Origin of the sequence: Lachnoclostridium sp. An169 (genome assembly GCF_002160525.1) — a bacterium.
In the GTDB taxonomy this organism is placed as follows: domain Bacteria; phylum Bacillota; class Clostridia; order Lachnospirales; family Lachnospiraceae; genus Mediterraneibacter; species Mediterraneibacter cottocaccae.
This window is the reverse complement of sequence record NZ_NFKT01000005.1, coordinates 1-57,671: the sequence shown is the minus strand read 5'-3', so window position 1 is coordinate 57,671 and position 57,671 is coordinate 1. Positions and strand designations below refer to the sequence as shown.

52 protein-coding genes, 1 other RNA gene and 2 pseudogenes (1 of these 55 running past the window's edge) are annotated in these 57,671 nt (G+C 51.2%); 44 read left to right on the top strand and 11 right to left on the bottom strand.

The features are described from left to right. The 16 genes from B5F07_RS05395 to B5F07_RS05315 form a co-directional block, all read left to right on the top strand. On the top strand, positions 1 to 31 hold the 3' portion of the coding sequence (locus B5F07_RS05395; protein WP_087160258.1) for a polysaccharide deacetylase family protein. It extends 851 nt beyond the left edge of the window; 31 of the gene's 882 nt are visible here — the last part of the coding sequence; its start codon lies off the left edge, out of view; its stop codon occupies positions 29 to 31. Positions 32 to 76: 45 nt separating this feature from the next. Then, complete coding sequence (locus tag B5F07_RS05390) at positions 77 to 712, top strand: YesL family protein (RefSeq protein ID WP_087160257.1); 636 nt, start codon at positions 77 to 79, stop codon at positions 710 to 712. Between the two features lie 15 nt (positions 713 to 727). After that, positions 728 to 1,561: an alpha/beta hydrolase gene (locus B5F07_RS05385; protein ID WP_087160256.1), complete on the top strand. Its 834-nt coding sequence runs from the start codon at positions 728 to 730 to the stop codon at positions 1,559 to 1,561. 90 nt (positions 1,562 to 1,651) lie between these two features. Further along, entirely contained in the window at positions 1,652 to 2,521 is an 870-nt protein-coding gene (locus B5F07_RS05380) for an alpha/beta hydrolase (RefSeq protein ID WP_087160255.1), read from the top strand. A gap of 217 nt (positions 2,522 to 2,738) precedes the next feature. Continuing rightward, positions 2,739 to 3,929, top strand: a complete 1,191-nt coding sequence (locus B5F07_RS05375; protein WP_087160254.1) for an AAA family ATPase — start codon at positions 2,739 to 2,741, stop codon at positions 3,927 to 3,929. A gap of 3 nt (positions 3,930 to 3,932) precedes the next feature. After that, entirely contained in the window at positions 3,933 to 4,289 is a 357-nt protein-coding gene (locus B5F07_RS05370; RefSeq protein ID WP_087160253.1) for a hypothetical protein, read from the top strand. 2 nt (positions 4,290 to 4,291) lie between these two features. Beyond that, positions 4,292 to 5,005 carry a sce7726 family protein gene (locus tag B5F07_RS05365; protein ID WP_087160357.1) on the top strand — a complete coding sequence of 238 codons (714 nt, stop codon included), beginning with the start codon at positions 4,292 to 4,294 and terminating at the stop codon, positions 5,003 to 5,005. A 136-nt stretch (positions 5,006 to 5,141) separates the two neighbouring features. Further along, entirely contained in the window at positions 5,142 to 6,812 is a 1,671-nt protein-coding gene (locus B5F07_RS05360) for a MutS-related protein (protein WP_087160252.1), read from the top strand. A 188-nt stretch (positions 6,813 to 7,000) separates the two neighbouring features. After that, complete coding sequence (locus B5F07_RS05355; RefSeq protein WP_087160356.1) at positions 7,001 to 9,490, top strand: glycoside hydrolase family 2 TIM barrel-domain containing protein; 2,490 nt, start codon at positions 7,001 to 7,003, stop codon at positions 9,488 to 9,490. Positions 9,491 to 9,891: 401 nt separating this feature from the next. Then, positions 9,892 to 12,456: a family 78 glycoside hydrolase catalytic domain gene (locus B5F07_RS05345; protein WP_087160250.1), complete on the top strand. Its 2,565-nt coding sequence runs from the start codon at positions 9,892 to 9,894 to the stop codon at positions 12,454 to 12,456. 85 nt (positions 12,457 to 12,541) lie between these two features. After that, the gene (locus tag B5F07_RS05340; protein WP_087160249.1) at positions 12,542 to 14,017 is read left to right on the top strand and encodes an MFS transporter; all 1,476 of its coding nucleotides are present in this window, start codon (positions 12,542 to 12,544) and stop codon (positions 14,015 to 14,017) included. A 66-nt stretch (positions 14,018 to 14,083) separates the two neighbouring features. Continuing rightward, complete coding sequence (locus tag B5F07_RS05335; protein WP_087160248.1) at positions 14,084 to 17,173, top strand: beta-glucosidase; 3,090 nt, start codon at positions 14,084 to 14,086, stop codon at positions 17,171 to 17,173. A 15-nt stretch (positions 17,174 to 17,188) separates the two neighbouring features. Continuing rightward, positions 17,189 to 17,611, top strand: a complete 423-nt coding sequence (locus tag B5F07_RS05330) for a hypothetical protein (RefSeq protein ID WP_087160247.1) — start codon at positions 17,189 to 17,191, stop codon at positions 17,609 to 17,611. Positions 17,612 to 17,836: 225 nt separating this feature from the next. Beyond that, positions 17,837 to 18,547, top strand: a complete 711-nt coding sequence (locus tag B5F07_RS05325; RefSeq protein ID WP_087160246.1) for a LytR/AlgR family response regulator transcription factor — start codon at positions 17,837 to 17,839, stop codon at positions 18,545 to 18,547. Next, positions 18,544 to 19,854: an ATP-binding protein gene (locus tag B5F07_RS05320; protein WP_087160245.1), complete on the top strand. Its 1,311-nt coding sequence runs from the start codon at positions 18,544 to 18,546 to the stop codon at positions 19,852 to 19,854. The genes B5F07_RS05325 and B5F07_RS05320 overlap by 4 nt, the downstream gene beginning before the upstream one ends. Positions 19,855 to 19,887: 33 nt before the next feature. Further along, the gene (locus B5F07_RS05315; RefSeq protein WP_087160244.1) at positions 19,888 to 20,421 is read left to right on the top strand and encodes a hypothetical protein; all 534 of its coding nucleotides are present in this window, start codon (positions 19,888 to 19,890) and stop codon (positions 20,419 to 20,421) included. A 7-nt stretch (positions 20,422 to 20,428) separates the two neighbouring features. On the opposite strand, the gene B5F07_RS05310 is transcribed toward B5F07_RS05315, so the two are convergent. Genes B5F07_RS05310 through B5F07_RS05285 form a run of 6 tightly spaced genes read right to left on the bottom strand, consistent with a single transcriptional unit; the run spans position 20,429 to position 25,937 of the window. Continuing rightward, positions 20,429 to 20,992 (bottom strand): cob(I)yrinic acid a,c-diamide adenosyltransferase, encoded by a 564-nt coding sequence (locus B5F07_RS05310; protein ID WP_087160243.1) that lies wholly within the window; start codon positions 20,990 to 20,992, stop codon positions 20,429 to 20,431. Continuing rightward, a complete protein-coding gene (locus B5F07_RS05305; RefSeq protein ID WP_087160242.1) occupies positions 20,989 to 21,333 on the bottom strand; it encodes a glycerol dehydratase reactivase beta/small subunit family protein in 345 nt (114 codons plus the stop codon). Before B5F07_RS05305 ends, B5F07_RS05310 begins: the two co-directional genes overlap by 4 nt. Continuing rightward, positions 21,330 to 23,147, bottom strand: a complete 1,818-nt coding sequence (locus tag B5F07_RS05300) for a diol dehydratase reactivase subunit alpha (RefSeq protein WP_087160241.1) — start codon at positions 23,145 to 23,147, stop codon at positions 21,330 to 21,332. Before B5F07_RS05300 ends, B5F07_RS05305 begins: the two co-directional genes overlap by 4 nt. Then, positions 23,144 to 23,536 carry a diol dehydratase small subunit gene (locus B5F07_RS05295; RefSeq protein ID WP_087160240.1) on the bottom strand — a complete coding sequence of 131 codons (393 nt, stop codon included), beginning with the start codon at positions 23,534 to 23,536 and terminating at the stop codon, positions 23,144 to 23,146. Before B5F07_RS05295 ends, B5F07_RS05300 begins: the two co-directional genes overlap by 4 nt. A 3-nt stretch (positions 23,537 to 23,539) precedes the next feature. Beyond that, complete coding sequence (locus B5F07_RS05290; RefSeq protein WP_087160239.1) at positions 23,540 to 24,256, bottom strand: propanediol/glycerol family dehydratase medium subunit; 717 nt, start codon at positions 24,254 to 24,256, stop codon at positions 23,540 to 23,542. Positions 24,257 to 24,272: 16 nt separating this feature from the next. Continuing rightward, entirely contained in the window at positions 24,273 to 25,937 is a 1,665-nt protein-coding gene (locus tag B5F07_RS05285) for a propanediol/glycerol family dehydratase large subunit (protein WP_087160238.1), read from the bottom strand. 311 nt (positions 25,938 to 26,248) lie between these two features. On the opposite strand from B5F07_RS05285, the gene B5F07_RS05280 reads away from it, so the two are divergent. From B5F07_RS05280 to B5F07_RS05265, 4 genes are all read left to right on the top strand, one after another. Further along, a complete protein-coding gene (locus B5F07_RS05280; protein WP_087160237.1) occupies positions 26,249 to 27,313 on the top strand; it encodes an AAA family ATPase in 1,065 nt (354 codons plus the stop codon). Further along, the gene (locus B5F07_RS05275; RefSeq protein WP_087160236.1) at positions 27,303 to 27,905 is read left to right on the top strand and encodes a DUF6661 family protein; all 603 of its coding nucleotides are present in this window, start codon (positions 27,303 to 27,305) and stop codon (positions 27,903 to 27,905) included. Before B5F07_RS05280 ends, B5F07_RS05275 begins: the two co-directional genes overlap by 11 nt. 78 nt (positions 27,906 to 27,983) lie before the next feature. Then, a complete protein-coding gene (locus B5F07_RS05270) occupies positions 27,984 to 29,267 on the top strand; it encodes an amidohydrolase (RefSeq protein ID WP_087160235.1) in 1,284 nt (427 codons plus the stop codon). A 105-nt stretch (positions 29,268 to 29,372) separates the two neighbouring features. After that, entirely contained in the window at positions 29,373 to 29,969 is a 597-nt protein-coding gene (locus B5F07_RS05265; protein ID WP_087160234.1) for a Maf family protein, read from the top strand. 35 nt (positions 29,970 to 30,004) lie between these two features. Here the strand turns inward: B5F07_RS05265 and B5F07_RS05260 are convergent, their stop codons facing one another. After that, positions 30,005 to 30,559 carry a M48 family metallopeptidase gene (locus tag B5F07_RS05260; RefSeq protein WP_087160233.1) on the bottom strand — a complete coding sequence of 185 codons (555 nt, stop codon included), beginning with the start codon at positions 30,557 to 30,559 and terminating at the stop codon, positions 30,005 to 30,007. A gap of 47 nt (positions 30,560 to 30,606) precedes the next feature. Between B5F07_RS05260 and B5F07_RS05255 the strand changes: the two genes are divergently transcribed. Further along, the gene (locus B5F07_RS05255; RefSeq protein ID WP_242972439.1) at positions 30,607 to 31,578 is read left to right on the top strand and encodes a hypothetical protein; all 972 of its coding nucleotides are present in this window, start codon (positions 30,607 to 30,609) and stop codon (positions 31,576 to 31,578) included. On the opposite strand, the pseudogene B5F07_RS23660 reads toward B5F07_RS05255, so the two are convergent. Further along, positions 31,546 to 32,262: pseudogene (locus tag B5F07_RS23660) on the bottom strand (TMEM164 family acyltransferase); the annotation flags it as partial. The gene B5F07_RS05255 and the pseudogene B5F07_RS23660 sit on opposite strands and share 33 nt — an antisense overlap. A gap of 524 nt (positions 32,263 to 32,786) precedes the next feature. Between B5F07_RS23660 and B5F07_RS05240 the strand changes: the two are divergent. From B5F07_RS05240 to B5F07_RS05180, 13 genes are all read left to right on the top strand, one after another. After that, entirely contained in the window at positions 32,787 to 33,446 is a 660-nt protein-coding gene (locus tag B5F07_RS05240) for a F0F1 ATP synthase subunit A (RefSeq protein ID WP_087160230.1), read from the top strand. Between the two features lie 43 nt (positions 33,447 to 33,489). Then, complete coding sequence (atpE, locus tag B5F07_RS05235) at positions 33,490 to 33,714, top strand: ATP synthase F0 subunit C (RefSeq protein WP_087160229.1); 225 nt, start codon at positions 33,490 to 33,492, stop codon at positions 33,712 to 33,714. Positions 33,715 to 33,756: 42 nt separating this feature from the next. Then, positions 33,757 to 34,248 carry a F0F1 ATP synthase subunit B gene (atpF, locus tag B5F07_RS05230; RefSeq protein WP_087160228.1) on the top strand — a complete coding sequence of 164 codons (492 nt, stop codon included), beginning with the start codon at positions 33,757 to 33,759 and terminating at the stop codon, positions 34,246 to 34,248. Further along, positions 34,229 to 34,765, top strand: a complete 537-nt coding sequence (gene atpH / locus B5F07_RS05225; RefSeq protein WP_087160227.1) for an ATP synthase F1 subunit delta — start codon at positions 34,229 to 34,231, stop codon at positions 34,763 to 34,765. Before atpF ends, atpH begins: the two co-directional genes overlap by 20 nt. Positions 34,766 to 34,770: 5 nt before the next feature. After that, entirely contained in the window at positions 34,771 to 36,276 is a 1,506-nt protein-coding gene (gene atpA, locus B5F07_RS05220; RefSeq protein WP_191403964.1) for a F0F1 ATP synthase subunit alpha, read from the top strand. 4 nt (positions 36,277 to 36,280) lie between these two features. Beyond that, positions 36,281 to 37,171 carry an ATP synthase F1 subunit gamma gene (atpG, locus tag B5F07_RS05215; protein WP_087160225.1) on the top strand — a complete coding sequence of 297 codons (891 nt, stop codon included), beginning with the start codon at positions 36,281 to 36,283 and terminating at the stop codon, positions 37,169 to 37,171. Between the two features lie 44 nt (positions 37,172 to 37,215). After that, a complete protein-coding gene (gene atpD / locus B5F07_RS05210; RefSeq protein ID WP_087160355.1) occupies positions 37,216 to 38,622 on the top strand; it encodes a F0F1 ATP synthase subunit beta in 1,407 nt (468 codons plus the stop codon). 15 nt (positions 38,623 to 38,637) lie between these two features. Next, positions 38,638 to 39,054 carry an ATP synthase F1 subunit epsilon gene (gene atpC / locus B5F07_RS05205; RefSeq protein ID WP_087160224.1) on the top strand — a complete coding sequence of 139 codons (417 nt, stop codon included), beginning with the start codon at positions 38,638 to 38,640 and terminating at the stop codon, positions 39,052 to 39,054. Positions 39,055 to 39,283: 229 nt separating this feature from the next. Then, on the top strand, positions 39,284 to 40,903 hold the full coding sequence (locus B5F07_RS05200) for a bifunctional diguanylate cyclase/phosphodiesterase (RefSeq protein WP_087160223.1): 1,620 nt from the start codon (positions 39,284 to 39,286) through the stop codon (positions 40,901 to 40,903). A gap of 4 nt (positions 40,904 to 40,907) precedes the next feature. After that, positions 40,908 to 41,540 (top strand): 4'-phosphopantetheinyl transferase family protein, encoded by a 633-nt coding sequence (locus B5F07_RS05195; protein WP_087160222.1) that lies wholly within the window; start codon positions 40,908 to 40,910, stop codon positions 41,538 to 41,540. Further along, positions 41,537 to 42,538 carry a M15 family metallopeptidase gene (locus B5F07_RS05190; RefSeq protein ID WP_242972438.1) on the top strand — a complete coding sequence of 334 codons (1,002 nt, stop codon included), beginning with the start codon at positions 41,537 to 41,539 and terminating at the stop codon, positions 42,536 to 42,538. Before B5F07_RS05195 ends, B5F07_RS05190 begins: the two co-directional genes overlap by 4 nt. 113 nt (positions 42,539 to 42,651) lie before the next feature. After that, positions 42,652 to 43,773 carry a hypothetical protein gene (locus tag B5F07_RS05185; RefSeq protein WP_087160221.1) on the top strand — a complete coding sequence of 374 codons (1,122 nt, stop codon included), beginning with the start codon at positions 42,652 to 42,654 and terminating at the stop codon, positions 43,771 to 43,773. Between the two features lie 59 nt (positions 43,774 to 43,832). Then, entirely contained in the window at positions 43,833 to 45,254 is a 1,422-nt protein-coding gene (locus B5F07_RS05180) for a deoxyguanosinetriphosphate triphosphohydrolase (RefSeq protein ID WP_087160220.1), read from the top strand. Positions 45,255 to 45,266: 12 nt separating this feature from the next. Here B5F07_RS05180 and B5F07_RS05175 read toward each other — a convergent pair whose 3' ends face one another. Next, positions 45,267 to 46,319, bottom strand: a complete 1,053-nt coding sequence (locus tag B5F07_RS05175; protein WP_087160219.1) for a DUF6128 domain-containing protein — start codon at positions 46,317 to 46,319, stop codon at positions 45,267 to 45,269. Between the two features lie 84 nt (positions 46,320 to 46,403). Between B5F07_RS05175 and tadA the strand changes: the two are divergent. Continuing rightward, positions 46,404 to 46,916: pseudogene (gene tadA / locus B5F07_RS05170) on the top strand (tRNA adenosine(34) deaminase TadA); the annotation flags it as partial. Here the strand turns inward: tadA and ffs are convergent. After that, an RNA gene (gene ffs / locus B5F07_RS05165) (signal recognition particle sRNA large type) lies at positions 46,917 to 47,178 on the bottom strand. A gap of 101 nt (positions 47,179 to 47,279) precedes the next feature. Between ffs and B5F07_RS05160 the strand changes: the two genes are divergently transcribed. The 9 genes from B5F07_RS05160 to B5F07_RS05120 all read left to right on the top strand — a co-directional run bounded on the left by B5F07_RS05160 (position 47,280) and on the right by B5F07_RS05120 (position 56,872). Beyond that, the gene (locus B5F07_RS05160) at positions 47,280 to 48,341 is read left to right on the top strand and encodes an aromatic acid exporter family protein (protein WP_242972437.1); all 1,062 of its coding nucleotides are present in this window, start codon (positions 47,280 to 47,282) and stop codon (positions 48,339 to 48,341) included. After that, on the top strand, positions 48,338 to 50,149 hold the full coding sequence (locus B5F07_RS05155) for a B12-binding domain-containing radical SAM protein (RefSeq protein WP_087160218.1): 1,812 nt from the start codon (positions 48,338 to 48,340) through the stop codon (positions 50,147 to 50,149). The genes B5F07_RS05160 and B5F07_RS05155 overlap by 4 nt, the downstream gene beginning before the upstream one ends. Further along, positions 50,146 to 50,589, top strand: coding sequence for a DUF2752 domain-containing protein (locus B5F07_RS05150; RefSeq protein ID WP_087160217.1), 444 nt, complete (start codon positions 50,146 to 50,148; stop codon positions 50,587 to 50,589). The genes B5F07_RS05155 and B5F07_RS05150 overlap by 4 nt, the downstream gene beginning before the upstream one ends. Further along, positions 50,586 to 51,806 (top strand): DUF4234 domain-containing protein, encoded by a 1,221-nt coding sequence (locus B5F07_RS05145; protein WP_087160216.1) that lies wholly within the window; start codon positions 50,586 to 50,588, stop codon positions 51,804 to 51,806. The genes B5F07_RS05150 and B5F07_RS05145 overlap by 4 nt, the downstream gene beginning before the upstream one ends. Before the next feature lie 128 nt (positions 51,807 to 51,934). Further along, positions 51,935 to 53,545: a VanW family protein gene (locus B5F07_RS05140; RefSeq protein ID WP_087160215.1), complete on the top strand. Its 1,611-nt coding sequence runs from the start codon at positions 51,935 to 51,937 to the stop codon at positions 53,543 to 53,545. A 16-nt stretch (positions 53,546 to 53,561) separates the two neighbouring features. Further along, positions 53,562 to 54,575 (top strand): AIR synthase-related protein, encoded by a 1,014-nt coding sequence (locus tag B5F07_RS05135; protein ID WP_087160214.1) that lies wholly within the window; start codon positions 53,562 to 53,564, stop codon positions 54,573 to 54,575. A gap of 89 nt (positions 54,576 to 54,664) precedes the next feature. Continuing rightward, complete coding sequence (locus tag B5F07_RS05130) at positions 54,665 to 55,168, top strand: Lrp/AsnC family transcriptional regulator (protein ID WP_087160213.1); 504 nt, start codon at positions 54,665 to 54,667, stop codon at positions 55,166 to 55,168. Next, positions 55,168 to 56,379 carry an aminotransferase class I/II-fold pyridoxal phosphate-dependent enzyme gene (locus B5F07_RS05125; RefSeq protein WP_087160212.1) on the top strand — a complete coding sequence of 404 codons (1,212 nt, stop codon included), beginning with the start codon at positions 55,168 to 55,170 and terminating at the stop codon, positions 56,377 to 56,379. The genes B5F07_RS05130 and B5F07_RS05125 overlap by 1 nt, the downstream gene beginning before the upstream one ends. Continuing rightward, positions 56,372 to 56,872 carry a tRNA (cytidine(34)-2'-O)-methyltransferase gene (locus tag B5F07_RS05120; protein WP_087160211.1) on the top strand — a complete coding sequence of 167 codons (501 nt, stop codon included), beginning with the start codon at positions 56,372 to 56,374 and terminating at the stop codon, positions 56,870 to 56,872. The genes B5F07_RS05125 and B5F07_RS05120 overlap by 8 nt, the downstream gene beginning before the upstream one ends. Positions 56,873 to 56,973: 101 nt before the next feature. Here the strand turns inward: B5F07_RS05120 and B5F07_RS22585 are convergent. After that, the coding region (locus tag B5F07_RS22585) for a hypothetical protein (RefSeq protein WP_087160210.1) at positions 56,974 to 57,671 on the bottom strand (698 nt) is incomplete at its 5' end.

The following is a 57,671-nucleotide window of genomic DNA, read 5'->3' as shown; positions in this document are numbered from 1 at the left end:
AGCAGAGCTGGTGCCGCCGATAGACATGTAAGAGAAGGCTGGCAGTAAAATAAAATTACAGTGAGGTGACAGAGGTATGAGTTTATTTAGCGCAGATAATAAAGTGATGCAGTTTCTGGATACATTTATTGATTATGTTCTGCTTCAGCTGGTGACGTTTGTGTTCTGCATTCCGATCGTGACTATCGGGGCGGCGATGACGGCAAAATATTATACGGCAATGAAACTGGCGAGAAAAGAATCGCCCAATATTCTGCAGTCTTTCCTGAAATCATTTAAGGAAAATTTTCGGCAGGGATTGCTGCTGGAACTGGTGGCAGGAGCAGCATTTGCAGTTCTTGCCGTGGACTGGTATCTGCTGTGCAGCACCAATTTTGGGCTGATCTCATATCTCCTGCTGTCAGTTATGATCGCAGTGACCATCGTGGTGGGGATGACAGCGGCATTTGCATTTCCGCTTCTCGCCAGATTTCACGCGGGAACGGGACAAATACTGAAAAGTGCCCTTGAGATCGGCACGGGAAAGTTCTGGGTGAGCCTGATTTTTGTTCTCTGCAATGTGGCGCTTGCGGTGGCGTGTATTATCTGGATTGTGTACGGTGTGTTTGTCTGGCTGATCGGAGGCGCGGTGCTGTGCTGGCTCAGAAGTATGCTGTTGGTCATGGTATTTAAAAATTTTGAAACAGAAGGGACAGAACAGATGAACTTATGAAAGGAAAGATGATTTATGGCGCTGATACAGGTGAACTTTTTATCGAAATCATTGAGGAGAACCGTCCCCATGTATGTGATTCTTCCGGCAGACAGGATGCTTCCTCCGGGGGCGGAAGAAAAGCCGGATACACCATATAAGACGCTGTATCTGCTTCACGGAGTGATCGGAAATTATACGGACTGGGTGACGGGCACGGCAGTTCAGAGATGGGCGGAGGAGAAAAATCTCGTTGTGGTGATGCCTTCCGGGGACAATTCCTTCTATCTTGATCAGGAGTCCGGACAGAACAGCTACGGTGAATTTGTGGGACAGGAAATAGTTGAGATTACGAGAAAGATGTTCCCGCTCTCAGGAAAGAGAGAGGACACCTATATAGCCGGGCTTTCCATGGGCGGATACGGAGCTCTGAGAAACGGACTGAAATACAGTGAAACATTTGGGCGGATCGGAGCGTTCTCAAGCGCATTGATCACGGAAGGCGTGAAAGAGCGGACGGATGATTCGCCCCGGTATATCGAGACGAGAAGCTATGCCCAGAGCATTCTCGGCGATCTGGAAAAAGTCGGAGAAAGTGACAGGGATCCCCGGTGGCTGGTGGAAAAACTGAAAAAGGAGGGGAAAAAGATTCCGGAGATCTTCATGACATGTGGAAAACAGGATTCCCTTCTGGGACAGAACCATGTATTCCGTGATTTCCTGATCGATGCGGGAGCAGACGTTACTTACGAGGAGTGGGATGGCGGACATGAGTGGGATTTCTGGAATAGTTCGCTGAAAAAGCTGTTGGAGTGGCTGCCTCTGGAAGAGAGAGAAGCCGGGATCAGCAGTGGAAATGTAGGACTTTAACCGGAAAATCAGCTGATAACTGCAGACAGAGAAAAGTGTCTGACAGAGCAGAACAGTGGGAAAACAGATAACAGGAGATGAGGAAAGACTATGAAAATCTATGAATATCACGATGTAAACCGCCGCGGAAGGATCGAGCGCGTGGATTACAGTACAACGGACGAAGCGGGAAAAATGGTCGCGAAGTATGCCAACGTATATCTGCCATATGGATATGACAAGGCTGATCTGGAGAGGAAATACAATATTCTTTATGTCATGCACGGAGGCGGGGGAAGCCCGGACGCATGGATGGACTGCTGTAAGATCAAAAATATGCTTGACTATACGATCGATACTGGTGAAATATCAGAGATGATCGTTGTATTTCCTTCCTACTATAAGGTGCCCAGAGAGGGCGCTCCGGTCATGGAAAAGGAAAGAAAAGAAGCACGGTTCTTCCAGAATGAGCTGATCGAGGATCTGCTTCCGGCGGTGGAGAGCGTATATAAGACTTGCGCGGACCACGCGACCGCAGAAGGATTCCGCCAGTCCCGGATGCACCGGGGATTCTGCGGCTTCTCCATGGGCGCGGCGAATACGTGGTATACGTTCCTGCACCGGTTGGATTCATTTGCCTGGTTTGTACCTCTCAGCGGAGACTGCTGGGAAGTAGAAGGCAGGGGCGGTGAGACGTGTCCTGAAGAGACGGCGAAGGTCCTCTATGAAAGTGCCGCGGCTTCCGGGTATTCGCCGGATGAGTACTTTATCTTTACTGCTACCGGGACGGAAGACAAGGCGGAGAGTGCACTGACCCCTCAGCTCGAAGCGATGAAGAAATATCCGGATACATTCGTCTATGATGAAGATTACGGAAAGGGCAATCTTCACTACCTGCTTTATGAGGGATGGGGGCATGAGTATGAAGCAGTATATCAGTATCTGTACAATTTCCTGCCCTATCTGTTCCGGGAGCGGTAGCAAAGGAAAAACGGAGTCCGGATAAGGGATGACTGCGAAAGCAGATGGGGACGGGAAGAGCGAGAATTTGAAAAAAGAAGGATAATACAGCTGCGCTGGCGGGAATAGTCAGTGTCAGCTGTATTTTTGTCTTCATTGAATAAAACTTTGTCATATGGTAAGATACTGAATTATAGAAAGAGTTGTTTACGGAAAAAGCAGGAGGTGACGATTACAGATGTACCTGGACAAGGTTTCACTGAAAAACTATAAAGCAGTCGAATCACTGGAAATTGATTTAAAGCCGGGCGTGAATATACTGATTGGAGACAATGGAGCCGGAAAAACATCGGTTTTGGAAGGAATTGCAGTCGTACTCAGCGGAATGTTTGCGAGTGTGCCAGGAGTCAGCACCAGGAATATTTTGCAGGATGATGTCCATGTGAAGGTGCAGCCTATGGGAGACTCTTCTTCTACAGTTCTGTACTGCGAACCGATTTCTGTAGGATGTCACATGACAGTCAGCGATGAGAAAGATTTTTCGTGGCGCAGAGTGAAAGAGGAACTTTCATCAACCCATACAAAAATAGATGATCGAAGTGTGTGTGCATGGATGAAGAAGCTGACAAACCAACCGGACGAGATTCTTCCGTTGATCAGTTACCAGAGCTCTGCACGGGTTTGGAAAGTGAAGCGCGGCGATTATGCAAAAGAGCTGAGAAAGAAACTGGACGACAGAAGATGCGGATATATTGGCTGCCTGGACTCTGCCATGGATGTAAAATCGATTCAGCAGTGGTGTATGAAACAGCAGGTTACTGCGGTAAATAAGGGAAAAACCATCCGGGAATATGAGGTTTTTAAAAGTATTATTTCTTCGTTTATGAAAGAAATTAATGAACTGGAAGAAGCTCCGAAATTATACTATTCTCCCCAATTTGGTGAGCTGGTGTATAAAGATCAGAACAATGAGATGGCGCTTTCCAAATTAAGTGCCGGGTACCAGTCGCTACTGTGGATGATTATGGATCTGGCATACAGAGTATGCCTGCTAAACCCGGAACTTCAGGATAAATTTGATATAAAGGGAATTGTCCTGATAGATGAGATAGACATGCACCTGCATCCGAAATGGCAGTGGAATATCATAAAAGCACTTAGAGCAACCTTTGCAAATGTACAGTTTATTATAGCGACACATTCTCCAATTGTGATTTCGTCATCTAAGGAGGCAAATCTTATTCTGCTCGATGAAAAACGGCAGGCAGTTTATCTCCCGGACTGCTACGGATATACCGTTGAGGATGTGCTTCGTTACAGACTGGAAAGTGCAGGCAGACCTAAGGACATAGATGCGTTGATAAATAAGACAGAGGAAGCTCTTGAAGAGGAAAAGTTTGAAGATGCAAAGGCAGTATGGGGGAATTAGCATATGCTGTATATAGAAATGGATAAAATAGCTTACAGAAGAGACGGCACGATCTACACAGAGCCAAGAGATGAGGCTATGGAGAAGGATATAAATGAAACACTCCTTTTAAATGGTATCAGAAAAGAGGATGGCACGGTTCGGGATACATCAACAGAGCTTTTAAAGGGAAGACGAGATGCCTATGACAGGGCAAGCCGGATGATGTCAGAGCTTAACAGACGCGGTAAATGCACGTCTGCTGCTGTGAAAAAAATAATGGATGATTTACTTAATAAAGAAGAGCGTGAGGAATATGCAGGAGTGAAACTGTATTATTTCAGGAAAAAATATGACTCCTTAAAGAAGCGGGGCTTATGATTATGCTGCACGACAGGGATATCCGAGAACCTCTGTTTGACTTCCTTGAGGAGTACTTCGGAAAGATACGGATCATAGAGGAAAAGACGACGGGCAGATCGCGGGCGGATATTGTCATGGTGACGCCGGATTCGTTATACGGGATAGAAATAAAGAGCGATGCCGATACATATGTGCGCCTCTCCCGGCAGATAAAGGATTACGATCGCTATTTTGATTACAATATCGTTGTGGCAGGTTCCAGCCATGGTCTGCACATTCGGGAGCATGTGCCGGATTACTGGGGGATTATCACGGTAGAACAGATGGAGAACGGACTGGACTTTTATATCCTTCGGGAGCCGCAGACCAATCCGAAGGCAGAGTGGAAGCATAAGCTCTCGATCCTGTGGCGCCCGGAACTGGCGCAGCTGCAAGAATGGAACGATATGCCAAAATATAAGGAAAAGAGCAAGGCGTTTGTCTGCGGTAAAATTGCGGAGAGAATACCAGAGCGGATTCCGGAAGAAAGGGTGCGGGAACAGGTCAGCGAGATCCTCTTTGAGCGGGACTACAATGAAGTGGATGCAATTCTGAGTGATTACCGCAGAGGAGAAATACAGAAAAAGCTGGATCAGGAAACGGATCCCCGGAAAAGAGCAGAGTTGATGATGGAGCAGGCAAAAAGCAGACTACAGCTGCGCCAGGCCGGGAGGAGGCGAAAGCGGTCCGGGTGAGACTTGACATTCTGAATAAAATGAATTATTGTATTAAGTAATTAATACAATATCGCCGTCGTGCTGATCACACAGATCTAACAGTTATAAGAATCTGCAGATCAGGCGGCGCTGAATTCGGAAAGAGGGTGTCACCATGCTCCAGTCAGTACTTACAGTTCTCGGGATCATGGCATTTTTCCTGATCGCCTCCATGATCGGTCGGGAAGACTGGAAGAAAAAGAGAAAGATCCGGCTTCGGGAGAAGTTCGGAGAGGTCCCCGGAGAGCGGGAACAAAATGAGAATACCGGCAATTATTATGAGAACTTCGGTGAGGAAGGCGTGGACGATGTGACCTGGAACGATCTGTCCATGGATACGGTTTTCGGCAGGTTAAATCAATGTGACAGTTCTGCAGGGGAGGAGATGCTCTATGCAGGGCTTCGGCGAAATGCCATGTCCGAAGAAGAACGGGAGCTTTTTGAAAAGCGCATGGAATTCTTTGCGCAGAACGAGGAGGAGCGCGTTGCTGCGGAGGAACAGCTTGCCGATGTGGGAAAACGTTCGGCTTCTTACCTGATTCCTTCCTATATAGACGGAATCGAAGAATATCAGATGAGCCATATGTGGGTGTTCCGCATCCTGCAGGCGGCGCTTGTGGCTGCGGCAGTGGTTCTGCTTGTATTCCGGACGGACGAGGCGGCTTTTCCTCTCCTTGCGGTATGTGCGGTGAATCTTGTCCTCTATGCGGTGGTTAAGATGAAGTGGGAGGCAGAGTTTCAGATGATGGCGACTGCGGTCCGGATTCTCGAATGTGCAAGGACATTGTCGAAGAGAAAGAAAACGGCGGAACTGTTCCCGAAGCTTGGAGAGCTTTCCGGGGAACTGAGCGGTGTGATCCGCAGAACGAAGATTCTGGAATCGCAGAAATCGGCGTCCTATACCGGAGATATCATGTGGCTGATTCTGGATTATGTCCTGGGAATTGCCCTGTGGCAGATTACAGCATACGGGACAATTGTGCGGAAGTTAAGCGAGAAGGCAGATGTGTATCTGGAAGTTTACCGGGAGGTAGGAATCCTGGATATGACGATCAGCACGGCGTCATTCCGGAAGAGCCTGCCCTGGTACTGCCTGCCGGAGTTTGCGGATGACAGCAGGATGCCGGTAAGACATGATCGGATTTACCAGCCCCGCATATATATGGAAGACATCTATCATCCGCTCATTGACAATCCGGTTCCCAATACACTGGAACTCACCAGAGGCTCCCTGATCACAGGTTCCAACGCCTCGGGAAAATCTACGTTTATCAAGGCGGTGGCTGTGAACGCCATCCTCGGACAGGTGCTGAACACCTGCGCGGCGCAGTGGTTCGAAATGCCCTGTGTACAGGTGATTACGTCCATGGCTGTAAAAGATGATCTGGTGGCAGGGGAGAGCTATTTTATCCGCGAAATCAAATATCTGAAACGGATTCTGGACAGTCTGACAGAGGAGAAGATTACGCTCTGCGCCATCGATGAGATCCTGCGGGGAACCAACACGGGAGAGCGTATTCGGGCGTCGCGGGCGATCCTGGATTATCTGGCGGATAAGAACTGCATCCCGCTTGTGGCAACTCACGACAAGGAGCTTACGGTGCTTTTGGCGGACGAATATGATAATTACCATTTCAGTGAAGAGATCGGTGAAAACGACATCTGCTTCAGTTATAAGATCATGGAGGGACCTGCAACCTCCCAGAATGCAGTGAAACTGCTCGAATTCGCGGGCTTCCCGGAGGAGATCATCCGGGAGGCGGGAAGTGCAGGGCAGGAAGTATGAACGGGATATGAACGGAATCCCCGGCGCAATGCCGGGGATTTTTGGCGCATTTGGGGAGAAATGAAGAAGTATCCGTACAGTTTGCGTCCGAAATGCTGCCGATTACGGTTTCTGCTGACCGGAATCGAAAAAAGATGTTAGAATACATCCATGAAAATCAGAAGGCTGAGGAAAAGGAGCAAGGAAAGATGAAAAAGCTTGATTTTAACCGTGGATGGACATGCCGGCATCTGGACGGGGAGGGGCCGGGGCGTCCGGTGACGATCCCGCATGATGCGATGATCTCGGAAAAGAGGACAGAGGACAGCGCCGGCGGGATCAACACGGGCTGGTTCGAGGGGGACGATTATCTCTATGAGAAGGAATTCGATGTCCCGGAAGAGTACCGGGAGATGGAAGTGACCCTGGAATTCGAAGGGGTTTACCACAATGCGGAAGTGTATCTGAACGGAGAGAAAGCGGCGTTCCGCCCTTACGGATATACCAATTTTTACGTGGATGCATCGGATTACCTGAAATACGGCGAAAAAAATGTGATCCGGGTGATCGCGCGCAATGCAGACCAGCCGAACAGCCGCTGGTACTCCGGTGCCGGAATTTACCGCCCGGTATGGCTGTATCTGGCTCCGAAAGCGCATATCGAGAGAAACGGAATCCGGGTGCGGACGCTCAGCACAGAGCCGGCGGTGATCGAAGCCACGGTAAAGACAAACGCACCGGGGAATCTGAAAATCGAAGTGTTCCCGGCGGAGGCTGAATCTGCGGATGGAAGAACTGCGGCAACGGAATCAACCCGAAGCGAACCCGGTCTTGCCCCTGTAGAGATGGAAGCGGAAACCCCGGGAGAAAAGAGCTTTCAGATTACGATACCGGACGCCCGGCTCTGGAGCGTGGACACGCCGGATTTGTACCGGATGAGAGTGACATTTTCCGGAGCGGACACGGAAGAAATCACGTTCGGCATCCGTACCATAGGCTGGGATACGGAAAAGGGATTTTCCATGAACGGAGAGCGGGTGATTATCCGGGGAGCCTGCATTCACCATGATAACGGCGTACTGGGGGCATGCTGCTATCCGGAGGCAGAGGAGAGGAAGATCCGGATTCTGAAAGAAAACGGCTACAATGCGGTCCGTTCCGCTCATAATCCCTGTTCCAAGGCGATGCTGGACGCCTGCGACAGGCTGGGGATGCTGGTGATGGACGAGTTTGTAGATGTGTGGTATATCCACAAGACCGAGTATGATTACGTCAATTGTTTTAACGACTGGTGGCAGCAGGATCTCAGGGACATGGTGGAGAAGGATTACAACCACCCGTCCGTGATCCTGTACTCCACAGGAAATGAAGTCTCTGAGACAGCACAGCCCCGGGGGATCCGGCTCACAAAGGAAATGACGGAATATCTGCACAGTCTGGATCAGACCCGCCCGGTGACATGCGGCATCAATATATTCTTCAACTTCCTGAGCTCCATCGGGTTCGGTGTGTACAGCGACAAGAAGGCAAAGAAGGAAGCAGAGAAGGCGGAACGCCTCAAGGCAGAAAAGGAAAGCGGCGGCGCGAAAAACGGAGGAAAAACGCCGAAGAAGAAAGCTGTGGGAAGCCAGTTCTTCAATGATCTTGCCGGGCTTATGGGAAGCGGTTTTATGAAGACCGGGGCCACGTTTTACGGATGCGATGTGAAGACAAGGGACGCCTTCGCGAACATGGACATCGCCGGGTATAATTACGGGATCAACCGCTACCGCCACGACCTGAAGAAATATCCCCGGAGGCTGATCCTGGGAAGCGAAACTTTCTGTTCGGACGCTTACGCATTCTGGGAGATGGCGAAGAAGTATCCGCGGATTGTGGGAGATTTTGTCTGGGCAGGAATGGATTATCTGGGTGAAGTGGGCGTCGGATCCTGGGAGTACAGCGATTATGCACCGGACTTCTCCCACGGACCCGGATGGATCACAGCCGGAAGCGGACGGATTGACCTGACCGGAAAGCCTCTCGCCGAAGCCGGATATACAAGAACGGCCTTTGAGATGGAGAAGAAGCCGGTGATTGCCGTCCGTCCGGTCAATCACACCGACGAGAGACATTCTCCGTCCGCATGGAAGATGACCAATGCCGTAGAGTCTTGGTCCTGGCATGGGTGCGAAGGGAAAAAGGCGTATGTGGAAGTTTATGTCCGGGCGGCAAAGGTGGATCTTTTCCTGAATGGAAGACTGGTGGGAAGCCGGGAACTGAAAAACCGCTGTGATACCATGTTTACAGTGACATATCAGCCGGGAATGCTGGAAGCGGTGGCGTTTGACGGGAACGGCAAAGAGATTTCCCGCAGCGCCCTGTACACGGCAGGAAAGGAGACGGTGCTGCAGGCGGTTCCGGAAGAAAAAGAGGTAAGGCGCGGCGGGCTGTCTTTCATCCGTCTCCGGTATACGGACGGGGCGGGGACAGTGAAGCCCCTTGAGCGGGGAATTATAAGCGTAAAGGTAACCAACGGGGAACTGGTCGGCATCGGAAACGGCTGTCCCTATAATGAGATCGGATACTGTACAGACCGGACGGACACATATTTCGGTGAGGCGCTGGCCGTGGTGCGGGCTGCTGAAAAGGGGCTTACAATGACGCTGGAAGTAAGCGACGGAGAGCATACAGGGCTTGCAGAACTTCCGATTGTATGATAGGACAGAATGACAGGCAAGAAGAATACTTGAAAGAAATGCATTACAGAGGCCGCGGGATTTTTTCCGGCGCCTCTGTAATTTTCCCTGGGGACTGCAGTATCTCCGGCGTCTATATAACTCTCTTTTCGCTCAAAGTAAAAATAGACAAATTCTGTTATCTGAAATTTTCAGTCAATACACACAAAATATCGCAAAAAGACAAAAAGAATCTCAAACCAACTCGGATGCAATTCAAATATAAAATCCATATAAACCGATCTCTGTATAAACTGCACAAAAACGAAAAATGACAAATTACGCTAAAAGAATGACCGTTCACGTTATTTCCGGTCCGTAAAATCCGCAAAGTGTTATGATGGGTTCATAGAAAAAGAAAGGGAAAAGGAGGAGAGGTTATTATGTTGGAAGTTTCCCGATTTGCGGTGGAAGATCTGACAGACGGGTGTGTCACAGACAAAAAGAATCCCTGCTTCAGCTACCGGCTGAATTCAGACCGGACGGATGTGACAGTTCGGGAAGCGGTTATTACGCTGAATGGTTGGAGCGCCCGGACGGCAGAGCAGACGGGGATTCGCTACGACGGTACGGATTTAAAACCGTTTACCCGTTACACAGCCGTTCTTGATGTCACGGATGACGCGGGAGAGACGGCGCATGCGGAAGTCTCTTTTGAGACCGGGCGTATGGGAGAGGCCTGGAAAGGCGTATGGATCAGCGATCCCGCCTATTCTTTTACAGAAAAAGGTGTGTCGCCGGTCCCCATGATGTTCCGCAGAAAGATCGGCACAAAGGGAAAGATCACATCGGCAAAACTGTACGCTACGGCTCTGGGAATCTATGAGCTGGAGATTGACGGAAAGAAGGTGGGGGACCGGTATTTTGCACCGGGATTTACCTCGTATAAACATGAGATGCAGTATCAGGTTTACGATGTCACAGAGCTGCTTGCGGAGGAAAAAGAAAGTACGCTCACGGCTGTCGTGGCAGGAGGATGGGCGGTGGGCGCGTTCGTGTTTACAAGAGTCAACCGTTTTGACGGAGACCGTCAGGCATTTCTGGCAGAGCTGCGCATTACATATGGGGACGGCACGGAGGAGATCGTCGGTACGGACGGTTCCTGGGAAGTGACCGAGGACGGGCCCTTCCGCATGGCGGACATCTATGACGGCGAGACTTACGACGCCACAGTAGATCCGGAAAGGATTACCTGGAGAAAGGCGGCGCCGGAACAGCTGAAATTCACGTCCAATCTGATGGCGGATTACGGAAGCCCGGTGAAAGCCCACGAGGAGATGCGCCCGGTTTCCTGCAAGAAACTTTCCGACGGCACGCTCGTCTACGATTTCGGTCAGAACTTCGCCGGCGTCGTAAAGCTGCGGCTGAACGGAAAAAAAGGGCAGACAGTGACGGTGAAACACGCGGAGATCCTGAACCGGGACGGTTCCCTGAATACAAAGTTCCTCCGCACGGCAAAGGCGACAGCCACTTATACATGCCGGGACGGGGCACAGGAATACAGCCCCCGGCTTACATACATGGGATTCCGCTATGTGGGAATCACCGGAATTGATGAGAAGGACGTAAATGTCTCCGCCCTTGCGCTCTATTCCGATATCGAGCGGATCGGAGAGTTTACCTGTTCCAACGAGATGATCAACCGCCTGCAGCAGAATATCATCTGGAGTAGCAAGTCAAACTTTGTGGACATCCCCACAGACTGTCCCCAGAGGGACGAGCGTATGGGATGGACCGGAGATATCGCGGTGTTCGCACCCACGGCATGTTTTAACTTCGATATCAGCCGTTTCCTGGAGAAATGGCTTCTGGATGTGAAGGCGGAGCAGCTGCCTTCCGGCGGTATCCCGAACACGGTTCCGGTGCAGGGATACGGCTTCCCCGCAACCATGCCTTCCATGGCAATCGACTGGTGGGGAGACGCCTGTGTGCTGGTGCCCTGGGCACAGTACATGGCAGGCGGTGATGTCCAGGTATTAAGAGATATGTACCCGGTTATGAAAAAATACGTGAAAGCATGCCGCTTCTGGGCGGGCTTCGGATTCGGGAAGCACAGATATATCTGGCATACCCCGTCCGTCCTTCATTTTGGCGACTGGGTGGCTCCGGATGTGCCGAAGATGTCCCAGTGGCAGGGCAGAAGCAAATGGACGGCAACGGCAAGCCTTTACAACACAAGCCGGCTCACCGGCGAGGTGGCGCGCATCCTGGGAGAAGAGGAGGATGCGAAGTATTATAAAGACCTCTCCGAAAAGGTGGCGGATGCTTATGTCTCCGTCTTTACCGACGGCAACGGAAAGCTGAAGGAGGAGTTCCAGACCGCCTACGTGCTGCCGCTCTGGTTTAAGATGTTCCCTGAGAACGTACAGGGGAAAGCGGCGGAGAATCTTGCGGCACTGGTGAAAGCCTCGGACTACTGCATCGGCACCGGATTTCCGGGTACGCCTTACATCCTCTTTGCCCTGGCGGACAACGGGCAGGCGGACACGGCGTTTCAGATGCTCACCAACACGAAATGCCCCTCCTGGCTTTATGAAGTCAAATCCGGCGCGACAACCATCTGGGAGCGCTGGGACGGACTGGACGAGAACGGCGAGTGTCCCATCGGAGATGACGGCACGGATATGATGATCTCTTACAACCATTATGCATCCGGTGCGGTGGGCGCGTTCCTGTACCAGAGAGTGGCAGGAATCCAGGCAGATGAGCCGGGATATAAGACATTTACAGTGAAGCCCCTGGTGGGCGGCGGAATCACATCCGCGAAGGCGGAAACCGTGACTCCGTACGGTAAGATCGTGTCAGACTGGAAGGTGGAAAAGGGCACGTTCCAGATCGACATAGAAGTTCCTGTGGGAACAAAGTGCACGGTTACGCTTCCTGACGGAAGCACGCAGCAGCACGGCAGCGGAAGATACCATTTGAGCTGCCCGTGGGAGAAACAGTAAGTGCGGGAAAGTGTGGCCGGCCTGCTCATCCGGTTGATCCGGGGAGAGCGGTACAGAAAAAAGTAAAAAGAAAGGGAGAGAAATTATGAGTCAGCCAAAACAGTCTAACTTCTGGAATACGCCGCTGACTTCTTCCCTCATCAAAGGGAAGGACGTGCGTGTTCCTGAGATGCTTCTGGGTTACTTCATCGGTCCGGTAGGCGGACTGCTGTCATCCGGAATCTTTACCAGTATTCTGAACACCTATTTTACGGATGTCCTGAAACTGAACCTGACGTTCCTGACAACGCTGCAGCTTTTTTCGACGATTCTGATCGTCATTGCAAACCTTGTTGTGGGACAGCTTATTGAGCGCACGAGAGTGCTCGCAGGAAAGGCGAGACCGTGGATCCTTCTGTCGGCCCTGACCCTGTCGGTGGCGTCGGTGCTGATGTTCATCGTCCCGTTTGAAGGCACGATGAAAATGGTATGGATCGCAATCGCGTACAATCTGTACTACTCCGTTGCGTATCCGATTTACAACACGGCAAACTCCACTCTGGTGGCAGTGTCCACGAGAAATTCCGACCAGAGAGGTCAGCTTGCATCCTTTACGAATATCGCCGGACTGGCCGCCATGGGCGCGGGCTCCATGGTGTTCCCGATCCTCGTATCCTTTGCCCTCAAAGAAAACCAGGCGCTCTGGTTTGTGGCAATGCTCGCAGTGGGAATCTTTACAGCCCTGGCAGTATTTCTTCAGTATAAGTTCAGTCGCGAGCGTGTGACCGAAGAACTGCTCTCCACCGGAGCAGCAGAGTCGGACAAACCGAAGGAAACGGTTTCCATGGGAACACAGATGAAGGCGGTTGTGTCGGAGAAATGGTGGTGGATCGTGATGATCTTCTATCTGCTCTTCCAGTTCTCCGGAGCGATCAAGAACGGTTCCATGTCCTACTTCTGCCGCTGGGTGCTCGACAACTCGGCAATGGGCGCAGACGGATGGGGCGCTTACCAGTCGATTCTGGCGATCATGGGAGCAATCCCGATGGCGGTTGCCATGCTCTTTGTAAACCCGCTGTGCCAGAAGTTCGGTAAGAGAACGACAGTCAGCGCATTCCTGGTACTGGGCGTGATCGGCGGTGTGATCGCAGGTCTTGGCGGAAACAATATCGTGCCGGTTGCAATCGGCGTTGCTCTCAAGTGTCTGGGCTCCTCGCCGGCATGCTACATGATTCTGGCAATGCTTGCAGACGTCATCGACCACATCGAGTGGAAGACGGGACTTCGTACCGACGGACTGACCATGTCCATCTACAGTTCCCTGATGGTGGCTGCATCACCGGTTATGAACGCCGTGTTCTCCGCAATCCTGAACATGGTCGGATATGACCAGAACATCGTGGTCGGAAGCGGCGTCCAGAGCGCGCTTGCGCAGATGGGAATCTCTGTGAGCTATATCTGGATCGAGACCGTTTCCTACGCAGTGTGCGCCGTGCTTCTGTTCCTCTTCTTCCGCGTGGAGGATAACCTGAAAGAAGAACAGGATGAGATCGAGAAGAGAAATAAAAAGACTGCAAAGTAAAAAAACAGGATCTTTCAGCGGAAGGCTGAAAATATAGATCAAAATAATTATCTGGAGGAGGATAATATGAAAGAGAAAAAGACAAAACGCCGTCTGTGGCGCGGACTTGCCACAACGACAACTTCAGTGCTGGCTCTTTCCCTGTCAGCATCCATGATCATCGATACGTTCCGTACCGATATTGACAAATTCCTTGGTACACAGAGTACCCAGATGGTGACGGAGAATCAGTCGGAGGATGACTACGCATTCCATTCCGACTACAGCAGCACGACAGAACTCCTTGACGCGATCGAGGATCTGGGTGAGCGGATGAACGAGGAGGGATCCGTTCTTCTGAAAAATGAAAACAACGCCCTTCCTCTTTCCGAGGAGGAGACACAGAAAGTTACGCTTCTGGGATTCAGCAGCTACTACCCGGTACAGGGCGGTGACTTCGGAAGTACCCTTTCTGTAAATACAGGAACCGATGCAGATACCGTTGATTTTGTACAGGCGCTGACCGCGAAAGGATATGCTCTGAATCCGACAGTTTCTGATCTCTACGACACTCTGAAAGATGAGTACCAGTCCGATCTGATCAGTATGTGGGGAACATCCGAGCCGGTAAACCGTATTACAGCTCCTTCCATTGACGGTACGTTCAAGAGTGCGGAGCTCTCTACGGATACGATGGATGCAACAGACTCCACATGGCGGGACAGCATGAACGACTACAATGTTATGATCGTTACACTGGCACGTGCGGCAGGAGAGAACAAGAACTACATGCCGGGCGAGGCGGGAGTTGATTCGGAGCAGAACCTGAACCAGGCTGACCCCCTCGGACTTTCCGATACAGAGCGTGCGATCATCAATGCGGCTGTTGAGGCAAAGGCATCCAACGGAGGCAAGGTTATCGTGATCCTCAACAATGCAAGTGCCATGGAGATCGAGGAAATCAAGGACAACACAGGTGTTGACGCGATCCTTCAGGTAGGTCTTCCGGGAGGATACGGATTCTACGGTGTTGCAGATGTGTTAAGCGGAGCGGCGAATCCGTCCGGACATCTGCCGGATACCTATGCGGTAGACAACTCTGCATCTCCGGCAGCCCAGAACTACGGAAACTTTGCATGGACAAATGCAGATTCCGCATACTCCATCAACTCTGAGCTGGTTGAGGCAGAGAGCATTTATACAGGATACAAATACTATGAGACAAGATATGCGGACGTTGTCATGGGACAGGGAAATGCTTCCGACAGCGTGGGAAGTTCCACAGGCGGTGCATGGAGCTATGATGATGAGGTTTCCTATCCGTTCGGATACGGGCTTTCCTACACAACATTTGAGCAGACTCTTGACAGCTTAAGCGTAAACCTGGCGGAGAGAACTGTTACGGCGGAAGTGACAGTTACCAACACAGGCGATGTGGCAGGAAAAGATGTGGTACAGCTCTATGTATCTGTTCCTTACACAGACTATGACAGAGAGAATCTTGTTGAGAAAGCAGGCATCCAGCTTCTTGACTATGAGAAGACAGACGAACTGCAGCCGGGAGAATCTGTGACCATCACCATTGAGGCAGATGCACAGGATATGACAAGCTGGGACAGCACAGCTTCCAATGAAGCCGGCACAACAGGAAATTACATCCTGGATGCAGGAAACTACTACTTTACAGTAGGAAACGGCTCCCATGAGGCGATGAACAATGTTCTTGCAGCTCAGGGCTACGCAGAAGCTGACGGCATGACAGACGCAGGAAATGCGGCAAACGTACAGACCTGGACACTGGATGCCATGGATACGACATCCTTCGCGTACACAGAGAACGGCACGGCAGTTGAGAACCAGCTCCAGGATATGGATCTGAACTACTATATGCCGGGAACTGTTACATACCTGACAAGAAATGACTGGAGCGGAACATGGCCGCAGACATACAGCGACCTGACGGCGACAGACGAGATGATCCAGATCATGCAGAACGATACCTATGAGATCACAGCCCAGGGCGATCCGGATTCCATCACATGGGGCGCAGACAACGGACTGACTCTGGCAGAGCTCAAAGGTGCTGATTTTGACGATGAGCAGTGGGATTCCCTGATGGATCAGATGAATCTTGAGGACGCCATGATCCGTACAGGATTCGGAGGAACAAGTACAAAGGCGATCGAGTCCATCTCCTCACCGGAAGTTATCCAGAACGACGGACCGAACGGAATCAACTCCTATACACTGGGACAGTATGCAAATACAGACGAGAATTCTGCGGATCCTTACAAGGTAAGCGCAGACGACCCGAACCTGAACTATAAGTTCGGTACAATGTGCAACGAGACAGTTATCGCTTCCACATTCAGCAAAGAGATGGCTGCCGAGTACGGCGCGGTGATCGGAAACTATTCGATCTGGTCCAACCTGACCATCTTCTGGGGAGCAGGAACCAACCTTCACCGTACACCTTACAATGCGCGTAACCATGAGTACTATTCAGAGGATGCAGTGCTGACCGCTTACCAGGCGGCAAGCTATATCGCGGCAGGCAAAGAATACGGCGTGATCATTGCACCGAAGCACTACGCATTTAATGACACCGAGATCAACCGTTCCGGTATCGCAACATTTATGACAGAGCAGAAAGCGCGTGAGAACGAGCTCCGCGGCGTGCAGGCTTCCATCGAGGATGCACAGGCACTGGGCGTAATGACAACCTTCAACCGGATCGGCTGCTATGCAGGAAACGCACATTACGGTCTGCTGATCAACATTCTCCGCAATGAGTGGGGATTCAAGGGCCTGATGAGCGAGGACTTCATCCAGGATGCAAACTACAGCGTGCTCAAGGAAGCAGTACACTGCGGTGTCACAATGACCTGTAACACGGGGGACAGCACCATGGAGGCGGTCAGCGCGAAGTGGCCTTACTGGACCGTTGACAGCGTAAGCCAGGATGCTACAATGATGCAGGATCTGAAGAACGTTATGAAGTGGCAGTACTATGCGATCGCAAACTCCAACGCGATGGACGGACTGAACGAGACATCCCGGATCGTGGAAGTACGCACATGGTATGACAACGCTCTGACAGGAGTACAGATCGTATTCGCGGTTCTGACAATCGCGGCGATTGCAATGTACATCAGAAGCCTGAAGAAAGAGAAATAGGAGGAGGTTAACGTTATGAAAAATAAGTCCCTTGGATTTTATATTACAATCATTACGGCCATCCTTGCAGTGGTGGGAGTAATCTTCTACCTGATCAACTGCAACACAGATTATTTTGGAAATCTGGGTGTAAACGCAGGAGTTGTGGCGTGCATGGTGATCGCCATCGTGCTGGAACTGGTTTACGGATTCGGCTATAAGGCATCCGCAAAAATATTTGATCTGATCCCGCTTGTATGCGGCGCACTTATGATGGTGGCTTTCGTCCTTTTCATCAGCGTCCGTGTAAACGGTATCGCATCCATCCTGACCTTCGAGAACAACGCGCAGACCATGGCTGACCTGACAAGCGCGGTTGTGGGAATGGTATTCTGCTTCCTGGCGGTGATCTTCAACATCATCGGCTCCTTCTTCAAAGTAGGAAAAGATGAGGCGTAAGAAGCCGGAAAAGCAGAGGGAAACAGGCTGAGACAAGGCGGAAAGATTTTCGGAAAATCAGAAAAATAAAGGGAAAAACAGAAAGAGACAGGACACTAATAGGAGATGTGTTCTGTCTCTTTTTGCATGCGCCCGGCGGGGCGCGTCTGGGCGAGAAAATTCATTTTCTAATTTTGAAAAACATGGTATACTAGTGCATATAGAGGATCGAGAGGAGGTACCGGCATGCTTCGGATTGCGGTAGTGGAGGATGACAAGACATATGCCGCGCAGTTAAAAGAATATCTTCATCAGTATGAAAATGAGAAAAAGCAGCGGATCGCCGTGACGATGTATTCGGACGGGGAGGATATTGTGACCGGTTACTCGGCAGATTTTGACATCATCCTTATGGATGTGGAGATGACGTTCATGGACGGAATGACGGCTGCGGAGAAGATCCGGGAGAAAGATTCGGAAGTGGTTATCATCTTTATTACCAATATGCCCCAGTATGCCATTCAGGGGTACAAAGTTGATGCCCTGGATTATGTCCTGAAGCCTCTGTCCTACTTCGCCTTTTCCCAGAGGATCGACAGAGCTCTTACGAGAATCCGAAGGAAAGAAACCCGTTATGTGACGATTCAGCTCAGGGGAGGAAGGCAGAAGATTGATATTTCCCGTCTCTGCTATGTGGAGGTGAGGGATCATGACCTGATTTACCATACAGCAGACGGGGAATATATCACAAAGGGAAGCATGAAAGACGCTGAGGATGTTCTGGATGGGGAAAAATTCTTCCGCTGTAACCGCTGCTATCTTGTGAACCTTAATTTTGTCGAGAGTTTCCAGGGCAGCGATGTGACTGTGAACGGGGATGTGATCCAGGTGAGCCGTTCCCGGAAAAAAGCGTTCCTGGACGCTCTGAACGACTATATGAATGAGGTGGGGAAATGAGCGAAGTGGTCAATACCCCCGGGTATTATTATGCGATCGCCTATATTCTGGCTGCATTTATTGTGACATGTACCAACCGGAAAAAGATTACAGGATGGCGGAGATATCTGGTGCACATTATTTTTTTCGCGGCACTGGCAGGCTTTATGGAACTGACAGACGGAATCAGGCAGGCGCTTTTCCTGCCGTCCATGGCGGTTTCCATTTCCATGATGCTGGTCTATATCTACACCTGCTGCGATTTTAAGCTTCCGGAGGCGGGATATTACTGTGCGCGGGCTTTTATAGGCGGAGAATTCGCCGCTTCCATGTGCTGGCTGCTCTATTATTACACAAGGAACCGCCTGAATCCGGAAAATGCCGAGTTCCTGCGATGGTCGGAATTTATCGGTATCTATGCTATTATTTTTACCGTGCTCTATCTGATTGAGCGCGGGCTTCAGCAGGGAGCGGAGAGCATCCGGATCAATGGAAGGGAACTGCTGACCGTAATTATTATCACGGTTGCGGTTTTTGCTGTCAGCAATGTGAGTTATCTGGATCAGTACGCTCTGTTCGGCAGCCCCTTTGCGGGGGAAATGTTTACCATCCGTACTCTGGTAGACTTAAGCGGCATAGCAGTCCTGTACGCCTATCATATCCAGATGCGGGAACTGCAGATGAAGTTCGAGGTGGATACCATGCAGAATATTCTGGAGATGCAGTACAAGAATTATCAGCTTTCCCAGGAAAGTATTGAGATTGTCAATCAGAAATACCACGATCTGAAACATCAGATTACTCTTCTGAAAGCAGAGGCGAACAGTAAAAAGTCAATCGAATATCTGGAGGAGATGGAGCGGGATATCCGCTCTTATGAGGCGCAGAACAAGACCGGAAACAAAGTCCTCGACGCGGTTCTGACAAGCAAGAGTCTCTACTGTCAGAACCACGACATCGGTCTGACCTGCGTGGCGGATGGCACACTTCTTGATTTTATGGCAGAGATGGATATCAGCGCTCTTTTTGGAAATGTCCTGGACAACGCCATCGAGAGCGTGGAAAAACTGGACGATAAGGAAAAACGCCTGATCCATCTCTCTGTGGCAAAACAGAAGAACTTCCTGAGGATCCGCAGTGAGAATTATACGGAAGAAAAGATTACCTTCAAAAACGGCATGCCTGTTACTACAAAGAAGGACAAGCGTTTTCACGGATTCGGGATGAAGAGTATCCAGAGCACCGTGAGAAAGTACGGCGGTTCCGTTACGGCGGGCGTGCGGGACAACTGGTTCGAACTGCGGATACTGATACCGCTGAAAGATTAGATATCGGATAAGGGGATAGAAGGGGGGATATGAATGTCTCGCAGAAAATTAAAATGGATGATCATCTTTATACTCTGTGCCGCTGTTTTGATAAGCGGATTTATTTATTACAGGTATATAACCAGACCGGGATCGATTGAAGAGCAGATCTGTGACGAACTTGATATCAAGGAGGAGGAAATCCAGGAAGAAATCCGGTTTTTTGATGCACAGGATTTCGGCGGGTACCGGATTGTTGGCTTTGAATACGGCGGGGATCAGTATGGCGTTGCAAAGATCAATATGTCGCAGTCCCCGGAAGTGGAGGAGGCAGTGACCACAGAAGAAATGCTGCCAAGAGCAGACTTTGCATGGAACTACCGGTTTGCTGCTGGTGGTACGCAGATCATTACATTTCTGTGTGTAAATGAAAAGATAAGTTCCATACTATGGAGCGATGATGAGGGGGAAGAAACCTTTGCGGTCGATCACCATCCGGCTGTTATCTGTGTCGCTTATGAGATTCAGGACGGTTCTTACTCGGCCGAGTATTTTCTGTTGGATGAAAATGGAGAGGAGCTGCGCTGACTTGCAGTCAGTGCAGCTCCTTCATAATATTTCTGACCACCTGGTCCTGTATCTTCTCGCTTTTTCCGTTCTCCACCCGGTAATCCGCATATCTTGCGCATACATACAGATAATCGGACAGGCGGTTGATATACTGCATTGCTTTTGCGTCTGCCCCGTAATTCTGCTCCACTTTGCGGAAACGGCGTTCAGCCCGGCGGGCGACTGCCCTTGCAACGTCGAGACGGGCGGATTTCTCACAGCCTCCGTAGAGAACAAAATCTTTCACGCGGGGGAAAGACTGCTCCACGCGGTCGATCTCCTCCTCCAGAGTTTCCGTTTCATCGGCAGAGAAGCGGTAGTCCAGATTCCGCGGATCAGCGACTCCTGCCATGATCTGCATGAGGTTCCGCTGAATGTGGGAGAGCTGCTCTTTCAGAGAAGGCTCTGCCAGGACTTTCGCCAGTCCGATCTGGCTGTTCAGCTCATCGATGGTGCCGAGGAGCTCAATGCGGTCGTCAGACTTGGATACGCTGATGCCGTTTGCCAGAGAAGTGGTTCCTCTGTCTCCGGTTTTTGTATAGATTTTCATGGTCTGTGTACCTCCTTAAACGGCAGTTTTTTGATGGCCCGGGCGCTGTTGGAGCCCACGTTGCGGCACTGTTCCTTTGTGGGGGCAAGGTAACTTTCGATATTGCGCCCCTTTTCCAGTCCACGCATCTTCAGGCAGAGTGCAGTGCCGTAGATTCCGATCCCGGAGCCGAGCATAGAATCCCGGGCTGCCTTAAAGGCAAGTTTCTCCATACACTCATCCGGAAATTCACTGACATCATAAAAAACGCCTTCTTCCTCGATTCCTGCGCAAACCTCCCGCAGTACATCCGGGTCGGCTTCATGCGTATAAACAAATATCGAAGGTCTCCTGACAATCATATTACCCGCTCCCCGATATAAGAAAGCACAAGCCCGGTCGCCACTGCGTTCCGCGGCCCTTCGCTTCCCCGTATATTTCCTCTCCCGCAGACGATGCGGTAATCAGCAAATTCTTCCATCAGCATCTCCGGGATCTCGAAATCTTCCGCCGATCCTCCCACGAGCACGACTGTGGAAATATTCCGCAGATTATGATCCGGCGCGACTTTTGTGAGAGCCCGGAAGGCGTTGGTGACGAACACTTTCCGCTTTGCCTCCCGGCGCACCTGCACGATCTTCTCCATGGGGATCTCCTGCTCGATGCGGATCAGTCCGTTTTCCGTGAGGAGAACGACCCTTCCGAAGAAACGGGGATCGATGGATTCGTCCACGAAGGTCATCTGTCCGTTCTCCATGCGCATGTGGAAGAGGCTCTCGACTTTTGCCAGGGGATAGCGTTTGATCTGCTCGGCGATATGGCGGTCGCCAAGGCCCAGTTCGGTCTCGATCAGCATGGAGACCAGTTCCCCGGCTCCGGCCTGATGGGTCAGAGTGACGCGCCCCTCTTCGGAAATGACGGCTGCGTCAGTAGAGCCTCCGCCCATGTCAAGGATGGCCAGGGGCAGCTTGGTGCCGGGGGTTGTGAGCGCCCCCAGACTCGCCATGACAGCCTCCACTCCGGCCACTTTCACTTCCGTCTCCAGATCCTGATGGAGACGGGCTGCGATCTCCTGCATGGGGAGCTTCTGAGTGCGAACCATGGCCGCGATGCCTACAGCTTTTTCCAGACAGGTCTCCCCTGCAAGTGCTCCGGAAATCAGAACCGGGGCAAGAGTATCCACAGCCAGAATATCAGTAATGCGCACATCTGCCTGTTCGCTTCTGTCAAGTTCGCTCATTCCCGTGCGGATGCGGGAGAGCATATTTCCTACATTAGTGTCAGGCTGTCCGCTGATATCCCGGATATCTCCGGCTTCAGTCTCGGCCTGCATGATCCTGTCAGCTCCTTCATCCAGGCTGACGGTAATATTTCTGTCTCCGTAAAAATAAATCTCCCCGGCGGGAAGAATATTCTCGTGAATGTTCCCGCCCGGCGTCTTGAGCACTACGGCACTCCGCTTGCCGATGAGGCTTTTGGCAATGGGCGTGACCGTCCGTGTCTCGTCTGCGTTCAGATTGAGCAGAGTGGCGATGCCGTAAGGATTGGACAGCATGCGGATGGTCTGACCCGGCAGGGCGACTTCGATGGCAGCGGGAACTCCGTCCGGGAGACGGTCGATCCGGCGCACCTCGTCGATCACCGGCACCTTGCGGGTGAGACGGTTTTCCACGAGCACGGCCTCGTCTGCCTGGAGGATGATCCCCACGATGCTTACATCCGGGTTCTGGTTTACTGTGGCAGCCACTTCCTCGTAAGTATGTTCTGCGGATGCCGCCAGGATGTAGTCGGTTCCCGGCACAGCCCGGGAGAGCTTTCCGATCAGCAGGATCTCCCCCACAGCCTGTCCTGCCCCGGCGGGAGTGGACGGGTTGTGCCCGATCATGGAGGAATCGGTGATGACCGTCTCGGTCAGCGTCTCCATGGCAGTGTCGCCGATGACGGGAGCCGCTTCGTTGAGACGGATCAGATCGATGTCAGAAGTATCCCGTCCGATCCGGTCCATTGCAAGGCGGAGGGCATTTTTTACGGAGTGTACGTTCTCGATAGTGCCCTTTGTCCCTGTGGTAGGGCATGAAGCAGTGGTCAGAAACGTGAGATTCCCATCCGGGGTCACTTCTCCGACGCATACTTCGGTTGTAGAATTTCCGATATCAACTCCGGCAATGTAACTCAACGCAGTATTCCTCTCTTTTCATATACCTCGGCAGCTTCCATGACAAGACGGGCGCAGTTCCTTGCGTTGTACTTCTCCAGAAGCTCCTGGGCCATCATGACAAGTTCCAGCTTGGTGGAGCGGTTGGGGCGGAGTTTGTCATACATTTTCAGAATGACGTCATCCGGAACGTCCACAAGCTCGGCAGCGCGCTCGAAGTTTTTCTCCATCGGGCCGTTGTCCGCTTCCAGAGCCACCTGGCCCTGGGCTTTTAAGATTTCTTTTGATATTTTGATATCATCCGGGGAAACATGGTTCTTCATGACCTCATCCAGTGTGATGTCCGTGAACTTTTTCCCGGTCTTTGATGTGATCTTATCTTTTTCGTGTTCTGCCAAAGGGTACTGCATTCTCTATCCCTCCCATTCTACTGCACCGACCTCGGGGTCGAGCTGCTCTGTCTCCGCGATGTGCATAAGCGCCGCTTTTACCTGATATTTCGGGCGGCACATCGGGTCATTGGTACTGGGGATCGGCACGACCTGCTCGCCCTTCACATATTTGGCGGCGTTCTGACCGATCTGACGGTAAGTCTCCAGGGTCATAAGCGGCGCCTGGGGGAAAAGCTCCAGGTTGGAGAGGGGGTACAGATCTCTCTGGTGGATGACCGTGGTTCCCTTGGACTGGATGCCCACGCCGATGCCGGAACCGGAGAGTTTTGCCGCCTCCAGGGCCATGAAACATACGTCGGAAGTGTCCAGAATCTTGACGACTCTGGGAATCATTCCCTCCTCCTCGATGCCTGCCTTCACATTGCGAAGAACCTCATCCAGGGGGATTCCGCATATGGTCTTTTTAATCTCTCTCTGAAATGCCGCGCCCACGCCGATGACGACTTCCTTCGGGTCGGTTCCCTGTTTTGCGCGGGGATAATCTGCGTAGGATGTCTTTTCTTCATTGATCCGTTCTCTGCCTGCCATGGACGGAACTTCGCCGGCGGATGTGCTCCAGGAACCTGAAACATCGCCGGTTCCTGCGGTGCTGCCTGATTCTGAGGAAGCGCCTGCCTGTGACATCTGGCTGATAACTGCACTGGTGATCTGACGGATTAATTCTTCACTGATCTGCATAAACGTTTCCTCCTCTCTACATATCCTTCGGGTTGATAATGTGCGGGATCTTTTTGATCTCTTCCCATCGCTCGCCGTCCACGCGGTAGCCCGTTCCGGGGCCCATGTAGTCGTTGGGAGTGTTGACACCGGAGAGCACGTGGAAATCCCTGTCCAGAATGGCGGCGGTCTGCATGTAGTCGCCTGCCACTCTCTGGCGGAGCATGTTGAGGACGCTGGATGCAATATCCTCAAATCCGGTCTCGGCCAGAGCTTTCACTACATCGATACCGGTGATGCCCCGCTTCAGTACATCCTCTGCGGCTGCCAGGTCTGCGGTTACATCACGGGACGGAGTGTCCTTGCTGCCGTGGGCGTAAGTCACTGCCTCCACCTGCTCGTCCGTCACCGGGGAGAGCCCCAGACTGCGGAATACGGCCTGAACCGCGCGGGCAGCCTTGTTGCGGACACGGATGACTTCTTCCTCTGTCACGGGGCGCAGTCCTCCGTCCACCTGCATATCTCTCTGGAGTACATTGTAATCGTCAAAGTCCTCGGCGTCGAAGTTGGACCCCGCGAACATGTTGTCGTAGTTCGGTTCTGCCGCATATCCCGAGAAGATGAAATCCGTTCCCGGAAGGAACTCCAGCATGGTCCGGGCAGTACGCCGCATATCCGAGTTCGAGAAACTCTGGTCGTTGGAAGATGCGCACTCCAGACCGAGGAGAGCAGCTACCAGGTTTTCCGCCAGTACTTCGCGGATGCCTGCCGGAACTGAACCGGTCACGCCGATGCAGCTCACGGAACCGTTCTGGATGCCCTGGCTTCCCGCGCCCTTTGTCACGAAGAGACAGCGGCACTCCAGGTAGAGCATGGATTTCTTCTCGCTGCTTCCCATCAGCACCTCCGAGCCGGAGCCGGATGTGAAGCGGACTTTCAGCCCGCGGGATGCATAGGCGGAGTTTAAGAACGCCTTGGAGTACGGCGTGTCATCTCCGTCGATAAATACCTTCTCTGTGCCGTATACAGAGAGTGTCTCTGCGTATGTGGTCAGTCCGCGGATGCCGAGTTCAAGTTCTGTGGCTTCCTCAGCGGAACACTGGGTCAGCACACCCGGGCGTCCTGCCTGGGAACCGATCAGAAGAGCCATGGCGCTTAACGGCGCGTACCGTGCCACACCCATGGTTGTCTCTTCCTCTGCAAATCCTCTCAGAGCACCTTCCGCGGCGTCTGCGGCGATCTGCACCGGGTCGTCCTTCAGGTTGGTGATATGCGCCTGGTTGCCCGGTTTGCGTCTGGCGCGGATCTTCTGCATGCCCATCATCAGTTCCACCACGTTCAGATGGTTCATGACTTCCGTCATCTTCGCCGGAGTGATCCCTGAGATCAGTCTCAGGATCTCTTTTCTGGATACGTTGATGTCCACGATCATGCGGGCAATGTCAAGAGACGGCACTGCCATGGATTCCACAGTGCGGTCGATGTTGATGGCATAGTCGGCGATAAACTGGTCGATAAAGTCGAAATCTTCCCTCTGTTTCCCGTCCAGTTCCACGATCTTTCCGTCTTCCACGCGCACAGAAGGCTTCGGATCATAGGGGCTGCTCATTGCGACAAACCCCATCTCCGGCCATTCATTGATGAAGCCGTCCAGGTTTACCGGGCGCCTGTCCAGTGTCTCAATACGTTTTGATCTTTTCATAATGGCTGTTCTCCTTACGGAAATAAATTACGAATGTTGAATGTCTGTCCCGATGTCGCAGAATCGGGCATCTTTAGGTCTGATTATACTATAAACACAGGAGAATGGCAATATTATAATGAAGAAATCTGACAAAAAACCACAAATGAATAAAATGAAAACCACATAAAACCACAAACTTGGATCGTTGAAGAAGAAAATATAGTGTGGTACAATATTATGGATTATGGCAGCACGTCAGGAAGGATAAAAGGCATTAAAAATGGATTTGGTGGAAAACTGAAGTAGAGGAAATGAGGTGACCGGTAGACATGAAAATCAAAAAGTTAGTATTAAATAATTTTATGGCTTTTGAGAATGCTGAAATAAATTGGTCGGATAATATCAATATTATCTGTGGTGAAAACAGTACAGGGAAGACGACACTTTTGAAAGTGATGTATTCGTTGATAAAACCCTTTAGTAATGGCAGTTCAGATAATCTGACAAAAGAGATGGCAGAACAGCTTCTGGTTAAGAAAATTCAAGGCATATTCCGTCCGGATGAAATGAAAATCGGCAGACTGGTAAGCCGTAAGCAGGGAAGCAATCGGACAGAGTTTTCCGTTGAGTTGGAGAAAAAACAAAAAATTACGGTTGGATTTGGAAACAGACAGGAAAACCATGCGGATGTTTTCATAGAGCAAGATGGGAAAATGGAGAAATATGAGGTTATTTATATTCCTACAAAAGAAATGATTTCTACGGTAGAACATTTTGTGTCATTATACGACGAGTACCATATAGATTTTGAAGAAATGTACTATGATCTTGCAAAACTTTTGGATCGACCGCTTTCGAAAGGCCCTAACACAACGGAACAAAATCAGGTGCTGAATAATCTGGAAGACATCATGAAAGGACAGATTATCCAGAAGAACAAGAAATTTTATTTCAAGATAAAAGGGGAAGGTGAATTTGAGATGGGACTGCTTTCTGATGGATACAGAAAGTTGTCAATGATCATCTATATGATTCTTTCCGGAAGTATTAATAAGAATACCATTTTATTCTGGGATGAACCGGAAACGAATATGAATCCTAAAATGATTCGTCCGATTGTACAGGCGATGATTGCATTAGCCCAGATGGGTGTGCAGATTTTTGTTTCAACACATGATTATTTTATTCAGCAGGAATTTAATATGATTGCTGTTTATCCGGAGTTAAATCCTAAAAAAATGGATATTCGGTTTGTTTCACTATTCAGGGATGAAAAGACACGTGACATTCAGTACGAGATGAGAAATTCGGCATCCGATTTGGAACATAATGCAATTATGCAGGAATTTGATGCGATGTATGATAGAGAACAGAGGATTATTTATGGAGACTAATATCAAGGAAGAAAGCGGATTAAAGTTTCAGTTTCCCGAGAATGATACAGTGATAAAATTTGATGATACAAAATTTTATCGAGATTATTTTAATAAATTGCCAGAATCGAAAGGTGTTGATTTTATTTCTGTTGCGAAAGATAAGATTGCATTTATAGAAGTAAAAAATTGTACCGGTGATGAAGGAAACTGCCGGTGGAGAATTGCCCCGGATAACCAAAAACGCAATACAGTACACACTTCCGTGAATGTGGAAGGAAGAGACAGTCTGGATATTGAAGTGGCACAGAAAACGGCGATGACAATAGCTGCGTTGGTAGGAGCAAAATCCTTTGGAGACACGAAGGAATGCCTGGCTGAATTTAAAGAATGCATTCATTTTTTATCAAAGAATACTTTTTCAGATTTTTCAAAAAAGAAATATGTGATCTTGTTTCTGGAAGGTGATTTTGGAAGCACAACAAGGTCAAAAAAGATGATTATGAAAGCATTACAGGATAGTATGAAGAAAAAGCTTCAATGGATAAATTGCAGGGTATCTGTGGTTGATTCCGATACATATGATTCCGAAATATTTCAAATTGTAAGTTGAGACTGAACGCTTGCTATTATTGGCGGTGGATAGAACGATGAAGATGCAAATGAGAATATAGGAGTAAAAGATTCTATTATGAAGGAAAAGTTTATAGAGAAGATGAGAGAAACGGCGGACTATATTTTCCGGCATCCGGAGATCTCGGAGCAGGAGAGGGAGTCTTCGCGGGCGTTGGCGCATTTTCTGGAAGAAGAAGGATTTGCGGTGAAGTGGAATCTTGCGGGATTTGAGACGGCGTTTGTGGCAGAGTGGGGGCAGGGAAAGCCGGTGATCGGGTTTCTAGCTGAGTATGACGCCCTGCCGGGGATGGGGCAGGAGCCGGCCTCTACGAGGAAGCCTCTTGACGGAGCAGGGCATGCCTGCGGGCACAACCTTCTCGGCACTGCCTGTGCCGGGGCAGCATGTGAGCTGAAATCACAGATGGAAGAAGAAAAACTGACCGGGACGATCCGGGTATACGGCTGCCCGGCGGAGGAGACGGTGATCGGAAAGATCCGCATGAATGAGGCGGGCGTTTTCAATGATCTTGACGCCGCAGTTACCTGGCATCCCTTTGACCGGAACCGGGTGAGCTACGATATCTGGCAGGCACAGGATATCAAGAATTACCGGTTCTACGGGACTGCGGCTCATGCGTCGAAGCATCCGGAGATGGGGCGAAGCGCCCTGGATGCGGCAGAGCTGATGAACGTGGGAGTCAACTACCTGCGGGAACATGTGGCAGATGATGTGCGGATGCACTATACCTATACAAATACGGACGGTCCCGCCAATATTGTACCTGCTTTTGCGGCGACCAATTATTTTATCCGTTCTTCAAAGTGGGAGCGCACAGCGGACGCATCTGAGCGCGTGGACAACTGCGCCAGGGGCGCGGCGCTCATGACCGGGACCCGGGTGGAGATTGAACGGGTCACGTGTAATAAGGAAATGAAAGTGAACCGCGTTCTGGCGGAGACTTTCTATGAAGCCATGGAGCAGGTGGAGCTTCCCTCCTATACAGAGGAAGAGATCCGTTTTGCGGCGGAAGTGTCAGAAGAGGCGGGACTGGAAAACGGTGGACAGTATTTCGGCGGACTGGAGCCTCTGGAAGAGAAACCGGTTCCCCTCTCCATCGGGACGGATGTGTCCGACGTCAGCCACACGGTTCCCACGATCATGCTGAGTGCAGCTGCTATGTGCAAAGGCACGCCCCTGCATCACTGGGCGGCGGCAGCCCAGGCGGGGATGAGCATCGGGGAAAAGGGCATGCTGTATGCGGCGGCGTGCATGGCAGAGGGCGCTTACCGTCTGGTGACAGAGCCTGAGATCCTTATTGCGGCATGGAGAGAGTTCCGGGGAGAGCCGGATATGAAATGAAAGCCTGTCAGCCGGATACCGAAAGGAAGCTTATTGGCCGGATAGGGAATGAAAACTTATCGGCTGAGCAAAGAATGGAAGCTTGTTATACGAGGGAGAAACGAAATGAAAAAACGAATCATACTTGCCTCTGCGTCTCCGAGACGCAGGGAACTTTTGGAGCAGATCGGCGTGAAATTTGAAATCCGGGTCAGCAGCCGTGAGGAGATCTATCACAGCAGCGTGCCGGAGGAGATTGTGAAGGAACTCGCCCTTGCAAAAGCGGAGAATGTCCTGGAGGAGCTCTTGGAAACGGAGTCATCCCCTGCAGGTCTGACCGTGATCGGTGCGGATACAGTGGTTGTGCTGGACGGCGCAATCCTGGGAAAACCGAAAGATGAGGCGGACGCCTGCAGGATGCTGGGTTCCCTGCAGGGACGTGACCACGATGTGTACACCGGAGTGGCGGTGCTGGCATTTGACGGTGCGGGGAAAAAGACGGTATTCAGCCACGCTGTACGGACGAAAGTGTATGTGCATGGCATGGATGAAGCGGAGATACGCGGATACGTGGACACAGGCGAGCCGATGGACAAGGCGGGAGCCTATGGAATCCAGGGAGCATTTGCCGCTTTTATAGACCGGATTGACGGGGACTATTATAATGTGGTAGGATTGCCGGTGTCTTATATTTACCAGGTCCTGAAGCAGACGGCATCCTGAAATCGGTGCGCGGCATTTCCGCATACGTGGGAACGCTAAACGGCGCTCCACAGGGAGTCTCCGTTCTGACGGAGCCATTTCCGGGCCTCTTTATAGTCGGGGAGGACGGATTCCACCACATCGTAGAATGCCTTGGAGTGGTTCATCTCCCGGCGGTGGGCAAGTTCATGGACAACCACATAGTCCAGGACCGGTTCCGGCGCCAGGATGAGCCGCCAGTTGAAATTGAGGTTCCCGGCGGCCGAACAGCTTCCCCAGCGGGTTTTCTGTTCCCGGATGGTGATGCGCCCGTATGTGACACCCATAATGCGGGCATAGTAGGCAGTCTTCTGCGTGAAAATGTCCCTGGCGGTCTCCATGTACCGTTTCCGCTCGGAGTCCGGCAGGGGACGGCGCGGAGAGGCGGCGCTTCGGCGGGCTCTCTCCATATGGGAGAGAATCCAGCGTTCCTTCTGAAAGAGGAAGGAATCGATAAAGGAACGGGGACAGCCGTAAGGTGCGCGTACTTTTACCTTCCCATCGGAAGTAATCTGTACCGCCACGGTTTTCCGGCGGCTGTATGTAATATCGAATGAAAAAGGATGCTTCATAACTGTTCACCTCACATGGGATACAGTTTACCACGATAGGAGAAATGATGAAAGAGAATAAAAAGAAAAAACACTGGTTTAAAAATCTGGGAGCAGCCCTGCATATGGAGCTTCGGGAACATAGGAGTTCGTTTATGGTGTATTTCATCCTGCGGATTCTGGTGATCGTGATGATGGTCCTGCAGCTTCTGAACAGAAACTATGAAAATGTATTCCTCTGCGCGCTTACGCTGCTTCTGCTTGTAATCCCCAGCCTGGTGCAGATTACCTTTAAGGTAGAACTGCCGACGGTTCTGGAGATCATTATCCTCGTATTTATTTTTGCGGCGGAAATCCTGGGGGAGATCAGCGAGTTCTATCTGATGTTTCCATTCTGGGATACGGTGCTGCATACGATGAACGGGTTTCTGGCGGCTGCCATCGGCTTCTCCCTGGTAGATCTCTTAAACCGCAGCGAGAGAACTGTTTTCAGCCTGTCGCCGCTTTTCATGGCGATCGTGGCGTTCTGTTTCTCCATGACGATCGGCGTGATCTGGGAATTCTTCGAGTTCGGCATGGATCAGATCGGTGGATTTGACATGCAGAAAGATACCGTGATTCACACCATAAGCTCGGTAATGCTGAATCCGGAAGGACGCAATGTGCCTTTCACGATACGCGGCATAACAGAGACGGCGGTAAACGGGCAGGAACTCGGGCTTGGAGGTTATCTGGATATCGGTCTGATTGACACGATGGAAGATCTCATCGTCAATTTTATCGGTGCGCTTGTCTTCTCCGTCATCGGCTTTTTCTATGTGAAGAACCGCGGAAAGGGCGGCATTGTCGCAAGGCTCGTCCCACGCAGGAAGCAGAGAGACCGGGACTTCCTACGAATTGCGGAGGAGTATATCCAGGCGGCGGAAGAAGCGCGGGAAGAGGCGAAAGAGAAGGAACCAGACAAGAAGCAGAAGAAAAGCTCCCAGAACAGTGGCGCAGATGTACAGAGCGATGCAGGGCCGGTTGCCGATGAGCATTGAAATATCCCGGAATACGACCTGCTGCATCCGGTAATCGGGGTTGATGTAGAACATATTGATCGTGCCGAAACGGTCCAGAGACAGGTTAAGGCACTCTGCCGCGGCGCAGCAGAGAAGATACAGGGCTGTGCTCCCGGCAAAGGGGTGCAGCAGATTCCGGACGGGGATATGCGCGCTGTTCCCGGAAAGAGACGAACGGAAAAAGACTGCACCGGAAAACAGCCCCAGAAGAATCAGCACGATATGCCATGTGTAGGAGTGGAAAGTCAGAATGGCAATGGGGTAGTGCAGGCCGCTTGTATCGGCGAACACGGCGATGCCGCCCAGCAGGGAGTAGCACATGAGAAAGCACAAAAGCGTGCGGCGCATGCCTGGACGGCGGATCCATGGCAGCAGGAGCAGGATGTACATGGGGATGCTGCAGAGCTGGAACGGAAAATACCACCAGTTGTAATACCCGTTTCCCAGGACAAAAGTCAGGACTAGCTGCTTGGCTGCCTCGCTGCAGAGCATGAGGATTCCGCACAGAAAAAAGACCCTGTCGGGCTGCCCGTTAAGATGCTGACGGCGGATGTTATGCGGCATGATGAAAAACACCTCCTGATCCGGGAAATGCGCGGGAATGCAGGCATGCAGGACCGGTCCCGGATTTTTTACTGTAAATATTATACCGCAAAAAGTCAAAATTAAAAGGAAAGACGACAGAAATGCCGGATGGAGTATTTTTCTTGTAAATAGTTCCGCCAGAATTGTTAAAAAATCTACATTCTTATGTATATGTCACACAAAATATCAGAAAAATATCAGAAAATATATGGCGAAAAATTACAGTTGGGAATGGAAAAAATAAAAAATTTATAAAAAAGATAGAGAAATTTTAGATAAAAAGCAGGCGGAAAGAGGAAGAAAAAAAAGACAAATTGAAAGAAAAAAAGCCGGGAAAGCCGTAAGTTTCCGCGTCGGACAAAAATGTTGACAAACCGGAAATTTGGGCGTAATATTTAGGCAACTTTTCGGAGAAGTGAAAGCCTTCTTCCGGGACAGAACGGGAGAGAACTTCATAAGAAAAGCAGGATAAGATCAGGGGGTTCAAAGGGGAACAACTCTTTTTTTTATGCCAAAATTCCCCTCGGCACCGTTTTCTGGTCGGATCCGGAAAAACTTAAGAAAAAGGAGGGAGCAATACGGGAAATCTGACAGATATTTTGATGGAAGAGCTGAACTGTGAGACAGTCTTCACCCTTCCGGTTCTGGGCGGGATTTCAGAATCTGTAGTTGTAACATGGATCATTATGGCTGTGCTGGTCATTGCCTCAATCATACTGGTCCGCAACCTGAAAGTTGAGAATCCCGGAAAAGTGCAGCTTGCACTGGAAGCAGGTCTGGGGTGGGCTCAGGATTTCTTTGAAGGGATCATCGGGAAAGAAAACAGAAGATATATTCCTTATCTGATTACTGTACTTCTCTTTCTCGCGGCTTCCAATACGATCGCTCCGCTGATCGGATTCAAGCCTCCCACAAAGGACCTCAATGTTACCGCAGCCCTTGCGATTATGAGCATGTGTCTGATCGAGTATTCGGGTATCCACAGGAACGGAATGAAACACTGGATAAAACATTTTGCCCAGCCGGTTCCGGTTGTGGCTCCGATCATGATACTGGAGGTTGTGATCAGACCGCTGTCGCTGTGTATGCGACTTTTTGGAAACATGCTTGCCGGATTCGTGGTAATGGAACTGATTAAGACGGTGGTACCGCTTCTGGTTCCGATCCCGGTGAGCTTCTACTTTGATATCTTCGACGGACTGCTTCAGGCATATGTGTTCGTATTCCTGACGGCACTGTTCATGAACGAAGAGATGGAGTAAATTCAGTAAGAAATTTGACAAAAAGAAAAGGAGAATTTATATTATGGAAACACTTATTGCAATCGGAGCAGGAATCGCAGTTTTCACAGGTATTGGAGCAGGAATCGGTATCGGAGTTGCAACGGCAAAGGCTACAGAGGCAATTGCAAGACAGCCTGAGGCTGAGGGCAAGATCAGCAAGACTCTGATTCTCGGATGTGCGCTGGCAGAGGCAACCGCTATCTACGGATTTATCATCGGCCTTCTGATCATTTTCTTCTTACAGTAATATATATGGAAATGAAAATGACAGGAAAGGCGGGTGTGAAAGGTGCTGCAGTTTAATTTTAACTTTGTGCTGGAGATGATAAACCTTATTGTTCTCTTCCTTTTGCTGAGACATTTCCTGATCGGGCCGGTGACGAACATTATGGAAAAGCGGAAAGCTCTCATCGAGAGCGGCCTGAAAAACGCGCAGGACGCCCAGGATGACGCGATGAAGATGAAGAAGGAATACGAGGAAGCCTTAAACGGGGCAAAACAGGAATCTGTTGCCATTATCGAGAAGGCGCGCTCCCAGGCAAAATCCGAGTATGACAGAATCGTCGGCGAGGCAGGCGAGAAGGCCGGAAGCATCATCGAGTCTGCGAAGGAGAGTGTCCGCGTGGGGAGAGAGAACACGATGAAGGAACTCCAGTCACAGATCGCAGGGCTTGCTGTGGCTTCCGCTGCGAAGATTGTCGGCGGAAAGGCAGAGGATCAGGACGTTTACGCACAGTTTCTGAAAGAAGTAGGTGAAACAGATGAAGACACAGACAGATAGCGGCCGGCTGTACTGCCCTTCGGCGGCAGTGAGATATGCCAGGGTACTGTATGATCTGCGGATTTCGAGAGAGGCGGTCGAGACTGCCAGAAAGATGTTTGAAGAGGTGCCGCAGCTTCATGATATTTTTGTGAACCCTACGGTTTCCCTAAGAAAGAAACTGAGTGTGATTGACAAGGTATTTCCTGATGAGATAAGGAATTTTCTTAAGATCGTGTGCAAATATCAGAGAATGGATCTCATAACGGATATTTTTTCCGCATACGACAGGTACTGCGACGAACAGAATAAAGTTCTGAATGCTGTACTGACCTGCACTGTGCCTCCCACAGAGGAACAGCGCAGAGGGATGGAGGCGTTCCTTCGCAAAAAATACGACGCCGACCAGGCGCTGATCGAGATACAGCATGACGAAGGGCTTCTCGGCGGATTTGTACTCCGTGTGGGGAGCGACGAGTATGACTGGAGCATGAAAGGACGCCTGAACAGATTAGAACAAACATTAACCCGGAGGTGAACAAGGTGAGTTCAATCAATGCAGATGAGATTATTTCTATCCTCAAAGAAGAGATAGAAAATTTTGATAATATGAGCAAGGACAGTGAAGTGGGAACTGTCGTTGCAGTAGGCGATGGAATCGCCACGATTTACGGGATTGATCACGCCATGTACGGAGAGATCGTCACATTCGATACCGGTCTGAAAGGTATGGTTCAGGATATCCGTAAAGATGAGATCGGCTGTATCCTCTTTGGAAGCGATACAGAGATCCGGGAGGGGACGAAAGTATCACGTACAGGAAAAAGGGCAGGCGTTCCGGTAGGGGACGGCTACATCGGAAGAGTTGTGAACGCCCTCGGCGAGCCCATCGATGGAAAAGGAGAGATCAAGGCGGATGATTACCGTGCCATCGAGCAGGAGGCACCCGGAATTATCGACAGAAAATCCGTCAGTGTTCCGCTTGAGACGGGAATCCTCTCCATCGACGCGATGTTCCCGATCGGCCGCGGACAGCGTGAGCTGATCATCGGCGACCGCCAGACGGGAAAGACATCCATCGCCATGGATACGATCCTCAACCAGAAAGGCAAGGATGTCATCTGTGTCTACGTGGCAATCGGCCAGAAGGCTTCAACGGTTGCAAAAGTTGTAAATACACTTCAGAGCCACGGTGCGATGGATTACACCATCGTGGTATCCTCGACAGCCAGCGACTGTGCTCCGCTTCAGTACATTGCGCCTTATGCGGGTACAGCTATGGCAGAATATTTTATGTACCAGGGAAAGGATGCGCTGATCGTGTACGACGATCTGTCCAAACATGCGGTGGCATACCGTGCGCTCTCCCTTCTGCTGGGACGTTCCCCGGGACGTGAGGCTTATCCGGGAGACGTATTCTATCTTCATTCAAGACTGCTGGAGAGATCAAGCCGTCTGAGCGAGGAGAAGGGCGGCGGTTCCATTACGGCGCTGCCGATCATCGAGACCCAGGCAGGCGATGTTTCCGCGTACATTCCGACCAACGTGATTTCCATTACAGACGGACAGATCTTCCTGGAAAGCGGACTTTTCGCTTCCGGAATGAGACCGGCTGTCAATGTCGGACTTTCCGTGTCCCGTGTGGGCGGCGCTGCCCAGACGAAGGCGATGAAGAAGGCGTCCGGAAGTATCCGTATCGACCTGGCGCAGTACAGGGAGATGGAAGTGTTCACACAGTTCAGTTCCGACCTTGACGCTGCGACAAAGGAACAGCTGGAATACGGAAGCGGTCTGATGGAGCTGCTGAAACAGCCGCTTTATCATCCTTTAAGCCTGCATGAGAAAGTGATTACGCTCTGCGCGGCAACCCACAAGGTGCTGCTCGGAGTTGAGAAGGCGCAGATCAAGCAGTTCCAGATGGATATGCTTACCTATTTTGATTCTGTACACCCGGAGATCGGGCAGGAGATTGAGGAGAAGAAGGTTCTGTCTGACGAACTGATTGAAAAGATCGTGGAGACAGCCAAGGAATTCAAGAAGAGCAGGTGACAGTATGGCAAATATCAGAGAGATACAGAGCCGTATCAACAGTGTGAAAGACACGATGAAGATTACCAATGCGATGTATATGATCTCCTCCTCGAAGATGACACAGGCGAGAAAGAAGCTGTCTGACACAGAACCTTATTTCTATGCGCTTCAGGGCGAGATATCCCGAATCCTGAGACATCTGCCGGAACTGGAGCACCGTTTCTTTGATGTGCGGGAGAAGATCCCCCAGGATGAGAGAAGGATCGGTTCGATTGTCGTTACGGCGGACAAGGGTCTTGCCGGAGCCTACAACCACAATATTGTGAAGCTGGAGGAAGAGATTCTGGCAAAGCCGGGAATCCATAAACTCTTTGTGGTAGGAGAGCTGGGAAGGCATTATTTCTCCAAACACGGAGTTGACATAGATACGAATTTCCAGTACACCGTCCAGAAGCCGACGATGCACCGTGCAAGAGATATCTCTGCCGTGCTTCTGGAGCAGTTTGAAAAAGGGGAGCTTGACGAGATTTATATCGTATACACCCGGATGGAGAATTCTGTCCAGGCGGACGCGGAAGTGCTGAAGCTCCTTCCCCTTGAGCGGAGCGCCTTCAACGAGATGAAGATGCCGCTCAATGTACACAGGGAGGCAATCGAGCTGTATCCTTCCGCGGAGGCAGTTCTGGAGAGCATCATTCCCAACTACATCACAGGTATGATATACGGCTGCCTTGTGGAGGCGTATGCCAGCGAGCACAACGCCCGTATGATGGCGATGAAGTCAGCCACAGACAGCGCGCAGGATCTGATCAAGGAGCTGTCTGTTGTGTACAACCGTGCGAGACAGGCTGCCATTACACAGGAGATTACGGAAGTGTGCAGCGGTGCGAGAGCGCAGCAGCAGAAGAAATAGTCAGAATGGTTTTCTGGCGACTTGGAAGAAAGCGAGAAATGAGTATGAATAAAGGACGAATTGTACAGGTCATGGGACCTGTCGTTGACGTAGTTTTTGAAGACGGCGACCTTCCTTATATCAAAGATGCTCTTGAAGTGGAAAATAACGGCAAGAAATGCATCATGGAGGTCGCGCAGCACCTCGGAAACAATGAGGTGCGCTGTCTGATGCTGGCTGCCAGCGAGGGGCTTTGCAAAGATATGGAAGTCACGGCAACGGGAGCGGGCATCAAAGTACCGGTTGGTGAGCAGACACTGGGAAGACTGTTCAACGTGCTCGGCGAGACGATCGACGACGGTGAGCCGATTACAGACGGAGAAAAATGGGTCATCCACAGACAGCCGCCGTCATTTGAAGACCAGAGCCCGGTCGTAGAGATCCTGGAGACGGGAATCAAGGTTATCGACCTCCTGGCTCCCTATGCAAAGGGCGGTAAGATCGGTCTGTTCGGCGGCGCCGGAGTAGGAAAGACAGTGCTTATCCAGGAGCTGATCCGCAACATTGCCACAGAGCACGGCGGATACTCCATTTTCACCGGAGTAGGAGAGCGTTCCCGTGAAGGAAACGACCTCTGGTCCGAGATGAAGGAATCCGGAGTTCTGGAGAAGACAGCCCTGGTGTTCGGACAGATGAACGAGCCCCCCGGAGCGCGTATGCGTGTGGCGGAGACCGGTCTGACCATGGCGGAGTATTTCCGTGACGAACAGCACCAGAACGTGCTTCTCTTTATCGATAATATTTTCCGTTTCACACAGGCAGGTTCCGAGGTGTCCGCACTGCTGGGACGTATGCCTTCGGCGGTTGGTTATCAGCCGACTCTGGCGACAGAGATGGGCGAGCTGCAGGAGCGTATCGCTTCTACAAAGAACGGATCCGTCACCAGTGTCCAGGCAGTTTACGTGCCTGCGGACGACCTGACAGACCCGGCGCCCGCGACAACATTCGCGCATCTGGATGCCACCACGGTTCTTTCCAGAAAGATCGTGGAGCAGGGGATCTACCCGGCGGTTGATCCGCTGGAGTCCAGTTCCCGTATCCTTGAGGCGGACGTTGTAGGGGAAGAGCACTATGAGGTGGCGAATAAAGTGATCGCCATTCTTCAGAAATATAAAGAGCTTCAGGATATCATCGCCATCCTCGGTATGGAAGAGCTTTCCGATGAGGACAAGGCGACCGTAATGCGGGCGAGAAAGATCCAGAGATTCCTCTCCCAGCCGTTCTTCGTGGCAGAGACATTCACGGGAACTCCCGGAAAATACGTGCCGCTCAAAGAGACGATCCGCGGATTCAAGATGATTATCAACGGAGAGATGGACGACTATCCGGAGTCCGCATTCTTCAACGTGGGAACCATCGACGATGTGATCGCCAAGGCGAAAGCAGAGGCGGCAGAGTCCGCAGCTGAGTAATAGGAGTGCATGCATATGGATACCTTTGGTCTTAAGATCATTGCAAGCGATAAAGTTTTTTATGAGGGACGGTGCCGCAATCTTGTGATTCCGGCACCGGACGGCGAGAAGGGAATCCTCCCGAACCATGAGAACATGATCATCGCCATTGCGGTCGGGATCGCCCGGATGGAGATCGAGGAGGGCAAATGGCAGGAAGTTGCAGTCGGCACGGGATTCGTGGAAATTGTCAACAACCGTGTCACCCTTCTGGTGGACACTGCGGAGCGCCCGGAAGACATCGATGTGCGGCGTGCAGAAGAACAGCGAGAGCGCGCGGAAGAACAGATGCGCCAGAAACAGAGCATCCAGGAGTATTACCACACCCAGGCATCCCTCGCCAGAGCAATGAACCGCTTAAAGCTTGCACAGGATAAAAAGTGGAACTTATAAAAGAAGCCGTTTAGAACAGAAAAACAACAGCAGGACATTAACATACACAGGATCAGAACTGCCGATCCGCGGACGGCCCCGCCGTCCGGGAATCAGCACGTCTGATCCTTTCCTGTCTATTCCTCAGCCCGTCTGTGGGAAAAATAACTTTCCCGGTTGCTTTTTGGGTTTGTCTATACTACAATAAGTATGTCTATTTTACTTTGAATATTAATGGGGAGAGAGTTTCATGAGCGACAGTTATAAACCGCGTTCTCTCGTGGAGATCATGAACGACGTGCTCAGCGCCGTCCGGGACTACTACGATTCAGAGTACGTTTACTATATTGAAAAGGAACAGGGAGATATCGAGACGATCTATGAGTGGTGCGCCGAGAATATTCCGTGGCAGCGGGACAAGATCAAGCTTCTTCCGGAGGATCAGCAGCCCAGATGGATGCGTCAGGAGATTACCGATACGACAGCGGACAGCTACAGTGTCTTTCAGCAGCTTGACGGCGATACGACGGCTATTCTTGCCGTGGTGGGAGTTCACCGGGGCGGCTGTGCCATTGAGTTTATGCGCGCCCTGCTCCCGTATATTCCACAGGCCATTTCCCTGCAGAAGCTGCAGAAGCAGCAGGAATATCTCAGCTATCACGATGACCTGACCGGTCTGCTGAACCGGAACAGCCTGATGGACTATCTGGATAACGTAAAGCAGGATGAACTGAAATCTCTTGGAGCGCTTTCACTGGATATCAACGGCCTGAAGAATTTCAACAAGGAGTTCGGCAGGGAGTACGGGGATGAGGTTGTCATCCGGATCGGAGAGGTGCTGGGGGAATATTTTCACAGCGGCTCCGTGTACCGGCTGACAGGTGACGAATATCTCGTCCTTGTGGAGAACGAGACATACGAAGACTTTACAAAACAGGTCCATGCGGCGCATACAAAACTGGACAATATCAGCCTGGGACTGGCCTCCCTCGGATATGCGTGGCAGAAAGTGGACATCCGGGTGGATAATCTGGTATCTACCGCAGAGAACATGATGCGGGAGGAGAAGAAGAAATATTACAAGAACCTGAAGAAAGGCCATCACGAGCCGATTATCAAACAGGATCTGCTGGACGATATTGAACACGGCAATTTTATTGTCTGTCTGGTGCCGAAGATCGATGTGCAGACAGGAAATGTGGCAGGGGCTGAGGCGGTAGTGCGCTACCACCACAAGGATCTGGGAATCGTGAATCCGGGAAGATATATCAATCTTCTGGAGGAAACAAGGCTTTCCCACTATCTGGATCTCTATGTGTTCGAGGAAGTCTGCCGTACCCTTCACAGATGGGAAGTGGAAGGCATGCCGATGATTCCGATCTCCGTGAATTTTGCGGGAGCCACACTGCGTCAGGAGAGCATTGCGGACAAGATGCTTTTCCTCATCGAGAAGTATCATGTATTCTGCGAATATCTTGAGGTGGAAGTATCAGAGTCAAGCGGCGACATGAATCAGGAGATGCTGGCTGAGACGAGCAGCAAGATCAGAAAAGGAAATGTGAGAGTTGTACTGGATCATTTCGGGGCGAAGGATTCCAGTTTCTCCATTCTTTCATTGATGGAGTTTGACGGGCTTAAGATTGACAAGAGCCTGATCACGAATATTGTGGGAAACACCAGAAGCCAGATCGTTGCCAAGGCTGTCATCGATATCTGCAGACAGCTGGGAGCCTATGTGCAGGCGGCAGGCGTGGAGACCCAGGATCAGCTCAATGTCCTCAAGGAACTGGGCTGTGACTACGCCCAGGGCGCGCTCTTTAACAAGCCGATCACCATTGAGACGTTCGAAGTGCGTTATATGAAAGGGTGACGGGATGGTACGGTCCTGGATTGCGGACGTGACTCCGCTGTATGATGAAGAATGTTATAGAAGATATTATGAGGAGCTTCCGGACTTTCGGAAAAAGAAAGCAGACGCCCTGCGCAGCATGAAAATGAAGGCGCAGAGTGTGGGGGTGTGGAGCTTATGGGGGAAGATTCGGGCAGAGTATAATCTGCCTGAATTTTCTGCGTTTAACCTGTCCCACTCCGGAACATGGGTGATGTGCGCAGCCAGTATGGATGCGGGAGCGCATGATGTCCGGGTGGGATGCGATATGGAAAAGACTGCGCAGATGCGAAAGGGAGTGGCAGAGCGCTTTTTTTGTGCGGAAGAGTGCAGTGTGATCTTTTCCGGGAGAACACAGGAGGAGAGAGACGACTGTTTCTTCCGGTACTGGGTGCTTAAGGAGAGCTTTATGAAAGCGACCGGGAAGGGAATGGCGCTTCCCATGAATTCCTTCTGCATCCGCCTGGGCGAGCCGCCGGTACTGGTGCGGCAGCCGGGAGAATTTCCGGAGAAGTATTATTACCGGGAATATGAAAAGGAAGGACTGCCTTATAAAATGGCGGTGTGTTCCACAGATGAAGAAATTGATACAGAAATACATATGGAGCTGAGATTATGAAGATTACGGAAGAACTGTCAAAGCGGACGAAACCTGCTGCAGGTGCGATTGGACAATATGCCCGGGCAGGTGCCGGGCGCATGAGAAGCGCTGCGGGGCATGTGAAGTCCGCGGCAGTGCATATGAAATACAGGATGCTGAGAGCGTTTCGTAAGGCTGCAGGAGCTGCTGCCGGTATCCCGAAAGAGAAACGGATGCTTGCCCTGGGGATTGCTGCCGGACTGGTGGTCGGTGCGGCTGCCGTGGGGACGTTTTCCGGATACAGAGAGGAACAGATGCAGGAGGAATATGAGGCGAAAGCGGCGCAGCTTGAGGGAGATATCGCCGCACTTACGGAAAGTAACCAGACGCTCCGGAGCGAGAATGAAAAGCTCCGGCTTGAGGCGGATGACAATGAACTTGCCCACAACAATGCTGAGATTCTGGCAGGGGACTCCGATGAGTGGATGCTTGTCCTCGTCAATGAGGAACACCCGCTTGAGACCACGTATGAGCCTGCGCAGCTTACCCAGATCGACGCGGAGAGAAGCGTGGACTCCCGGATTGCGGCGGATCTGCAGCAGATGATGTCAGACGGGGCGGCACAGGGACTCAACATGTACGTCACTTCGGCTTACCGCTCCTATGAGCGCCAGAGAGAGGTGTTCAACGCGGGAATGCAGAACAGAATCAACAGCGGGATGACACCTCTGGAAGCCTATGAGGATACGAAGCAGTCCATCGCTGTTCCGGGGACGAGTGAGCATGCCACCGGCCTGGCAGTGGATATCATCGCCAGCGGATATTCCGAGCTGGATGAGCGGCAGGCAGACACACCGGAGCAGCAGTGGCTCATGGCTCACTGCTGGGAGTACGGATTTATTCTCCGCTATCCGAACGGTACGTCTGATGTGACGGGGATTATCTTTGAACCATGGCATTACCGCTATGTGGGAAAAGAGGCGGCAAAGGAGATCACAGAGCAGGGAATTACCCTGGAAGAGTATCTCGGAGAGTGATTGACGAAAAAAGCCTGTTTTGATAGAATGGAAAACAGAAAAAACGACAGGTCAACACCTGCGTTTCTATAGCACATCTGAGGAGTATATATAGATACATAAGGAGGAAGAACATGGAAGATTTAACTTTTGGCGAACAGGTCAAGATCGTTCTTGGAAGAAGGGGAATGACGATCAAGCGTCTCGCGGAACTGATTGAAGAGCGGACGGGGAAAAAGATGTCCAGGCAGAATCTTACCCAGCGGCTGGGGAGAGATAATTTTCAGGAACAGGATATGCGTCTGATTGCAGAAATACTTGAGTGCCCGTTTCAGCTGAATATTCTTTCCGGGGAAGTTCAGCCCCAGGAGAGAGCGGCAGCGCGCTTTGTGAAAACCGCGCATGCAGCGGAGCATGAAAATGAGGCAGCCGCTGCGGAAGAGTATGAGAATCAGACGGCTGCTGCAGAAGAGTATGAGAATCAGACGGCTGCCGCAGAGGAGTATGAGAATGAGATCCCCGCAGCGGAAGAATATGAAAGTGCAGCACCGGCTGCAGAGACATCCGGCGAGGCAGCACTTTCCGGAGTAGAAGAGCCGGAGTCTGTTACCCAGGAAACGGCTGCATTTTCCTATGAGGAGCCGGCAGCCTTCCAGACAGAAGAGGCAACATCCGTACAGGAAGAGGAACTCGGTTCCGGTGAAAGAGATATGACCATTGGCGAGCTGTACGAGATCCACGAGGAACTCTCCGAGCTGGAGGAGAATGCAAAGGCCGGAGAGCCGGTAGAGGCAATCAAGGAAGAACTGGAGAAACCGAAGAAGGAACGTTTCAGTTTCTTCCGGCGCAGGCATACGGCAGATCGCACCAGGGAGGAGAACACCCATCCGCCTGTCCGTGAGCCGGAACCGGAGAGTACAGTGGAAGATTCGGAAGAAAGCTTTGGACGGGGCAGAGAGCATCAGGAAGCAGAAAGCTACTCCGAGAGACAGGAGGAGAGCCGTGCTTTCGAGCCGGTGATCTCCCATAATGATGCGGAAGAAGATACACAGGTGGGTGAGATCAACCCATATACAGGCAGGGAATACCAGTCCAACAGCGTGCGCATGCACCCCTCAAGGATCGGATATGTTCAGGTATATGACCGCAGTATCCACAAATGGACAGATATGACAGAGTGGGCTTTCCTCGGCTATCAGGAGAGGAAGAAAGCACTGCTCGGGAAAGCATATGAGCCGCCCATTTATCTTGACTGAGACCGGAGAAACACAGGAGACAGAGAAAACGGCGGGAGCGCCTGTCAGGAGGAAATATTATGGAATGGAAAACACTGCTGTCTGCGGAACGTGAGCGGGTGTATCCCGGGAAACAGGGCGCGGAGAAGAAGAAATCAACAGACCTGCGAAGCGAATTTGAGAAGGATTACCATCGGATTATCGGCAGCGCTTCCTTCCGCAGGCTTCAGGACAAGACACAGGTCTTTCCGCTTGACAAGAGCGATTTTATCAGAACCCGGCTGACACATTCTCTTGAGGTCTCTTCTCTGGGAAAGTCGCTGGGGCAGAACGTGGGCGAGAATATTCTGCAGTACCGGAAAAATTCCGGGTTTACGCCGCAGATGAAGGAGGATATCTCCCATATTCTGGAGTGCGCAGGGCTGATCCATGACATCGGCAACCCTCCTTTCGGACATTTCGGCGAGACGGCGATCCGTGAGTGGTTTGAGAGGAATCTTCCGAATCTCATGTTCCGGGACCGGAAGGCAGAGGATCTTTTTACAGATCAGATGAAAAATGATTTCTATCATTTTGAAGGAAATGCCCAGGCATTAAGGCTGGTGACACGTCTCCACTATCTGGTGGACGAGTACGGGATGAACCTGACCTATGCCCTTCTGAATACTATTATCAAATATCCCGTGTCCTCTGTGGAAATAGATAGCGAATGCGGTGATATTAAATGTAAAAAGATGGGGTATTACCATGCAGATCAGGACATATTCCGGAAAGTAACAGAAGCTACCGGGACAGGAAACCGCCGGCATCCGTTGACATTTCTTCTCGAGGCGGCAGATGATCTGGCGTATAAGACGGCGGATATCGAGGATGCATTTGTAAAAGGATTCATCACTTATTATACGCTGGAGAGGGAGCTGGCGCCCCTGGAGGAGAGCTGTCCGGAATCGCCTTTTAATCCTCTGGAAAAACTGCACCGGCTCTATGTACGCGGTCAGGAAAAACATGTCACAAGCCCCGAGTCGTACGCTGTGAAAAACTGGATTGTAAGCGCGCAGGGCTTTCTGATCAGCTGTGCCACATTCGGATTTACGTCAAATTATGATGAGATCATGGCAGGAACATACCGGAAGGATCTGTTCAGCGGGACATACGGAGAGAAGCTTATGGACCTTCTGGGGGATATGGCTTACCGCTATGTCTTTTCCTCCAGGACGATTTACAAGATGGAGGTCTCGGAGGCGGCGATTCTGGATTACCTGATGGACCGGCTTGTCCGCGCCGTACTTTATTATGACACGGATGTGAAAATGGATTCCATCGATGAGCGCGTGGTTTCTTTTATTTCAGACAATTATAAAAATGCATACAGGATCCAGGCAGAAGGAAAGACGGAAGAAGAGAAACTCTACCTCCGCCTTCTCCTGGTAACAGATTATGTGTGCGGCATGACAGACAGCTATGCCAAGCGTTTGTATCAGGAAATGAACGGTATCATTTAGACTGACGGAGCGTCAGGGGCGGCTGCAGTCGATGTACCGGCACCAGTGACCGAAATCATCACTGCCGCTGCACTCATCTTCAGTCAGTTCGATCAGGGGTGCATAAGTGCGGGTAAACTGCGGAAAACCGAACAGATCTGCCGCCCGTGCCTCACGGGGATCGTAGACACCGGGAACTCCAAGCCACATATGACCATCTTCTTCCACGAGAAGGAGGTGGTTATAATTATGATATCCGTGAAGAAGGAAGCTGTTGTTGGCCAGAAACCAGAAACGGCGGGGAAGCAGTGAGAGATCCGAGCGCTGAATCTTTCTGGCGGAAGCCCGGCTGACATTTGTGTTCTGCTCTTCCGTCTGACTGCTGTTCTGCGGAGCGGAAGAGGCAGCGCTGCCGGATATGGTTATCTGCGGAGCTTCATTCTCTGTCCCGGCGGATTCATCCGGAGGGAATTCGTTTTCGGAATCAGCAGGTTCATCCGGGGAAAGTTCGTTCTCGGAATCAGCGGGTTCATCCGGGGTAAGTTCGTTTTCGGAATCAGCGGGTTCATCCGGAGGAAATGCGTTTTCGGAATCAGCGGGTTCATCCGGGGAAAGTTCGGTTTCAGATTCGGCAGGTTCCCTCTGCAGGGATTCGCTTTCCGGCTCAGGTGATTCTTCCGGTGATTCGGACCGGTCCTCCGGAGTGCGCAGCTTTTCCGGATCCACAGGGAAGAAGGCGGGGGATGCCATCCAGAAGATGGGATTGTTCTGCCCCGGCAGCTTTATGAGAAAGCCGTCGATCTGCTGCAGGCTGCGCCCTTCCGGGAAATGAGATTCCGCTATAGGAAGACGGACAGACACCATGCGGTTAAAGCAGGTCAGGACTGCGATCTGTGTGGCGTTTAAGTAATCACCATCCCGGTAAAAAGCATAGAGTTCCAGCAAGGTTCCGTTTCCGAGAGGAATCCCCCTGGCGTGGATCTGCAGGATGCAGGACTGATAGTGGCGTGCGACTTTTACGAAACCGATGTTTCGCTTGCGGTTACTTTTTTCATATTCATATAAATAACAAATACCTGGATTCATAATTTACCTCCGGTCTTGTCTTTTTCAGTCTAGTCTATTCGGGACAGAGGGGAAAAAGAACCGGAGAGAGAAAGGATTGTGCAGATGGAGAGCAGACAGGAAAATAACGGACAGGAAAAAAGCAGGGAGGATGCTGATGATATCAGATACATGAAGGAAGCTGTGCGTCAGGCAAAGAAAGCATATGCCCTGGGCGAAACGCCGATCGGCTGTGTGATCGTCCATGAGGGGAAGATCATCGGCAGAGGGTATAACCGGCGCAACACCGACAAAAGTCCTCTTGCCCATGCGGAAATCTCTGCCATAAAAAAGGCGGCAAAGAAACTGGGAGACTGGCGGATCGAGGAGTGTACCCTCTATGTGACACTGGAACCATGCCAGATGTGCGCAGGGGCGATTGTCCAGGCGAGGATTCCCCGGGTTGTGATCGGATGTATGAATCCAAAGGCAGGCTGTGCGGGGTCGATTGTGAACCTTCTGCAGATGGAACGGTTCAATCATCAGGCAGATGTAAAAAGGGGAGTGCTTGAAGAAGAATGCAGTCAGATGATGAAACAGTTTTTCCGGGAATTAAGAGAACGGAAAAAGACAAAAAAAACGTGCATTGCGCTTCGAACATGGCCAACAGACGTTACCCCGGCAGTTAACTCAGCCCAGGCACCCTCACGGCACCCGGAAGGTTCTGCTTAGTGCTGCTCCGTTCCCGACCTGACACGGTTCACAGATTCCCGTCGCGTGAGACCCGGACATCAACATCACTTACCGGGGGCAGCTCTGCCAGCTGCCGCCCTCTGCGCAATATCACCCCTGCTATAGCGGATTGCAGGTACAAGGTACCGCTAACACCCCGGCTGCACGAGTCTTAATTTTACATGGTTTTGGAGAAAATGTCAATGGCGGAGAGCGTTTTTAAATAGAATCTTTTACAATAGTAAAAACAGAGGAACGGAGTTGGAAATATTGAAACGGGAAATTACAACGAAAAAAGAATGGAAAAAGGTGCTGCTGATGGCGCTTAAGATCGCTGTGGGAAGCAGTGCTGCTATCTACGTGGCGCAGTTTCTCGGCCTGCAGAATGCAGCTTCGGCGGGAACCATCGCCATGCTCACTCTGGTGACCACAAAATGGGAAACCGTGAGGCTCTCTCTGTACCGGATTATTACCTATGTCATCGCGGCAGTACTTGCGGGCGTGACCTTTCATCTGCTGGACAGCCAGTGGATTTCCTATGGAATCTATATCTTTCTGCTGATTGCCGTCAGCTATGCTTTCGGGTGGAAGGCGACCGTCTCGGTCAATGCGGTAATCGGAACACATTTTCTGATTCACCGGGATTTCGGAGCGGCATTTGTGTGGAATGAATTTCTCCTCGTTCTGATCGGAATCACGGCCGCCCTGATTCTGAATCTTTTCTATGATTACCGGAGCCTGAGAAATGATCTGGTCCGGAGCATGCGCAGGACAGAGGATCAGCTCCAGATGATTCTTGGGGAGCTGGCGGCATACCTGTCAGACAAAGAGATGCAGCGGGATGTGTGGGCGGATATCCGTGATCTGGAGGCGGCGCTTCAGGACTATATCCGGGATGCCTGCGAGTACCAGGACAACACGTTCCATTCCCATCCGGGATATTATATTGATTATTTCGAGATGCGGATGAAGCAGCTCAATATTCTGCACAATCTTCACTATGAGGTGAAGAAGATCCGGAAGATCCCGGCACAGGCGAAGATTGTGGCGGAATTTATCCTGTATCTGACGGACTATGTGGTAGAGAGAAATTCCCCGGAAGAACAGATCGGCCGTCTGGAGCAGATTTTCCGGGAAATGAGAGAGGAGCCGCTTCCCGTTACCAGAGATGAGTTCGAGAATCGTGCGGTCCTCTATCACATTCTTATGGATCTGGAGGAATTCCTGATCGTTAAGAAACGGTTTGTCATCGGTCTTAATGAGACACAGAGATATCTGTACTGGAACAGAAAGGAAGCCGGAAAAGACAACGGAAGGGAAAAAGAAAGATGAAGATCATACTTGCAGCAATAAATGCAAAATATATCCACTCGAATCTTGCAGTGTACAGCCTGCGGGCCTATGCGCAGAACCGCATGGAACAAAAAGGGACGCAGGAGCAGTCAGACGGGCATCCGGGAACTGTACCGCTTGAAATTGCAATCCGGGAATACACCATCAATCAGACATTGGACAGTATTCTTATGGATATCTACGAGGAGAAGCCGGATGTCCTCTGCTTTTCCTGCTATCTCTGGAATATTGCCTATGTGGAACAGCTCCTGCCGGAACTTCCCAAGATCCTTCCAGGGACAGAGATCTGGCTGGGCGGTCCGGAAGTGTCCTTTGACGCGCCGGATATGCTCGAACGGTATCCCCAGGTGCGCGGGATCATGTGCGGGGAAGGGGAAGAGACTTTCTATGAACTGGCGGAATACTATAGTGAAAACCGGGAGACAGTAGCAGAAGCAGATAGGACAGAGCCGGATAAGATCCGGGGAATTGTATACCGCAGGGAAGACGGACAGATCTGTGAAAATCCGCTCCGCCCGGTCATCGATCTGAGTACCGTCCCGTTTGTTTACAGCCGGGAGAGAGAAGAGACATTCCGCAGCCGCATTATTTATTATGAGTCCAGCCGGGGCTGCCCCTTCTCGTGCAGCTACTGCCTTTCCTCGGTGGACAAATGCCTGCGTTTCCGAGATACCAGGATGGTGAAGCGGGAACTGCAGTTTTTTATCGACCATGAGGTGCCCCAGGTGAAGTTTGTGGACCGGACGTTCAACTGCCGGCACGATCATGCCATGGAGATATGGACGTATATCAGAGATCACGACAGAGGGATTACCAACTTTCATTTCGAGGTAGCGGCGGATCTCCTGAATGAGGAAGAAATGGCGCTGATCCGTACCATGCGCCCCGGCCTGATTCAGCTTGAGATTGGTGTGCAGTCGGTCAATGAGCGGACGATCCGGGAGATCCGGCGGACAATGAAGCTGGAGGAAGTACGGCGAAAGGTGGCTCTGATCCGGGAACACCATAATGTCCATCAGCATCTTGACCTGATCGCCGGGCTTCCATTTGAAGACATGGACAGTTTTGAACGTTCTTTTAATGAAGTGTATGCCATGAGACCCCAACAGCTTCAGCTCGGATTCCTGAAAGTTCTGAAAGGCTCTCTTATGCATGACAGGGCGCAGGAGTACGGACTTCTGTACCAGAGCCGCCCGCCTTATGAAGTGCTCTCTACAAGATGGATCACTTACAGCGATGTGATCCGCCTCAAAAAGATCGAGGAGATGGTGGAGGTGTATTACAACAGTGGGCAGTTTTCCCATACGGTGGAATACCTGGAAAAATATTTTGCCTCTGCCTTCCGCATGTATGGCACCCTCGCTGAATACTATGAGAGGAACGGTCTTTTCGGGCTCAGCCATTCCAGGGCTGCACGGTATGAGATCCTTCAGGGATTTTTTAAGGAACTGAAATCAGAAGAAAATAATACAGAAGAATTTCTTGGATGGTTGACATTCGACCTGTATTTGAGGGATAATGTGAGAAACCGTCCGGAATTTCTGGGAGAAGCGAAAGTGGAGAAAGAGGAGGCGGCGGACTTTTACAGACAGGAGGCGGAAACGTTCCGTTTCCTGAAGGGGTACGAACAGTTCGACCGGCATCAGATCCGTAAGATGACCCATCTGGAGCGGATCGGGGGAAGGATGTATCTGTTCGACTACAGAAACCGGGACCCTCTGACCAATGACGCAGCGGTTTACGATGTGACGGACAGCCTGGAACGGCAGGAGGAACAGGTCCCATGAAGCAGCTTTTGGAAAAAGGGAAGATAAGTGGAATAAAAGTGAAGAGGGCGCTCCGGATTCTGGTTATACACATCCTGATTGCAGTCGTTCTGATCTGGGTATGGAGATGTCCTTTTTATTTTCTTTTCGGAATTCCCTGCCCGGGCTGTGGAATCACAAGAGCCTGTCTGGCGCTGCTTGGCGGCAGCGTGGCAGAGGCTTTCTACTGGAATCCCATGTTTCTGCCGGCGGGAGCAGCGTTTCTCTACGCCATACACAGGGAAAAGATTCCGGTAAGGCCGGGCAGAAGAACAGAGATGATCTGCGCGGCAGTTCTGGTCGCCAGTATGACCATATGTTACATATACCGGGTGGTTCTGGGGCACGGTCCGATCACGGCAGACCCGGAAAACGGATTACTGTTCAGATTATTTGAGACTTTACGAGGAGGAGAACTATGATTCGCAGAAGAAGTTTTGGGGCATATCTGATACTGTCAATTATTACATGCGGAATATACAGCATTTTTTTCTGGTATTCCTTTACGGAAGATGTAAACCGGATGTGTGCGGGGGACGGGGAGGACAGTCCAAACTATATTGTCGTTCTGCTTCTGTCTATTATAACATGTGGTATTTACGGGCTTTACTGGTTTTATAAACAGGCGAACCGCATGCGGAATGCAGCGCCCAGATATGGAGTGTCGATCACGGAGGGAGGCGGCGACTTCCTCATATGGTATCTGGTGGGAATTGTATTCTGCTTTGTGGGAAGTCTGATTTCCTATCACATCATTATCAAGAACTGCAATATCCTGGCGGATGGCTACAACCGTGGCTTCTATAATCCCGGCGGCGGAAACGGAGGCCGGTACGGAGGCTCGCAAAGCGGAAACGGAGGCCAGTACGGGGGCGCGCAAAGCGGAAATGAAGGCCGGTACGGAGGCTCGCAGAAAGCGGAAGATCCGTTTTCAGAGACTGCAGATACGATCCGAAAGACGGCGACCGGCTTTGCACAGTCCGATCTGGGAAAGAAGCTTCTCTCCTCGGAACTCCCGGCTGCTGCGGCTGCAGCGGCAGTGGCGGTGATGGCAGCGGTTGCCACTTTGTACAACCTTTTTACACATCCCTTTTTCCGGGGATTTTCCCTGGGAAATGCATTTGCAACATTTGTGACATATTTTCTCCCCATGATGCTTCTTCTGGGAATGGCGTTTTTTGCATGGCAGAAGGACCGGGAGTATAAACGATATATTCCTGTTCTTGCGGCGGCACATTATCTGCTGATTGCATTTGTTTATACCGGGATTCCGGCTGCGCTGGAATACGGACACCTTTCCTTTTTCGGAGAGTACTGGCGTTATCTGGGATTTTTCGGGGCGATGGAGCACCGGGTTGTGATTGCGGCTGCGGCTGTTGCGGCAATATTCCTTATTCTCGGATTCGTTGCGGAGGAGGAAAACAGAAAAGTAATCCTTACGGCAGCCCTGGTTGTATTTTTTGTACTGGCGGTCTATAATATATTCCATGCGGCCGGAATTCTGCTGACTATATTCAGATGGGGATATTTTTCGTTCCCCGGGCTGTGCGGGGCAGTGTTTGAGGCAGTGCAGACAGTACCGTGGATTTTATATTTCCTTTTCAAATACAGAAAAGTGGAGAAGAAAGATGAATTTTAATGATAAAAGGGTAAGACGTATCATATCTATTATAATCATTGTTGTTATCGTTGCCATGGTGGCGACAATGACGATTCCCTACCTCATGTAGGGGGCAGACGAGTATGGACAGCAGGAGATGACGGCGGATGGAGAACAGGAACAGTCAGAAGAAGCGGACACGTCAGCAGACGGACAGAAAGACAGTCATTGTACTGGCTGTCGTGTTCCTGTGCGCCATAGGAGTGATTACAGGTGTGCAGATCATGCTTCACCGCACGATAGACCGTTACGATCCTGAGATTATCATAGGCGGCGTGAGTGTGGGCGAGACCGATGTATCCGGCATGACCGCAGCGGAGGCAGAGGCCGCGGTAGAGCAGACCATGCAGCAGTATGGAGCTGAGACGGTGACTCTGACTCTGGAAAATGGCGGGCAGGCTCAGGCCACGCTGACAGAACTCGGACTGAAGGCGAAGAATCTCGAACGGATTATCCGTGATGCTGTGGATTACGGCAAGACCGGCGACCCGGTGGACTGCTACAAGATTTTGAAGAAATCCGAGAAGAATGAGAATCACAAGACTTTCCCCGTAGAGTATGAGGTGACGGCGGAACAGGTAAAGACGGTTGCACAGGAACGCCTGGCGGGGCAGCTGAAAAGCCCTGTAAATGCGCGGCTCACTCAGGAAAACGGCGCCACTGTAGTTGTGGAGGACGAACTGGGCGAGGCAGTTGATGTGGAAGGAACGGTAGCGAACTTAAACAGCCTGGTAGGCGGCGAATGGGACAAAAAAGGCGGCGAGGTATCCGTGAAACTGACGGACCTGACGGCGGATATTACGGCTGAGACATTGAGCGGGATCACGGATGTTCTCGGAACATACAGCACATATTACGGCGACAGCAGTGAAGGCAGAACAAAAAATGTGGAATCCGGTGCAAACCACATCGGCGGGACGCTCGTTGAGCCGGGGCAGGAAGTGTCCGCCAACGATTTGATGGCACCCTATACGGAAGAGAACGGCTATGCAATGGCGCCCTCCTATGAAAACGGCGAGGTTGTGGATTCCATGGGAGGAGGCATCTGTCAGGTGTCAACGACACTGTATAATGCTCTGATCCGGGCTGAGGTGGAGATTGTCGAGCGGTATGCGCACTCCATGCTTGTGTCCTATGTGGAGCCGTCCATGGATGCCGCGATAGCGACAGATCTGAAAGATCTGAAATTCAGGAACAACAAGGAGGAACCGGTCTACATCGAGGCGGTTCTCTCAGACGGAAATATCACATTTAATATTTATGGAAAAGAGACCCGTCCCGAGGGACGCACGATCGAATTTGTCAGCGAGACAGTGGAGAAGATCGAGTCGGATGAGACCAGGTATGTTGCCACCAACGACAGTATCGGAACCATGTATACATCCAGTTCGGGACGCAGCGGTCTGGTGGCGCAGCTGTGGAAGATTGTGTATGAGAATGGAGAGGAAGTCAGCCGGGATACGATCAATTACAGCCAGTACCGGGCTTCGGGAAAGACGGTTTCCGTAGGAAGCGCCTCAGACAATGAAGCGGAGACGGAAAAAATGCGGACAGCTGTCAGCACTCAGGATGAGACAAAGATCAAGGCGGCCATTCAGGAGATTCTTGCGGCCCGGGAAGCAGCAGAGACAGAACCGGAGGAGTCCGGCGGGGAGACATCAGAGGAGTCCGGCGGCTCCGGAACAGAAAATACAGAGGAAGAAGAGACAGGTAATTAGACCAGAGGAAGACAAAGTGAGAACAGGTGAATTTTCCCGGACCGTCTGGCGGCGGTCCGGTGCAAAACAATTTCAGACAGAACGGGAGGAAGTCCTTTTCGGACTCTCGCCGGAGGAGCGGTGCGCCGCCCTGAAAGGGACGGGGGAAAAGGACTTTTTATGGACCCAGGCATCCGCTTTCGGGAATTCGGCTGAGATCGGTTATTATGCGGTGCTCAGGGCAGCGGGAGATCTTGCGGCAAGAGGTGCAGAGCCGGAGGCGCTGTCTGTGCGGATGACACTTCCGCCCGGAGGCAGTGAGAGCGATGTGGAAGAACTTTCCGCAGGAATTGAGTCGGCATGCCGCCAGATGAAACTCCAGACAGCATGTTTTCAGGGGGAAGTAAGTCCGGCAGCGGGAATGCCGACCGTGAATGTCAGTGCAGCAGGTACTGTGCGCAGCGGCGGGATCCTGCGATGCGGGATGATGCGGCCGGGCCAGTCCATCCTCCTCTGCGGGTATACCGGCCTGGAGGGAACGCTGCGGATACTGGATGAATCGGAAGAGGAACTGGAGGAACGTTTTGTTCCGGCATTTCTGGATCAGATAAGAGAACTCAGGCGGGAACTTGTGCTGCCGGATGTGATACTCGGGGCGCAGAAGAACGGAGACAGCGGGATATCTGCGGTGCAGCAGATCGGAAGCGGCGGGATTCTGGCGGCTCTGTGGGATCTGACCGAAGCTTCCGGGACCGGGATGAAGGTGGATATGGCGGAGTTCTCTATCCGGCAGGAGACGGTGGAACTCTGTGAATTCTACCGGCTGAACCCTTATCTGCTCACATCTGCGGGAAGTTACCTCATCGCGGCGGACGATGCAGACCGCGTTACGGAAGTCCTGGAGAAGGCGGGGGCACGAGCCGGAAAGCTTGGGGTTGCCACTGCAGATAAGGCGAAGGTGATCTCAGGCAGAGACGAGATAAGATATCTGGACAGACCGGCACCGGATGAATTCATGCGGTGGTGGGCGGAGCGCACGCAGCAGCACTGAATATACAGATGCGGATCGAGTGTGCAGACGTGGAATATCCGGAAAAAAAGAAAAACAGAAAATAGAAGCAAAGCAGGAGGTTGGAGAGTATGAACGAGAAAAAAGAGGCGCTCAGAATCGAAATTTTGAAATATATAGAGAAGCACAGCCGTGTTGCGCTGGACGAGCTTGCGGTCCTTCTCGGTGTGGAGGAGACGGATGTGGCAAATGAGATGGCAGAGATGGAGAAGGAAAAGATCATCTGCGGCTATCACACACTGATTGACTGGGACCGGGCAGGTGTAGAGATGGTAACCGCCCTGATCGAGGTGCGGGTAACGCCTCAGAGAGACCAGGGATTTGACCGGATCGCAGAAAGGATCTACAACTATCCGGAAGTGTACTCGGTGTACCTGATTTCCGGAAGTTATGACCTTCTTGTCACCATCGAGGGGAAAACACTCAAAGAAGTGTCCCGGTTCGTGTCCGAGAAGCTCTCGCCGATTGATGAGGTGCTCAGCACGGCAACCCATTTTATCCTGAAGAAATATAAAGACCACGGTACGATTATGGTGCCGAAAAAGGGGTTGGAAAGGATGCTGGTGACACCGTGATGAGAAATCCATTATCACAGAAGATTATTGATATACAGCCTTCCGGAATCCGCAAATTTTTCGACATCGTAAATGAGATGGATGACGCCATCTCTCTGGGTGTGGGTGAGCCGGACTTTGACACTCCGTGGAGGATCCGCGAGGAGGGCATCTTTTCTCTTGAACGGGGAAGAACTTACTATACATCAAATGCAGGTCTTCAGGAACTGAGAAACGAGATCTGCAAATACCTGGAGAGGACCATTCATGTAACTTATAATCCGAAGACAGAGACGCTTGTCACGGTAGGCGGAAGCGAGGCGATCGATATCGGCCTGCGCTGCATGCTGGATCCGGGGGACGAAGTGCTGATCCCCCAGCCAAGCTATGTGTCCTACCTGCCATGTACGGTGATGGCGGACGGAGTTCCGGTGGTTGTGCCGCTGCAGGACAGAAATGAGTTTAAGCTGACGGTGGAAGATCTGGAAAAATATACGACTCCGAAGACAAAAGTGCTGATCATGCCGTTCCCGAATAATCCTACCGGAGCGATCATGACGAAGGAAGATCTGGAGCCGGTTGCAGAGTTTGTAAAGGAGCATGATCTCTATGTCATATCCGATGAGATTTACTCCGAACTGAGCTATAAGGGAAAACATGTGTCCATCGCCAGCCTGCCGGGCATGAGGGAGAGGACGATTGTCATCAACGGCTTTTCCAAAGGATTTGCCATGACAGGATGGCGTCTGGGTTACTGCTGCGGTCCCCACTGCATCATTGAGCAGATGACCAAGCTCCACCAGTTTGCCATCATGTGTGCCCCTACAAACAGCCAGTATGCGGCGGTGGAAGGACTGCGCAACTGCGAGGATGAAGTGGAGAAGATGCGCAAGGCATACGATCAGAGAAGACGCTTCCTGATGCATGAATTCAAGAAGATCGGACTGGAATGTTTCGAACCCTTCGGTGCGTTCTACGTATTCCCGAGCATAAAGGAATTCGGGATGACCTCGGAGGAGTTCGCAACAAAGCTTCTGGAGGAGGAGAAAGTGGCAGTTGTGCCGGGAACGGCGTTCGGAGACTGCGGAGAAGGCTTTATCCGTATATCCTACGCATATTCTCTGGAGGATCTGAAGGAAGCCTTCGGACGTGTAGAACGGTTCATTCAGCGCCTGCGCGAGGAGAAAAACGGCGGGGCAGATGCTACGGACGGCGGTGAATCCCATGCTTAACATCGTGCTTCTGGAGCCGGAGATTCCGGCGAATACGGGAAATATAGGTAGAACCTGTGTGGCTTCCGGAACCAGGCTTCACCTGATCGAACCGCTCGGTTTTAGCCTGAGTGAGAAAGCATTGAAGCGCGCCGGGATGGACTACTGGAAAGACCTGGACGTGACGACATATATCGATTATGCGGATTTCCTGGAGAAAAATCCGGGGGCGAAAATCTATATGGCAACCACGAAGGCGAAGAAGATTTATACGGAAATCAATTATGAGCCGGACTGCTACATTATGTTCGGCAAAGAGAGCGCGGGAATCCCGGAAGAGATTCTCGTGCAGAATGAAGAAAACTGTGTCAGGATTCCCATGATGGAAGAAATCCGTTCCCTGAATCTGGGAAATTCCGTTGCGATTGTGCTGTACGAGGCACTCAGGCAGAACGGCTTTGCCGGAATGCAGACGGAAGGGGAACTCCACCGGCTGAGGTGGAGTGAAGACTGACAGAATATCAGGCGGCAGGAAGCAGGACATGCAAATATAGGGGGCCCGGTATTTTCTCTGGAATATACCGGGCCCCTTTTTAATCATACGATATTATTTGCTTATATTGGCTGTTTCCCATCTCCGGATGCAGCTGCTGCATTCATCTTATCGATCTGGCTTTGAATTACGCTTTCGGATTCCTCCAGCTCATCTGCAATCTGGGCGAGTGTTTTTCCCTTGGCAAGTTTTTTACGGATCTGAGACTGGAGTATCTTTTCCTCACCTGCAGTTACTCCATCCTCCCAGGCGGCTTCCCGTTCCTGTCTCATATGTTTTTCCTGATCATATTCATAAATACTCATTTTCTTCGCCTCCGCGCGGTTCTTTTCCAGAAACTCCTTCAGGATCCCCTCCCGGATACATTCGGTGATCGTCCGCTCCACGGCGTCTGCAAGCGGCATCCGGGCGGCGTATTGACGCACCCGTGCCGTGTACTGGGCATACTCCCGAAGCGTTTTGCATGCCCGCATGAGCGCCTCATTATGCCCCAGGTTTATATTAAGCATAACAGCCTCAAGTTCCAACTTGTGTTCTTTTTCTTCTACAGTGTAGAGATCGGAGAGCCGTAAGATCCTCTGATCCGGCTGTTCGTCTGTCCCGTTATAGAAGATAATGAACTGGGGCGGTGGAATCAGTACTTTCTTCGTTCCATAGAGATTATCGTTCTTAGTCATATCCGAATACAGATCGGAGAGATAAAGAAGAAATCTCAGAGGAAGGTTCGGGCTGTATGTGGACTGATGCTCATACAGGGACA

Bases quoted from the DNA above. Each gene is read 5' to 3' on its own strand.
- B5F07_RS05365 (WP_087160357.1), top strand. From the start codon at position 4,292: ATGCTGCACGACAGGGATATCCGAGAACCTCTGTTTGACTTCCTTGAG.
- B5F07_RS05145 (WP_087160216.1), top strand. From the start codon at position 50,586: ATGATTCGCAGAAGAAGTTTTGGGGCATATCTGATACTGTCAATTATT.
- B5F07_RS05335 (WP_087160248.1), top strand. From the start codon at position 14,084: ATGAAAGAGAAAAAGACAAAACGCCGTCTGTGGCGCGGACTTGCCACA.
- B5F07_RS05200 (WP_087160223.1), top strand. From the start codon at position 39,284: ATGAGCGACAGTTATAAACCGCGTTCTCTCGTGGAGATCATGAACGAC.
- B5F07_RS05175 (WP_087160219.1), bottom strand. From the start codon at position 46,319: ATGAATCCAGGTATTTGTTATTTATATGAATATGAAAAAAGTAACCGC.
- B5F07_RS05265 (WP_087160234.1), top strand. From the start codon at position 29,373: ATGAAAAAACGAATCATACTTGCCTCTGCGTCTCCGAGACGCAGGGAA.
- B5F07_RS05270 (WP_087160235.1), top strand. From the start codon at position 27,984: ATGAAGGAAAAGTTTATAGAGAAGATGAGAGAAACGGCGGACTATATT.
- B5F07_RS05390 (WP_087160257.1), top strand. From the start codon at position 77: ATGAGTTTATTTAGCGCAGATAATAAAGTGATGCAGTTTCTGGATACA.
- B5F07_RS05125 (WP_087160212.1), top strand. From the start codon at position 55,168: ATGAGAAATCCATTATCACAGAAGATTATTGATATACAGCCTTCCGGA.
- atpE (WP_087160229.1), top strand. From the start codon at position 33,490: ATGGAAACACTTATTGCAATCGGAGCAGGAATCGCAGTTTTCACAGGT.
- B5F07_RS05325 (WP_087160246.1), top strand. From the start codon at position 17,837: ATGCTTCGGATTGCGGTAGTGGAGGATGACAAGACATATGCCGCGCAG.
- B5F07_RS05285 (WP_087160238.1), bottom strand. From the start codon at position 25,937: ATGAAAAGATCAAAACGTATTGAGACACTGGACAGGCGCCCGGTAAAC.
- B5F07_RS05130 (WP_087160213.1), top strand. From the start codon at position 54,665: ATGAACGAGAAAAAAGAGGCGCTCAGAATCGAAATTTTGAAATATATA.
- B5F07_RS05295 (WP_087160240.1), bottom strand. From the start codon at position 23,536: ATGCAGTACCCTTTGGCAGAACACGAAAAAGATAAGATCACATCAAAG.
- B5F07_RS05315 (WP_087160244.1), top strand. From the start codon at position 19,888: ATGTCTCGCAGAAAATTAAAATGGATGATCATCTTTATACTCTGTGCC.
- B5F07_RS05150 (WP_087160217.1), top strand. From the start codon at position 50,146: ATGAAGCAGCTTTTGGAAAAAGGGAAGATAAGTGGAATAAAAGTGAAG.
- B5F07_RS05375 (WP_087160254.1), top strand. From the start codon at position 2,739: ATGTACCTGGACAAGGTTTCACTGAAAAACTATAAAGCAGTCGAATCA.
- B5F07_RS05310 (WP_087160243.1), bottom strand. From the start codon at position 20,992: ATGAAAATCTATACAAAAACCGGAGACAGAGGAACCACTTCTCTGGCA.
- B5F07_RS05370 (WP_087160253.1), top strand. From the start codon at position 3,933: ATGCTGTATATAGAAATGGATAAAATAGCTTACAGAAGAGACGGCACG.
- atpH (WP_087160227.1), top strand. From the start codon at position 34,229: ATGAAGACACAGACAGATAGCGGCCGGCTGTACTGCCCTTCGGCGGCA.
- B5F07_RS05140 (WP_087160215.1), top strand. From the start codon at position 51,935: ATGGAGAACAGGAACAGTCAGAAGAAGCGGACACGTCAGCAGACGGAC.
- B5F07_RS05305 (WP_087160242.1), bottom strand. From the start codon at position 21,333: ATGATTGTCAGGAGACCTTCGATATTTGTTTATACGCATGAAGCCGAC.
- B5F07_RS05240 (WP_087160230.1), top strand. From the start codon at position 32,787: ATGGAAGAGCTGAACTGTGAGACAGTCTTCACCCTTCCGGTTCTGGGC.
- B5F07_RS05155 (WP_087160218.1), top strand. From the start codon at position 48,338: ATGAAGATCATACTTGCAGCAATAAATGCAAAATATATCCACTCGAAT.
- B5F07_RS05185 (WP_087160221.1), top strand. From the start codon at position 42,652: ATGGAAGATTTAACTTTTGGCGAACAGGTCAAGATCGTTCTTGGAAGA.
- B5F07_RS05290 (WP_087160239.1), bottom strand. From the start codon at position 24,256: ATGCAGATCAGTGAAGAATTAATCCGTCAGATCACCAGTGCAGTTATC.
- B5F07_RS05385 (WP_087160256.1), top strand. From the start codon at position 728: ATGGCGCTGATACAGGTGAACTTTTTATCGAAATCATTGAGGAGAACC.
- B5F07_RS05190 (WP_242972438.1), top strand. From the start codon at position 41,537: ATGAAGATTACGGAAGAACTGTCAAAGCGGACGAAACCTGCTGCAGGT.
- B5F07_RS05330 (WP_087160247.1), top strand. From the start codon at position 17,189: ATGAAAAATAAGTCCCTTGGATTTTATATTACAATCATTACGGCCATC.
- B5F07_RS05120 (WP_087160211.1), top strand. From the start codon at position 56,372: ATGCTTAACATCGTGCTTCTGGAGCCGGAGATTCCGGCGAATACGGGA.
- atpC (WP_087160224.1), top strand. From the start codon at position 38,638: ATGGATACCTTTGGTCTTAAGATCATTGCAAGCGATAAAGTTTTTTAT.
- B5F07_RS05180 (WP_087160220.1), top strand. From the start codon at position 43,833: ATGGAATGGAAAACACTGCTGTCTGCGGAACGTGAGCGGGTGTATCCC.
- B5F07_RS05360 (WP_087160252.1), top strand. From the start codon at position 5,142: ATGCTCCAGTCAGTACTTACAGTTCTCGGGATCATGGCATTTTTCCTG.
- B5F07_RS05355 (WP_087160356.1), top strand. From the start codon at position 7,001: ATGAAAAAGCTTGATTTTAACCGTGGATGGACATGCCGGCATCTGGAC.
- B5F07_RS05345 (WP_087160250.1), top strand. From the start codon at position 9,892: ATGTTGGAAGTTTCCCGATTTGCGGTGGAAGATCTGACAGACGGGTGT.
- atpD (WP_087160355.1), top strand. From the start codon at position 37,216: ATGAATAAAGGACGAATTGTACAGGTCATGGGACCTGTCGTTGACGTA.
- B5F07_RS05275 (WP_087160236.1), top strand. From the start codon at position 27,303: ATGGAGACTAATATCAAGGAAGAAAGCGGATTAAAGTTTCAGTTTCCC.
- B5F07_RS05320 (WP_087160245.1), top strand. From the start codon at position 18,544: ATGAGCGAAGTGGTCAATACCCCCGGGTATTATTATGCGATCGCCTAT.
- B5F07_RS05380 (WP_087160255.1), top strand. From the start codon at position 1,652: ATGAAAATCTATGAATATCACGATGTAAACCGCCGCGGAAGGATCGAG.
- B5F07_RS05255 (WP_242972439.1), top strand. From the start codon at position 30,607: ATGAAAGAGAATAAAAAGAAAAAACACTGGTTTAAAAATCTGGGAGCA.
- B5F07_RS05280 (WP_087160237.1), top strand. From the start codon at position 26,249: ATGAAAATCAAAAAGTTAGTATTAAATAATTTTATGGCTTTTGAGAAT.
- atpG (WP_087160225.1), top strand. From the start codon at position 36,281: ATGGCAAATATCAGAGAGATACAGAGCCGTATCAACAGTGTGAAAGAC.
- B5F07_RS05260 (WP_087160233.1), bottom strand. From the start codon at position 30,559: ATGAAGCATCCTTTTTCATTCGATATTACATACAGCCGCCGGAAAACC.
- B5F07_RS05195 (WP_087160222.1), top strand. From the start codon at position 40,908: ATGGTACGGTCCTGGATTGCGGACGTGACTCCGCTGTATGATGAAGAA.
- B5F07_RS05340 (WP_087160249.1), top strand. From the start codon at position 12,542: ATGAGTCAGCCAAAACAGTCTAACTTCTGGAATACGCCGCTGACTTCT.